The organism is Rathayibacter sp. SW19, assembly GCF_030866825.1.
In the GTDB taxonomy this organism is placed as follows: domain Bacteria; phylum Actinomycetota; class Actinomycetes; order Actinomycetales; family Microbacteriaceae; genus Rathayibacter_A; species Rathayibacter_A soli.
The window spans coordinates 4,700,177-4,740,677 of sequence record NZ_CP133020.1 but is presented as its reverse complement, the minus strand read 5'-3'; the positions used below and the strand labels follow the sequence as shown (position 1 = coordinate 4,740,677).

Genomic DNA, 40,501 nt, shown 5'->3' with positions numbered 1-40,501 from the left:
TGTTCCCCTACTGCTTATTGCGGGCCGCGTGCAGCAGACCCGATTCCACCCCATTGTGAAGACTTTCGTCCCGGTATTCCCCGCCGGGTTAGCTTCTTATTCACAGAGTTATCCACCGACCCTGTGGATATACCGTAGCGATTGGTGCATGGTGGATGCCAGGCCTGGGGATAACTTCGGTTGTCACGCTAACGAATAGACGGCGTTCGGAACAAATTCTCGCGAGATTTCAATTCGAAAACCGGCGGCGCGTCATGGTCAGGCTTAGTACTCAAACTGTGGATAATCAACATTTTCGCCTCCCCGGTTTGACCTTGCTGCCCGGAGGCCATAGTTTTAATCAGTTGACTTCAGCCGTTTTGGCTGCCCAAAAAGCTTTATGGCTTCGTGAGTGCTGACTCGTATCTGTATCGATTTCAAATCCCATATTGATTTGAAACCTCGTATTGATTTGAAACCCAGTGCCAGCCTGTAAAGAGATCAGACACCGAAAGACACGATATGAGCAAGCGAACTTTTCAGCCGAACAATCGCCGACGCGCCAAGGTGCACGGCTTCCGTCTTCGTATGCGCACTCGCGCCGGCCGCGCCATCCTGGCGAACCGTCGTCGCAAGGGCCGCACCGAACTCTCCGCGTAGCATCCGCAACGGTGCTCGCCAAGGGTAACCGCGTCACACGGGGAGCTGACTATCGCGCCGTCGTGCGTCGGGGTGCCAAGTCTTCATCGCAGCATCTCGTCACGTATGCGCAACGAGTTGCCGGATCATCGACCGTGCGGTTCGGTTTCATCGTTGGGAAGACGGTGGGCATCGCCAATCGCCGCAATCTGGTGCGCAGGCGACTGAAAGCTTTGAGCGCTCAGCTATTGCCGACACTTGTGCCGGGCACAGACGTCGTGATCAGAGCACTTCCAGGTGCGGCGGAAGTATCTTGGGCTACCCTGCAAGAAGAAGTTTTCCGGACTGTTGGCAAGGTAGGGACCCGATGAATAGGGCCGTGGCAAGTGTCGTCTTGCTGCCACGCAACGTGGTGGTGCTTGTTCTCCGCGCCTACCGTGCCGTGATCTCACCGTTGTATGGGGACGTCTGCCGGTACTACCCCTCCTGTTCTGCATACGCTCTGGGGGCGATTCAGGAACACGGTGTCGTGATCGGGGTCGTTCTGGGCGTGCGACGAATCATTCGATGCCACCCCTGGGCATCCGGAGGCATCGATGATGTTCCGCTGAAGAAGAAACGTCGCTACCACACAACCCAGTTCGGGTTTGTGGTCGCCAATGGCCAAGGAAAGGGCTAACCAACCGCAATGGACTTCATCGGAACGATACTCTGGCCCATTAAATGGGCTGTCGAGCTCATCCTGGTGGCCTGGCATTGGCTGCTGACGTCAGTCGGCATGGATCCTGCGGGCGGCTTGACCTGGGTACTGGCCATCGTCGGTCTTACCATCGTCGTGCGTGCCGCACTGATCCCGATCTTCGTACGCCAGATCAAAAACCAGCGGCGGATGTTGGAGGTGGCGCCGCAACTCAAAAAGATTCAGGACAAGTACAAGGGCAAGAAAGACCAGCTCTCTCGCGAGGCGATGTCTCGAGAGACCATGGCGCTGTACAAGGAAACCGGGACGAACCCACTGAGTTCCTGCCTCCCGTTGCTGTTGCAGATGCCGATCTTCTTCAGCCTGTTCCAGGTTCTGGACAATGCCCAGAAGGGGCAATCCGGCGTCGGGCCACTCAACGCAACCCTGAGTAATCAGTTGGAACACGCGAATCTCTTCGGTTTCGCTCCACTGAACATGAGCTTCCAAGGGGCGATGAACCATAACCCGCAGTTGACCGGCGTCATGGTGGTTGCCGCGATCATGGTGGCGCTGATGACCGCGTCGCAGTTCTTCACACAACTACAGATTGTCTCCAAGAACATGTCGCCGGAGACGAAGGCCTCTCCGCAGTTCAAGCAGCAGCGAATCTTGCTCTACCTCCTCCCCTTCGTCTTCCTGTTTTCAGGCTTCGCATTCCCGCTCGGAGTGATGTTCTACTGGCTGACCTCGAACATCTGGACCATGGTCCAGCAGTTCATTGTGATCCGAAACATGCCGACACCGGGTAGCGATGCGGCGAAGGCGCGCGAGGCGCGTTTGGCGCGCAAGGGAAAGCTGCTGTCTCCGGAGGGGGACGTCATCCTCAGTATCGAGGAGCAGCCGAAAAAGTCCACGCAGCGCGAACAGCCAATGGGCAAGAGTCGGGCCAAGAAGCAGACCGGGAAGAAGTAGTGAGCATGACCGACGTTCCGTACGGCGATATTCAAGACGGCGATATTCAAGACAGCGACCTTCAACACAGCGACCTTCAAGACAGCGACGTTCAACACAGCGACGCACGGGTGACGCCGGCCACCACGGGAGAAACCCCTGTGCTGCACTCGAGCGCGGGTCACTCCCCCGCACACAGAGACGTTCCGACCACCGCGCAGCTCGAAGAAGAGGGTGACATCGCCGCAGACTACATCGAGGAGTTCCTCGACATCTGCGACCTGGACGGTGACATTGACATTGATGCGCGGAACGGTCGCGCATACCTTGCTGTGACCGCCGGTGAAAACGCCAACCTGAGGGTGTTATCGAAGCCCGACGTTGTCAGTGCGCTCCAGGAACTCACCCGCTTGGCCGTGCAAAACAAGACCGGCGCCTTCTCGCGGATGATCCTTGATATCGGCGGCTCCAGAGATGCCCGTGCTGCGGAACTTGCAGTGCTGGTCGACCACGCCATTGTGAAGCTCGATGAAGGCGCTACGCAGGCTGCATTGCCGGCAATGTCCTCATACGAGCGCAAACTGGTGCATGACATAGTGTCGGAGCGCGGGTACACATCCGTTTCCCACGGCGAGGGAGCCGAGCGCCACACCGTCATCACCGCTGCCTAGTTTCACGTGAAACATGTCGTCATCGATCGAGTGTGAACAGGAGCCTGCCGTCGCGGCGCAGCTCTTCGGGGATCGGATCGACCTGGCCCGCAGCTTCACTTCGGCTCTCTGCGCACAGGGAGAGGAGCGCGGTCTCATCGGTCCGCTCGAGCCTGCGCGGTTATGGACTCGTCATATTCTGAATTCAGTCATCGTCGCACCGTTGCTATCCGCCGGACGAGTGGGTGATGTCGGCAGCGGAGCAGGATTACCCGGACTTGTTCTCGCGATTGCACGCCCCGATGTCGAACTGGTTTTGATCGAACCGATGGAACGCCGTGTGGCATGGCTGCGTGAACAAGCCGCTTCCCTTGGGCTCGCGAATGTGACGGTGATCCGTGATCGCGCGGAGGACGTGCGGTTTGCCACACCGCTTGACCAGGTCACGGCGAGAGCCGTCAGCGCATTTCGCAAGCTCATCCCCCTCACGGCTCCGCTGGTGAAGAGCGGTGGCGAGCTTGTTCTCATGAAGGGCGCTGGGGCATCCGCCGAAATCGATGCTGCCAAAAAAGAGATCAAGAAACACCACCTGAGCAATGTCGAAATCATCGTTCTCGGCGACGGTGTGCTTGACGAGGTCACCCGGGTCATCCGGGCTACAGTGGACTGAGCGCCGGGGAGACAGCGCCTCCTCGTGCCGTCAAGATCGGTCGATCCAACTCGAACGTGAGGTGGAATCAGTCAGAACGCGAAAGCGGAGCGGCGCATTCACAACAGGGGAAGCAAACCGGCCAGCGCGTGCCGACGGAGAGAGTGGCAAGGTTTCACGTGAAACATCCTGACAGAAATGGCTCGACAGCCAATTCGTCATCCGCGTTCGATGCTTCGACCCCTCTCGCGCGGGAACTCGCCGACATGAACCACCGTCGGCAGGTCTTGGATGGATCCCCCCTCCCCCTGCCGTCTCGCACACGGATCTTCACGGTTTCCAATCAAAAGGGTGGCGTAGGCAAGACCACGACCGTCGTGAATCTCTCGGCCGCCCTCGCCCGGTCGGGCGCGCATGTTCTTGTGATCGACCTGGACCCGCAGGGCAACGCCTCGACGGCACTCGCGATCGAGCACCGCGAAGGTACACCGAGCGTGTACGACGTGATCGTCAATGACGTCGACATGCACGACGTCGTGCAGGCAAGTCCGGAATTCGCCGGCTTGTTCTGCGCACCCGCCACCATCGATCTGGCCGGCGCAGAAATCGAGCTCGTCTCAATGGTCGCGCGCGAGCAGCGTCTGAGCCGTGCCCTCGCCGAATATCTCGCCGACGAGGGGCGCGACGTCGACTACGTTCTGATTGACTGTCCGCCCTCGCTCGGCCTACTGACAATCAACGCATTCGTCGCAGCCACCGAGGTGCTGATCCCGATCCAGTGCGAGTACTACGCATTGGAGGGGCTCGGTCAACTCCTCAAGAACATCAAGCTGATCGAGAAGCACCTCAACCCAACCCTGAAGGTCTCGACGATCTTGCTGACCATGTTCGATTCACGCACGAACCTCGCCCATCAGGTGGCGGATGAGGTGCGGGCACACTTCCCCAAGGAGGTGCTCGAAACGATCATTCCGCGTTCTGTGCGCATCTCGGAGGCGCCGAGCTATGGGCAGAGTGTCATCAGCTACGACGTGAGTTCGTCGGGCTCATTGTCTTATCTTGAAGCAGCGGCAGAAATAGCACGAAGAGGAGTACCCCGCTAATGGCTACCAAACGAACCGGTCTCGGGCGCGGCATCGGAGCACTTATTCCCACGGCGGACCCTAGTGCCCGGCCGGTGGATGTGTTCTTCCCTGACGCGCAAGCGCAGGAAGCTGATGCGGCGCGACTCGTGGCCGTGCCGGGCGCCCGCTTGGCGAACCTCTCCCCCTCGGACATCGTGCCGAACGCGCAGCAGCCGCGAACGGATTTCGACCAAGAGGCACTCGAGGAGCTGATGGCGAGCATCCGCGAGGTCGGTGTACTGCAGCCTGTCGTCGTGCGACCGATCGCGGGTTCGGCAACGCACTATGAACTGATCATGGGCGAACGTCGACTGCGCGCGACGAAGGCGCTGGGGCTGGACAGCATCCCGGCAGTCATCAAAGACACCGCAGACGAAGACATGCTGCGCGATGCGCTGCTGGAGAACCTCCACCGTTCTCAGTTGAATCCGCTCGAGGAGGCGTCAGCCTATCAGCAACTGCTCGCGGACTTCGGAATCACGCAGGAGGTTCTCGCCGGCCGGATCGGGCGGTCACGGCCACAGATCAGCAACACGCTGCGCCTGTTGAAATTGCCGGCGGGAGTGCAGCGCCGGGTCGCGGCCGGAGTGTTGAGCGCCGGGCACGCCCGAGCAATCCTCGCGGCCGGTGACGAGCTCGCGATGACACGCCTCGCCGACAAGATCATCAACGAAGACCTCTCGGTGCGCGCGGCAGAGGCGGCTGTCAGCGCGGTGCCGAAGCCGGTGCGATTGCGCCCGGCCGCAGGCCGCCGGCAAGGGCATCTCGACGAAATCGCAGTTCGTCTCGGAGATCGGCTCGACACCCGTGTGAAGATCAATCTGAGCACACGAAAAGGCCAGATCATCATTGATTTTGCGACCGTACAGGATCTCAATCGCATCCTTGACGAACTGGGCGAAAACCGCTACACCGCGTAGAGCGCCGCGGCCGCTCGTCGCGGTGCAGTCGATGCGCTCGTTCGGGTGCGCCCGGTTCAGCGGGCGTCGTCTCGAATCGCGAGAGCGGCAAGTTTCGCATAGACGGCGCCCTGCTCGAGCCCGGCGGCCCCGATCGCGAGGGGCACAAGCGACGTCTCGGTCAGCCCTGGCAGAACATTTGCTTCGAGAAACCAGGGGGTGCCGTCTGCGTCGACGATGAGGTCGACCCGTGATAGGTGTCGCAGACCGAGAGCGCGGTGCGCGGCAACGGCGGTCTCCGCGACGCTGGCCGCGACGGCATCCGATAGTCGTGCCGGAGTGTAGAACTCGGTCTCGCCCGCGTTGTAGCGCGCGTCGAAGCTGTAGAGACCGTCCAGCGGCACGATTTCGACGGCCGGCAGCGCCGTCGGACCATCGCCGAAGTCGAGCACAGTGATGGCGACTTCGGTGCCGACGACCTTGCGCTCGATCAGCGCGACGTCCGCATACGTGTAGGCGTCGACCATGGCGCGGGGTAGGTCGACCGCATCATCGACGATGGTCACACCCTGTGCCGATCCGCCCTGCGCGGGCTTGACGACGAGAGGAACGCCGAGGTGGGCGCGCAGAATGTCGAGCACGCTGGCCGCACCGAGCTCACGGAATGCCTCCGTTGGCAGAGTGACCGATGCCGGGGTTGCGATTCCGGCGCGGGCGACGATCGTCTTGGCCGTCGGCTTGGACCAGGTCGTGCGTGCGGCGTCCGATCGGGCACCGACGTACGGCACGCCGAGCGAGCTGAGCAGCGCGCGCAGTGCGCCGTCTTCGCCGCTGGCCCCATGCAGCGCCGGCCAGATCACATCGGGCGCAGCCTCCGTGAGTGTGCCCAGCAGTGTCGCGTCCGGTTCACGCACGGTGACGTGGTGCCCTTGAGCAACCAGTCCATCGGCTACGCGCCGCCCGGATCGCAGCGAGATATCACGCTCGTGCGAGATCCCACCGGCCAGGACCATAATCTTCAGAACATCGACTTCCGCGTCTGATAAATCAGTCATGATCAGCACTTTCTCTTGCAATTGCGTGCTCTAGCGCAGGTCTGTGGGAGTGTTGTATGCGCGGTCAGGTCGCACCGTCTGAAGGGACCCCGTGCCGGCGAAGGTCTCGAGCAAATCACGCTCGCCATTGATCACCGTTGCAAGCCGCCTGATACCGACCCGGATGCTGTCTGGAGTCGGATAGCAGAACGAGAGACGAATATTCTGCCTCCCATTGCCGTCAGCAAAGAACGCACTGCCGGGGGTGTATGCCACGAGTTCCTTCACGGCGCGAGGAAGCATCGCCTTGGAGTCGAGCCCCGCCGGCAGCGTGACCCAGACGTAGAAGCCGCCGTTCGGGTTGGTCCAACTCAATTCAGGCAAGTGCTCCTGCAGCGCGGAGAGCATCGCCTCCTTGCGTTCCCGGTACACCCCGCGGAATGTGTCGATCTGGCCGCGCCAGTCTGCGCCTGAGAGGTATTCCGAAATGACGAGTTGGGTGAACGAACTCGGGCTGAGCACCGCTGCTTCATTGGCGAGTATCAGCTTCTCACGGATGGCGTGCGGGGCAAGCGCCCAGCCCACCCGGAATCCCGGTGCGAGCGTCTTGGAGAATGTGCCGAGATAGACAACGCCATCCGCATCGATCGAGCGCAGCGCGTTCGGTGATTGCTGACCGAAATAGAGCAGGCCGTACGGATTGTCTTCGAGAACGAGGATGTCATTGGCACGGGCGATCTCGAGGATTTCAGGTCTGCGCTCGGCTGCGAGGGTCACGCCTGCAGGGTTGTGGAACGTCGGCACGGTGTACAGGAACTTGATCCGTTTGCCTGCCGCCTTCAGACGGGCGATGTGCTCGCGGAGAGCCTGCGGAATGAGACCGTGTTCATCCATCGCGACATGCTCGACTTCTGCCTGGTAAGACTTGAAGATCACCAGCGCGGTCACATAGCTCGGTCCCTCGGCCAATACTGTGTCGCCAGGGTCGATGAACAGTTTGGCGAACAATTCGAGCGCGTGTTGCGACCCTGTCGTGACGACAACGTCCTCCGCGCTCCCGGTGATGCCCTCCAACGCCATCACGTCGAGGATCTGCTCGCGCAACGCCGGCACGCCTTGGCCCGACCCGTACTGCAGCGCCACGGGGCCACGTTCCCGCATGACGCGATCCATGGCGCCGACGACCAGATCTTCGGGCAGCGCAGAAACGTACGGCATCCCCCCCGCCAACGAGACCACCTCGGGGCGGGATGCGACAGCGAACAGCGCTCGCACCTCGCTTGCGGCAAGTCCGCTGGTGCGCCTGGCATAGTGGTGATACCACGGGTCGAGATTGTTTGCCTTTTCGGTCACGTTTCTGTCCGTTCCTGACGTGACTTCAATCGTATGGGATGCCACCTGGCATGCTGCATCGCACGCTGCTCGGTCACCAGGTGATGCGTCCGGAGCGTATCAAAGCGAACATGCCCACCCCCGCCGCTGCGATCAGCGCGAAAACCAGGCCGAGACCGGGGTTCCCCGCGGTGAATTGCAGCGCCGAGCACGCGGCGAACAACAGGGCGGATGCCGCGAACAGCACCTGTGGAACCAGCTTCTTGCGCATGTCTACAACGTTAGTGTTTCACGTGGAACATTGCCCGTCGGTCGTCGAGCAGCGAGCGCCAGCGAGCGTATCGAGACCCGTATCGAGGCCTCGCTCGTGTGGGTGGTGGCTCTCGATACGCCTGCTCGCTGCGCTCGCGGGCTACTCGACCACCGGAATGGCCCCGCCCGAGGATACGAGCGGGGCCATTCGTGATGTGTTACGCCAGGAACGCGGCCAGGTCGGCCTCAAGCGCCGGCTTCGGCTTGGCGCCGATGACCGTCTTGACGACCTCACCCTTCTGGTACACCTTCATCGCCGGGATCGACGTGATCTGATACTTCGCAGCGGTCTGCGGGTTCTCGTCGACGTTGAGCTTGACGATGGTGAGCTTATCTGCGTTCTCGACTGCGATCTGGTCGAGGATCGGTCCGACGGCGCGACATGGTCCGCACCACTCGGCCCAGAAGTCGACCAGTACGGTGCCTTCCGAGTTCAGCACGTCCTCTTGGAACGTGGCGTCTGTGACGGACTTTGCGGCTGACATTGATTCTCCTTGTTTGAATTGCAGTGCTTGATGTAAACGCGAGGGACTAGTTCGCAATTGCGAGTTCGAGGTCACCGGCCTCTGGTGTCGCCTGGCCCTGTGGCAGGCCGGCGAGGTAGTGTTCGGCATCCAGTGCCGCTACGGTTCCGGATGCCGCAGCAGTGACGGCCTGACGGTATGTCGGGTCGATCACGTCACCAGCAGCGAAAACCCCAGTCAAGCTAGTTTTCGAGGTACGCCCCGCAACGGCGATGGTGCCATCTTTTGTGAGGTCAAGCTGACCGTGGATCAGGTGTGTGCGCGGATCGTTGCCGATGGCGATGAACAGACCCCCGAGCGAGAGTGCGCGCGTCGAACCATCGACCGTGTCACGTAGTGTCACCCCGGTGACCGCATCCTCACCGGTGATGCCGATCACCTCACTGTTCCAAACAAACTCGATCTTCTCATTCGCGAACGCACGATCCTGCATGATCTTCGACGCCCGCAATGAGTCTTTGCGGTGGATGACATACACCTTGGATGCGAATCGCGTGAGGAAGGTCGCTTCTTCCATCGCGGAGTCTCCCCCGCCGACGACGGCGATCTCCTTCTGTTTGAAGAAGAAACCGTCGCACGTGGCGCACCACGACACACCGTGCCCGGCCAAGCGCTCTTCGTCGTGGATGCCCAACTTGCGATATGCGGAACCGGTCGCCACGATAACGGACAGCGCGTCGTACGTGACGCCAGAGCCCAGCGTCACCGTCTTGATCGGGCCATCCAGGGACACTGAAACGACGTCATCGAGCACGATCTCGGCGCCGAATCGCTCCGCCTGAGCCTGCAGTTGCATCATCAGTTCAGGGCCTTGGATGCCGTCAGGGAAGCCCGGGAAGTTCTCCACGTCTGTCGTGTTCATCAACTCGCCGCCCGCTTCGACCGAACTGGCGATCACGAGCGGATTCAGGTTGGCACGTGCAGCATAAATCGCAGCGGTGTAGCCGGCTGGACCGGAACCGATGATGATGATTTGCCGCACTTTTTCTCCTCACAGATCGTGAGCCCATAGAACTCACATGCGTGTACAACACATCCTAGGCGGATGCTATTCCGAGCCGGGTGTGTGGTTGCGGGTCGAGTGGCGGCCGCGCTCGCGGCCGGGCCTGCGCCCGCGCAGCCGTCCCGCGAACGGAGCGAGCGCATCCGCCAGCTCGGGGGTGCGCACGAGGCGCAGAGTCAGGAGATAGACCAACAGCATCACGAACCCGATCAGCGCCATACTGAACGCGGCGGACACGACGCCGGACAGCGCGAAGCCGCCGTCGCGCGCGCCTCCGAGCGCATACAGCAGGAAGAGGCCCGCGGCCAGTGCCGGAATCAGTCCGAGCGTGTAGCGCGCCAGGCTGATCAGGATGCGACGCAGGTCGAGTCGCCCGAGTCGTCGACGGAGCAGGTACACAGCCACAACGGCCTGGACTGCCGTGGAAATGGTCATCGAGACGGCGATTCCGGCGGCCAGCAACGAGGTCGGCAGGAAGATGCCGCACAGCACAGCAGCTGCTGAGAACAACGCGGCCTGCACGACGGTGAAAAGGAACGGAGTACGTGTGTCGTTCAGTGCATAGAACGTGCGCTGGAACAGGAACACCAGGCTGAACGGCAGCAGTCCGATGACATACGCGATGATGACGTTGCCCATGTCGATCGTCTCGCGATAGTTCGCGCTGAAGAAACTCGCAAACGGATACGCGACGACAATAAGTACGGCAGAAGAGATGGCGATCAGCAGGCTGATCGTGCGCACGGAGGCGGAAAGGTCCGTCTTCAGGCCATCGAAACGTTGCGCGGAGGCATGCTCAGCCATCCGCGTGAAGTAGACGGTCGCGATTGAGACGGTGACGATCGAGTGCGGCAGCATGAAGATCAGCCAGGAGTTCGCAAGCACGGCAAGCGAGGCGTCCTTGTTGGTCGCCAACGACATCACGTTGGTGTCGACCAGGCCGGCCGCCTGGGTGACCAGCAGCATCCCGAACGTCCAGCCGGCGAGTTTGCCTGCTGTGCCCAGGCCGACGCCGCGCCAGTGGAAGTCCGGCCGGTAGCTCAAGCCGATGCGACGCCAGAAGAAGAACAGGATGAATGCCTGGCATGCCACGCCGAGCGTCGCCGTGCCGCCGAGAACGGCGATCATTTGAGGGGTCCAGGCATCGAATCCGCGTGTTCCGGCGCGATCGGCACCGAACATCACGATGAACAGCAGGATGCCGATGATGCTGACGATGTTGTTGACCAAGGGCGCCCAGGTGAAGGGGCCGAACGAGTTGCGCGCGTTCAGGATCTCACCGAGCACGGAATACAACCCGTAGAAGAAGATCTGCGGCAAACACCAGTATGCGAAACCGACGGCAAGTAGATATTGATTGTGACTGAAGTGAGACACGGAGATCGTGACCAGGAAAGGCGCGATCAGGGTCGCCGCGATCGTGGTCACGCCGAGGATGACGATGGCCACGGTCACCAGTTTGTTGATGTAACCCGACCCACCGTCCTTGTGCATCGCCGCGCGCACGATCTGCGGCACCAGAACAGCATTCAGCACACCGCCGGCGATGATGACATAAACGTTGTTCGGCAGTTGGTTGCCGGCCTGGAAGCTGTTGGCGGCCAGCCCGATCTGGCCGATCGCGTAGGTCAGCGCGATCACCTTGACGAAGCCGAGAATGCGCGAGGCGACCGTGCCTGAGGCCAGCAGCATGCTCGATCGGCCGATGCTAGCCATTCGGGTCCTCGTCGCCGGCGGCTTCGACGGCTGGGTTCGCTCGCTCCTTGCGTCGGCGCCGGATCGTGCGGAAGATTCCGAAACCGAACAACAGCACAGCGAGGATGCCGATGACGAGAGCGCCAAGACCCTCCCAATCGGCGTGAACGTCGACGCTCGCCGTTTGAGTGGCACCGACTTGCACGCCGGTAGGACTGAACAGTCCCATCGTGAGCTGGACTTTTCCGTTGCCGACCTGTGCCTTCACGGGAACGAGAAGCTTCGCGCTCCCGCCGGGTGGCACCGTTTTCGACGTGTCGTTGTCGATCTCGAGTCGTGCGTTGGACGGAGTGGTGCGTAGCACGATATTGACAGGCAGTGTGAACGCATTAGATACGGTGATCGGGATCAATGCCTCGTTGCTCAGTTGCGAGATGTTGCCCGGTGGCACGATCTGCACGGAGTCGAGGATCTTGCCGCTGGCCGTCAGACTCGCGGACACCGCGGCCGGCCAATTGTTCTGCGCGCTCAGCCAGTTCACTCCGAGAAGTGAAAGCAGCTGGTTGCGAGATGGTCCCGTGAGCTGGGTGGGATCGTCGAGCACGGTCGCGAAACCGGTGAGGCTGGCACCCTCCCCTGCCGCTCCGGATTCCCTGCTGATCAGGCCTGTGATCGCGGAGACCCGCGTGCTGCTCTCCGGAGTGTCCTTGACCGTGAGGTCAGGCTCGGTTGTCGAGGCGATCGCATCCGTCACGGAACTCGGAGTCACCCAGGGCATTGCGGACAGGGCGCCGAAGGTCTGGGAGAGAGTCTGCGATGAGACGGGTGCGGTGCGGTCGAGCGTTGCGAAGATCATCTGATCGGGCGCCTGCTCCGTGCCGATCATGGCCAGCTGCGCGTTCAGGCCCGCCATAGCGGTGCGCCATGCGGATTCGGTTGCCGCGGTCGCAGCCGCACGCAACGCATCGGACACGGCATCGTCCGCCACCAGTGCGCGACCTCCGGACACCGGCAACGCAGGGTTCGGGGTGTGCGACAGAGAGCCGGCGTTCGTGTTGCCGCCATCGAGGATTGTCGTCGTGAGCCCGTTCTTCGCGAACACAGGCAGGTCACTCGTGCGCACGCTGTTGTCCGGCGGCCAGGCAATGTCACTCAGTGTGTACGGCCAGGCCAGAAGCTCCGACATGCTGGGAAGGGCCGGCCCCGTCGTGGGCGTCGGGGTCGGGGTCGGTGTTGGGCTGAGCGTTGTCGGTGTGCTGTCCGGTGCCGTTGGCTGACCGGTCTCGCCGACGACGAGCGGCACCTTCTGGTTGTTCGGATCCATCGCGTACGTGAACGCGATCGGCTGGAGCAGATCAGTGACTCCGGCCTGTACCTGCCCTGCAACGTCTGCATCGCCGTATTGCAGTGGGAAGATGTCGTTGCGTGCCTGCTCGAGCTCGCGTAACCATGCTTGGGCAGATGCCGGCGCGGCCGTTCCCAAAACGCGGATCGACGCAATGATCATCGGGTCGATCCCGATTGCAGCGGCCGGCTGATCGAGCACACCGTTCAATTCGCGGCTCAGAACGCCGTTGGCCGCCGTATAAGTAGCCAGATCTGCCGCTGGAATCAGGCCGGCGGAGGTTGCGGGCGCTGTGATCGGCATGGCGACTGCCACGCCGCTCTGGTTGAACCCGGTTCCCGTGTTCCAGACGATGCTGCCCGCGCCGGAGGCGATCGCGGCATTGTTGATCGTCAGCGCCGCAGCCAAGCCGTAGACGCCTGTTGTCTGGCGTGCGATGCCGAGTTCAGCAGAGGCGACAGTCAGTGAGACCGTCGTCGAGGTGCCCGCTGCCAAAGCGGTCGTCGGCGTCGTGCCGATGGCTCGAGTTGAGGGCGCATCGTCCGCGTGCTTCAACCAGGCGTTCAGCTCGAAGCGCTCTGCGAACGCGGCTGTAGTCAACTGCAGCGCGATCGTTCCCGGATTCAGCGTCTCGGATCCGGTGTTCGTGACCACCACTGTTGCGGTCAGATTCTCGCCAGGGGTCAGCACTCCCGAATTGCCGCCGTAGACGGACACCGTCGCGCTCTGCTTACTTACAGCGTGCGGGACTGGGGCATACGACACAGCCATGGTCGGCAGCGCGATCATCATGGCCGCGATGAGCGCAAGCACGGCACGCAATGGCGTGTGCGGCGCGAAACGCGAATGCGGCACCCGCAGTTTGGAGATTATGCGCATACCTCGACGCACTGACCCTCCTCCGCCACCATGTCGGCAATTCTAGGGGGAGCCTCTGTGCACAACGGGCGAACCGCGCACGCCGATAAGCTGAATCCACCATGCAGAGCGTCGCAGAATCTCTCCAGCGTCTGCGCGTGATCGCCGAGTCCGCGCCGGTCGCGCGCCTCGCTGCGGCATTCGCAGCAGCTGGTTTCGAGCTTTCACTCGTCGGCGGGCCCGTGCGTGACGCGCTGCTCGGCCGGGCGGTCAACGACCTCGACTTCACGACGAATGCCACCCCGGATCGAATCGTCGAAGTGCTCGACCCCCTGGCGCGAGCGCACTGGGACATCGGTCGCGCATTCGGCACGATCGGTGCGCACGTTGACGACAGCACCGTGGAGATCACCACCTACCGCACGGACAGTTACGACACCGGCAGTCGCAAACCCGACGTGGTGTTCGGCGACACCCTCGAGGGCGACCTGATTCGACGCGACTTCACGATCAATGCGCTGGCGTTGCGCGTTCCCGACGTTGTGCTCGTCGATCCGTCCGGTGGCGTCGACGATCTGCTGACGGGCACGCTGCGCACCCCCAGCACCCCGGAGATCTCCTTCGGAGATGACCCATTGCGGATGCTGCGCGCAGCCCGGTTCACCGCGCAGCTCGGCTTCGCGGTCGATCTGGACACGCTCGAGGCGATGGGCAGGATGCGCGAGCGTATCTCGATCGTCAGCGCGGAACGCATCCGGGACGAGTTGTCGAAGCTGCTGTGCTCCGACGAGCCGCGCCACGGAATCGAATTGCTGGTCGAGACCGGTCTGGCCGAGCTGGTGTTGCCGGAGATCCCGGCACTGCGGCTGGAGATCGATGAACACCACCACCACAAAGACGTCTACCAGCACTCGTTGACCGTGCTCGATCAGGCGATCGGCTACGAGACAGCGCGGCATCCGGGTGAAGCTCCTGACCTCGTTCTGCGGCTGGCCGCGCTTCTGCACGACATCGGCAAGCCTGCGACCCGCCGACTGGAGCCGGGTGGTGCGGTGAGCTTCTACCATCACGACATGGTCGGTGCGAAGCTGGCCCGCAAGCGGCTGAAGTCGCTGCGGTTCGACAACGGCACGATCGATGCGGTCGGACGTCTGATCGAACTGCACCTGCGGTTCTTCGGCTATACAGAGGGCGCCTGGACGGATTCAGCCGTGCGGCGCTACGTGCGCGATGCCGGCGACCAGCTGGAGCGCCTGCACATGCTGACCCGTGCCGACGTGACCACGCGCAATCGGCGCAAAGCCGATCGTCTCGGCTTCGCCTACGACGACCTGGAAGAACGCATCGGCGTGCTCGCAGAAGAGGAGGAACTGGCCGCGGTGCGACCGGACCTCGACGGCGGCGACGTCATGCGCATCCTGGGGGTGAAGCCAGGGCCCGAGGTCGGGCGAGCGATGAAGTTCCTTCTCGAGTTGCGCCTGGACAACGGCCCAATGGATCCCACGGAGGCGGAACGCCGCCTGTTGGAGTGGCGCGACGGGCAGTAGTTGCGCTCGGGTTGCGGCCGGCACCTTCGTATTACACTGCGTATCCATGCGTGACATCCGTGACTCGAGCATGGTGGCACCCGAAATCGACATGGTCGACTACCCCAGTTCGAGGGTCACGTGATTGTGAAACTGCCGGATTGTGGCCCGTAACGCTCGTCCGCGGCCCGAGTGCGTGGAATTGGTCCTTCCATTGGAAGGGGTCGAAGTTCTAGTGTCAGCATCGGACGGCAGCGCAGCCGCTCAGGCTTTCGAGAGGTGGCGCACACCGTGAGTGAAGTTGTGACGCATGGATTGTCTTATCTGAGTGGTTCTGCCGTGCGCGTTGAGTTTTCGCTGTGAAGCCCGCACTCCCGGCGGCATGTGCCGCTGCCGCGATCCTTGCTGTGATGTTCGTTTCCGTCCAGCCTTCTGTGGCGGAAGCTGTTCCGCAAACAGTCGTTTCGGCGGGCGTGTCGGGTGCGCCGGCGGATGCGAAGGCGGCAGACAGTGAGTCTGATGCGCGGGTGATTGCGCAACTGTATGGGCATCCGGTTGGGGTGGACTCGGAGACGTCGCCGACGCTGTTGGTGAGTGCGTTACCAGATGGTTCGATGCAGGCGGAGTCGGATGTGGTTCCGGCGCGGGCATTGCAGAACGGAACATGGGTGGCCGAGGATACGAGTCTTGCGCCTGTTTCGGCGGGTTGGGTCGCTCCGCGGGTGGCGGCCGCGCCGGTGCAGTTTTCCACGGGTGGGTCTGCGGTGATGGCGCAGGTTCAGGCGCCGGGTGGTGCGTGGTTGACGCAGTCCTGGCCGTACGGCAATCTGCCGACACCTTCGGTCAGCGGGTCGAGTGTGGTGTATGCGGATGTGTTTCCCGGGGTTGATTGCGGTTGAGTGCGACGGCGGCGGGCATGTCTGAGGTGCTTGTTGTAAAGTCGGCTTCCGGTGCTGCGGATCCGCGGTTGTCGAATGTCACGTTCACTGTCAGTGGTGGCACGGTCGGTGCGCAGGCGGCGACGAAGGCGATGTCGGCGACGACGCTAACAGGCTCCGTGGTGTCGGCGACCCCGTTGTGGTGGGATTCCTCTGGCACCGGGGCAGGCCCGGATGGTGCCGGCAGTGCTGAGCCGCGTGCACTGGCCTACAGCACGACCGCCACAAGTGTGTCGTTGAACGTTGCGGACGCAACCAGTACCCCGAATGTGACGTATCCGGTGTATGTCGACCCGGATTGGTCCTCGTCGTTGCAGGCGGACTGGTTCGACGACCGTGCGTACCCGAATCAGTCGTATCTGGATCCGCCTTCGGACAGCGTTGGGTACGGCATCGATTCCGGTGTCGGTTACCTGTCGCGGGCGTTCTTCCAGTTCCAGACGAGCTTTCTCACGGGTAAGACGGTGTCGAATGCCCGGTTCAACATTCATCAGACGTATGCGAATAGTTGTGATACCACGTTGGTGCAGTTGTGGGAGTTTAGTCCGGCTACCCCGGGTTTCACCTGGAATCAGGAGCCGAATGGGTGGATTCAGGCGATTGATCAGCAGGGAAACGCGAACGGTGGCCCGTGTGCACCAAATCCGGCGTGGGTGGGTTTCTCGGCGACGGTCGCGGCGCAATATGCGGCTGCGCACTCGTTGGGATCGATCCAGCTCGGGTTGAGGGTCGCGAACGAGGCGGACTCGTTGACGCGGAAGCACTACGACTGGAACGCGCAGCTGATCGTCACCTACGACACTCCGCCGAACACGCCGACCGGGGTGAAGATGGTCTCGCCGGTTCGAGGCTGCGCCCCGGCCGGCGCCCCCGACATGGTCAATGGCACGCTTCCGATCACGATTCAGGCGACCGTGACGGACCCGGATACAGGGCAGAACACCGCGGCGAACTTCTACGTGGGCCAAGCTAGCACTCTGCCGACGTATATGTTGCATCCGAGTTCAACTTTTCAGGCGCAAGGTGCGCCGTTGACGACGACATTCCCGGCGGGCACGTTTTCGAACGGGATCACCTATGCGTGGTGGGCTCGCGGCAGCGATAACATCCTTCAGTCAGTCGGCAGCTCACCGTACTGCTACTTCACAATCAAGGATGACCCTCCAGCTTTGCCGGGAGTGGCTGTCGCGTCGCCTGCCACGACGGTCGGCGCACCGATGACGGTCACGATCACCTCGTCACCGCCTGGCTCGGCCGCGATCTTCGCATATTGGTGGGCGGATGGGGCGGCCGCAACGCCTCCTCCCGCACCGACCGTCATCGGCACCGGAACGGCGTTGCCGGCATGTGGCTCCTCGGCCGGAGGCCTGTCGTTTGCGTGCGCGGACTCCTCGGGGTCGGCCACGGTGTCGGTGAGCCCGATTGACGACGTATCAACGCTGTGGGTTGCCGGATACGACGACGCGGGCAACGTCGCGACGGATTCGTCAGGCTCGGTCCATACCGTTCCGCTACAGGTGTCGGCGGCCGCCGACACGGGCAATGTGACGAACTCGATTGGGCATAGTTGGCTGATGGAGGGCTTGGCAAGCATGCCGGCGACAGTAGCCGACTCCAATCCGACCGGTGGTAGCGGCGTCAGTTCCGGGAGTGCGCTGGCCGTCGGTGCTGGCACGCCGTCGGTCATGGATTCCGTGGTCGGCCAACCGCCGTTGAACGCAGTGCTGTCTGTGCCGGGGTTGGTGCAACTGAATCGGTATTACGGCACCTACCATTCCGCTGTGATCGACGGTAACGCCCCGGCCGGCTCGCACATCGAAAGTGCGTTGGGGCAAATGCATGCGTTGGCCGGGGCCGGGCAGTCTCAACCGCCGAACACGCTTGTCGTGTACTCATGCGCGTTGTCCAGTGGCGACATGACGTCATTGTCGTCCAATTGTGAGGGGATGGGCGCGACGGGCGTGCCGATGGGTTATTCGTGGACGAGCGCGGCGGCCGTGCCCTATGGCACACCGATCCAGTTGTACCGCTGCCACACAGCAGTGGATCACTTCGATTCCACGGTCAGTAACTGCGAAGGGTCGGCTGTGGATGGCTCATTGGGCTTCTTCGCGAATGTGGTGTCGACGCGAACCTCACACGATGTGGTCGATTTGACGGTGAACTCGACAACGCACTCGATCCAGAGCTTCACCACGTCGGCCTGGTTGAAGCCAGCGTCGTCGAACTCGGCGACCGCGAGTTATGTCGCCATGGCGGCATCGGGGCCGGTGAATTCGGGTTTCGTGTTGCGGGAGGCGTCCGGGCATTGGCAATTCTGCATGCAATCGCAGACTATCCCCATCGTGAGTGGATGCGCGACCGGACCTGCGGTGTCTGCGACGGCCGGGTGGACGTTCGTGACGGGCATCTGGGATGCGGCGAATCATCAGGTGAGGTTGCTGATCGGTGCTAGTGGTGTGACCCCTGTGGCCGTCGGCAGTTATGCCGTCCCGTCCGGTGGTGTCGCGGCGACGGGTACCCTTCTGGTCGGGTCCGGCTGGGCGAACTCGGCACCCGGTCAGCAGTGGGGCGGGGAGATCGATGATCCGAGCATTTACCCCGGTGTGGTGGATTCGGGACAACTGCTGAATTTGTACAACCAGGTGGCCCCGGGCTGAGCCTGCGGCGATTCGACCGGGAGAGCGATTATGTCCGCCAGTTTCAAGCTTTCGCACCGTTTCACGGCTCGGCGCATTGCCGGGCTCACGGCGATGATCGGCACCGCCGGTTTGCTCGTGTCGCTGCTGTCACCGATGTCCGCGTCGGCAGACTCGGCGCCTGTTCCTGACCTGGGCAGACCGGTGCCGGGGGCCAGTGCGCCGACCAATCCGGAGCACGTGCAGTCGGCGTCGTCAGTAACAGCAACCGCAACAGCTTCTCATCTGCCCGCGACGGGTTCGTTCTCACTTCAGACTCCGGTGCAGCCGACCAGTACCTCGCCGACGCCGAAATCGGCGGCAACAACACCGCTGACGACGAAGTCGCCGAACGGGAAAGGCGTCGCAACGGTAACCGGTGCGTGGCAACAGCTGGGCGATTCGGGCGTCGCGGTGGCCGCGGCGACCAGCGCCGTTTCCACGGCGTCCGCGTCGAAATCGGCGCCGAATTCCATCAGTTCGCTGACTGCCTCCATCGTCGGTCAGCGCACCGCGAAGCAGTTCGGACTGTCCGGACTGGTCATCAAACTGGGACGCACCGATCACGGTGCAGGTTCCGCGAATCTCGCGGTGCGGTTGCCGATAAAGCTCTTGAACGGCTTGTACGGCGCCGATTACGCCGCCCGCACGCACTGGGTGCAACTGCCCGCGACAAAACCGGCGGCCACACCGTCGAAGAACCTCAAGGCGGCTAAGAGCGTGGCCAGCACTTTGGATGCGTCGGGGCAGAATGTCGTGCTTTCCCCCCAGGTGAACACCGCCGGCGTAATGCTGGCGGCGATGAGCACTCCCGTGTCCACGACCGGGACCGGATCCTTCACCGCGACGTCACTGAAACCCGCTACCACGTGGGATGTTTCGGCTCAGACCGGCGACTTCTCTTGGCAATACCCTTTCCAGCTTCCTCCCGCTGCGGCTGGACCCGCACCCGCGGTCGCGTTGAGTTACGATTCGCAATCGGTCGACGGGGAGACCGGTTCGACGAACAATCAGCCGTCTGTGGTCGGTGAGGGCTGGAGCCTGGGCGGGGGCGGTTTCATCGAACGCACCTACGTGTCGTGCTCGCAGGACGACGGCTCTGGTGGGGCTGTGGCCAGCTCCGGCGACTTGTGTTGGAAAACCGACAACGCCACGATTTCGCTGGCCGGGCATGCCGGTCAACTGATCAAGGATGCCACGACCGGGGGATGGAAGCTGGCGCAGGACGACGGATCCCGGCTCGAGCACCTTGTCGGCACAGCGCAGGGTTGCGCAGCCAACGGCACCTATGACACGGATTGCTGGCGGCTGACCACCAGGGATGGAACACAGTACTATTTCGGTCTGAACGAGCTGCCCGGCTGGAGCAGCGGTAAGCCGGTCACGAATTCCACCTGGACAGTTCCCGTCTTCGGCAACGATGCCAGTGAGCCGTGCCACGCCGCCACCTTCGCGGCCTCGGCATGCACGCAGGCGTGGCGCTGGAATCTCGACTACGTCGTCGATACGCACGGTAACGCTGAAGCTTTGTATTACGACGCAGAGACGAACAGTTACTCAAAGAACGGCACGACGGTAACGAGTTATGTTCGCGGCGGTCAATTGGATCACATCGACTACGGGCTCAGGTCAGCGACGATCTACGGATCGAATGCGGCCTCAGACAAAGTGGTGTTCGGCTACGACCCGTATGGGCGGTGCAGCGACGCGACCCACGCCGGCTGCACAACGGAGTCCGTCACCGGCACGGGGACGGCGGCCGCGCATCCGACGAACTATCCGGATGTCCCGTTCGACCAGTACTGCGCCACCGGTGCGTGCGCCGGTCTTCTCTCGCCGACGTTCTGGACGACCGCCATGCTGGATACGGTCACGACCCAGGTGCTTGCCGGCGGCGCCTATGTGCCGGTGGATGTGTGGAGCCTGGGGCATTCGTTTCCGAGCCCGGGTGACGGCACGAACGCCGCGTTGTGGCTGACGCAGATCTCACATACCGGGTATGACGGGTCGGCGTCGCTGGCTGAGCCGTTGACCACATTCTCCGGGCTGACCATGCAGAACCGGGTGTGGGCGATCGACGGGCTTGCCCCGTTGGATAAATACCGCATCTCCTCGATCACGACAAGCACCGGGGCGGCGATCTCCGTGAACTACTCGCCTCAGCAGTGCACCGTCGCGGGCGCGCCGGCGATCGAGGCGAACCCGCAATCGAACACGTCGCGCTGCTTCCCGCAATGGTGGTCACCGCAAGTCACGCCGCCACAACCGGTACAGGAAGACCTGTTCCACAAGTACGTGGTGACCTCGGTCATCGCCAACCCGGCGACCGGCGGAGGCAACGATGCCGCTCAGGAGACCGACTACGTCTACACCGGCACTCCGGCCTGGCGGTACGACACCTCGCCGCTGACACCGGACAAGCAGCGCACCTGGTCTGTGTTCGCGGGGTACAACACGATCGAAATCCGGGTCGGCGACCACAACACGCCGGCCGCGCAGCAGACCACCGATTACACCTTCTACCAAGGCATGGATGGTGATCGCGCCAGCACTGCCGGTGGGACGAAGTCGGTGTCCGTGACCGGATGGCCCGGGGTGGCCGACTCGCTCTGGTTCGCCGGACGCACCCGTGAGGTGAAGACGCTCAACGGCGTGGCCGGCGCAGTGGTATCCGACACGGTGACCACTCCGTGGGCATCCGCAATCACCGCCAACGACGGCGTCGGCACCGCACGGATGGTCAACGACGCCGACGTGACGACCTCAGTTCCTGTCTCCACCGGCGGCACCCGCAGCACAGAGACGAAGACCACCTACGATTCCGTTTACGGGTTGCCGACCACGGTCGATGCGATCACCTCGGACGCGGGAACCACCTGCACGACGACGAGCTACGCAACGGCCGACACCACGCACTGGATCTTAGGGTTCCCGAAAGAGACCGCGGTCGTCGGCGTTGACTGTGCCAACCTCGCCTCTGCCACCTATCCAGGCCAGGCGATATCCGACACCCGGACCAGCTATGACGGGCTCGCCTGGGGTGCGACGGTCGTGCGAGGCGATCCGACGACCGTGCAGGTGGCCGACTCCTACACCGGAACCACAGCCGCCAGCGCACACTTCGTGACCTCCGCGCAAACCGCCTACGATGCTCTCGGCCGGCCCACGACCGTCACCGACGTGCTCGGCCACACCACGACGACGGCATACACGCCAGCATCAGGCGGGCCCATGACCGGTGAAACAGTCACCAACACCAGCCCGTTCAACTGGACGACAAGCACCGTCTACAACCCTGCGCGTGGTGTTCCCGTCAAAGCGACCGATCAGAACGGCAAGGTCACCACCGCCGCGTATGACCCATTGGGTCGGCGCACCGGGGTGTGGTTGCCCAGTCAACCGCAGGCGACCTACCCGAACTCCCCTTCGATCGGTTACAGCTACACCGAGTCGCGCACGGCCGCGACAGCGGTGTCAACGTCGAAGATCGTCGCCGGCAATACCGTGACCAGTTACACCCTGTATGACGGGCTGGGTCGGCCGGTGCAAACACAAGCCGGTGCCGAGGGCGGCGGCACAGTCGTGACAGACACCGCCTACGATGCGGCAGGCCGCACATCCTCCACTGACAATGCGTACTGGACGACTTCGGTGAACCCGTCGGCGGTGTTGTTCGTGCCAGCGAACCCGCAGCAGCTCCCGTCGGTGACGACGACCGCCTACGATGGTGCCGGGCGCACCACGGCCACGATCCTGTCCTCGTACGCGACCGAACGGTACCGGACCACGTACGCGTATCCGGGCGCGGATCGCACGGATACCACGCCGCCTGCTGGTGGCACCCCGACGACCAGCTACACGAACTCGCTCGGACAGCAGGCGAAGCTGATCCAGTACCTGGCGGCGGCGCCGAATCCGGCGGCGACGCAGGAGGCCACGACTTACAGTTATGACCCGCAGGGCAGCATGACGGGCATGGTCGACCCGGTCGGCAACCGGTGGTCGTGGGGCTTCGATGTGCTCGGCCATCAGGTGTCCGCGACCGATCCGGATACCGGCACCACGACGAGCACGTTCGACGACGCCGGCAATCAGCTGACCAGCACCGACGCTCGCGGGGTCACCCTGGCCTACAGTTATGACGCGTTGAACCGGAAGACTGCCGAATACGCGGGCTCGACCGGCAGCACGGGCAGCGAACTGGCGTCGTGGACCTTCGACAGCCTGGCCAAGGGTCAGTTGACGTCTTCGACCAGTTATCAGGGTTCCACTGCCGGTCATCCCGGGTTGGCGTATACATCGTCGGTCGGCGGGTACGACGACAACTACAATCCGACGGCCACGACGGTGAGTATTCCGGTGGGTGCGCCGGCGTTCGGTGGCACCAGTTATACGACGAACTTGTACTACTACTCGGATGGTGCACCGGCCTCGACGGTGTATCCGGCGGAGGGTGGCCTGCCGTCGGAGCGGTTGCGGTATGGGTATGACGGTTTTGGCCGGTTGGGCACCCTGTTTGGGTTGAGTGGGTATTTGCAGACGACGTATACGGCGATTGGTCAGGTGGGTCAGTTGTCTCGTCCGGGGACGAATGCGTTGTATTCGACGTATGGGTATGACAATGCGACTGGTGCGGTCACCGAGATCAAGGACGGCACTTTGACCGCGGGCGTGTACACGGTGCAGGCGGACCGGCAGTACACGAGGGATAACGCGGGGGATGTGACGAAGGCGGTGACGTCGGGCACGGTTGGTGTGGGTGGGGCCACGGGTTCGGATACGCAGTGTTTCGGGTATGACTATGTGCATGATTTGACGGCGGCGTGGACGCCGGGTGCGGGTGATTGCACGGTCGCGCCGGCCGCATCCGGTTTGGGGGGTCCTGCCCCGTATTGGGAAGCGTTCACGGTGGATCCGGGAACCGGCAACCGCACCAACGAGACCATAACAACCCCGGCCGGTGTGGTTTCGCGGGCGGCGTATACGTATCCGGTGGCGGGTGGGGCGCATCCGCATGCGGTGCAGCAGGTGACTCGCACGGGCGGGTCGTCGGGGACGGATGGTTACGGGTATGACCAGGCGGGGGATACCACCTCACGGCCGGGGCAGAGCCTGTCGTATGGTCCGACTGGGAGGCTTGCGTCGGTGTCGACGGGGGCGGGCACGCAGCAGGATGTGTATGACGCGTCGGGGATGTTGTTGTTGCGGTCGGATCCGTCGGGGTCGACGCTGTTCTTGGGGGACACGCAGTTGTCTGTGGCGGCGGGTTCGTCGGTGGTGTCGGCGGTGCGCACGTATGCGGGGGCGAACGATGTCCCGGTGGCGGAACGGTCCGCGACGGCGGGGGTGTCCGGCAGTGTGTTGACGTGGGTGGGTACGGATGTGGACGGGTCGGCGGATGTGGAGGTGGCTCCGACCGGCTCGGCGGTGGTGCACCGGTTCACGGATCCGTACGGCAACTCGCGTGGTACCGCGGCGGTGTGGTCCAGTGATCACGGGTTTTTGAATCAGGTGACGGATGCGTTCGCGAATGTGACCGTGTTGGGTGCGCGGGCGTATGACAGCACGTTGGGGAAGTTCCTGTCTGTCGATCCGATCCTGGCGCCACAGAATCCGCAGCAGAGCAACGGGTATGCGTATGCCGGGAACAACCCGGTCACGATGGCTGATCCGTCGGGGTTGTGTTATCAGCTCAGTGGTGATGTGTTGAATCACAACACCGGGTGTGTCGGTTCGTCGGGGAACCCGGCCGGGAACGGGGCGGCGACCGCGGGCCTGGGTGGTGCACACGCCAGTGGTGGTGTCACCAGCAGCGATTGGCGGCCACCCGCCGCCGGGAATCGGTCTGCGGTGACGGCGTCAGCGCCGGGGCCGACACCGTCGCCGCGGCCGAATCCGGTTCCTGAACCGTTGTCGCCGCGCGCTGATGCGTTGCAAGGGCAGATAGACGTGCAGGATGCAATTGTCTTGGGGTTGAGCGTGTGGGCGACCGCCGTGGAGTTGTGCGACATGGTTCCGGATCTGGACGGCGTGTGCCTGCCTTCGACCGAATCTGCCACCGACCAGCTCGCGAGTGCGGATTCGGTTATTGCGGAGGACAGCCAGGAAGTGCAGGCGGAGGTCGATGCGCAGGCGGCCGATCGCGAGGCACAGATCGGTTGTGGTGGGGAGTCGTTCGCGCCGGACACCGGCGTGGTGTTGGCCGACGGGTCGACGGTGACCGTGTCCGGCGTGCGGGTTGGGCAGAAAGTGCTCGCGACGGACCCGGTCACCGGCAAGACGCGTGCGGAACCGGTGCAGAAGGTGTGGGTGAATCACGACACCGACCTGATGGACGTGACCGTCAGCGCGGCAGGCGTGAGTTCCGTGATCCATGCCACACAGCATCACTTGTTCTGGGATGCCACCGCCAAAGCCTGGACCGAAGCGGACCATCTCCGCCCCGGCGCCGTGTTGCGCACCGACAGCGGCGTAGTTGCGAGCGTCGCGAAGACAGAAGTTGTGCCCGGTGCGGGGAACATGTGGGACCTGACCGTCGCCACCGACCACGACTTCTACGTCACTGCGGCCGAAACGGCTGTCCTCGTCCACAACTGCCCGGCATCATCAGGCGAAGGATATTCGACGCCGCGCGGTCGGCCATATTCGGCGCACTATCTGAACGATACCGGGCCCGAGCGAAACCTTCCTGGAAGTGTCGTGGATGAGGTGATCGACCACGGCTCGCTCATGGGCGATCTTCCTGATCGTTCGATCTACTTTGACAAGATCAACAACGTGACAGTGGTTCTGAGCAAAACAACGGGGAAGGTTATCAGTGCGCACAAGGGTGGGGGAGCATGGTAGATCCCAGTGGGCGTGATCTAGTTGATTTATCACGATGCGTGATCTCCCTAAGTTCCGGTGTTGCGCTTAAGCGACGACGGTTCTCGGCAGTGGTCGATCTGACGGATTTCAACGATGTTGTGGGAATTGAGATCTTGGACTTTACCCGGCAACTATCCACAGTGCTACTGCCAGACCGGACGCCAGTAGCATTGCGCTGGGCGTATGACGACGAAGTCGACGCGTTTTATGTGCACGTGCACGAGCAGCGCGCTCAGCAACAAGTGAATGCGAACGGAATAGCATATCTCGGCCAATTAGATCGACTGCTGGTGCTGGAGGTTTCATGGTCGTCAGGTCAGTACTGACGGCGTTGGCCTCGGATCGGTCAGGTCACTCGGATGGGGCACCGTCGGCGACGGCGGTGTCGACGTCGGAGATCGTTGCCGGCATCACGGTCACCAGCTACACACTGTACGACGGCCTTGGCCGGCCGGTGCAAACCCAGGCCGGCGCCAGCGGTGGTGGCACGGTCGTCACGGATACCGCCTACGATGCGGCAGGCCGCACATCGTTCACCAACAGCTTCGATGTGCTCGGCCATCAGGTGTCCGCGACCGATCCGGATACCGGCACCACGACGAGCACGTTCGACGACGCCGGCAATCAGCTGACCAGCACCGACGCTCGCGGGGTCACCCTGGCCTACAGTTATGACGCGTTGAACCGGAAGACTGCCGAATACGCGGGCTCGACCGGCAGCACGGGCAGCGAACTGGCGTCGTGGACCTTCGACAGCCTGGCCAAGGGTCAGTTGACGTCTTCGACCAGTTATCAGGGTTCCACTGCCGGTCATCCCGGGTTGGCGTATACATCGTCGGTCGGCGGGTACGACGACAACTACAATCCGACGGCCACGACGGTGAGTATTCCGGTGGGTGCGCCGGCGTTCGGTGGCACCAGTTATACGACGAACTTGTACTACTACTCGGATGGTGCACCGGCCTCGACGGTGTATCCGGCGGAGGGTGGCCTGCCGTCGGAGCGGTTGCGGTATGGGTATGACGGTTTTGGCCGGTTGGGCACCCTGTTTGGGTTGAGTGGGTATTTGCAGACGACGTATACGGCGATTGGTCAGGTGGGTCAGTTGTCTCGTCCGGGGACGAATGCGTTGTATTCGACGTATGGGTATGACAATGCGACTGGTGCGGTCACCGAGATCAAGGACGGCACTTTGACCGCGGGCGTGTACACGGTGCAGGCGGACCGGCAGTACACGAGGGATAACGCGGGGGATGTGACGAAGGCGGTGACGTCGGGCACGGTTGGTGTGGGTGGGGCCACGGGTTCGGATACGCAGTGTTTCGGGTATGACTATGTGCATGATTTGACGGCGGCGTGGACGCCGGGTGCGGGTGATTGCACGGTCGCGCCGGCCGCATCCGGTTTGGGGGGTCCTGCCCCGTATTGGGAAGCGTTCACGGTGGATCCGGGAACCGGCAACCGCACCAACGAGACCATAACAACCCCGGCCGGTGTGGTTTCGCGGGCGGCGTATACGTATCCGGTGGCGGGTGGGGCGCATCCGCATGCGGTGCAGCAGGTGACTCGCACGGGCGGGTCGTCGGGGACGGATGGTTACGGGTATGACCAGGCGGGGGATACCACCTCACGGCCGGGGCAGAGCCTGTCGTATGGTCCGACTGGGAGGCTTGCGTCGGTGTCGACGGGGGCGGGCACGCAGCAGGATGTGTATGACGCGTCGGGGATGTTGTTGTTGCGGTCGGATCCGTCGGGGTCGACGCTGTTCTTGGGGGACACGCAGTTGTCTGTGGCGGCGGGTTCGTCGGTGGTGTCGGCGGTGCGCACGTATGCGGGGGCGAACGATGTCCCGGTGGCGGAACGGTCCGCGACGGCGGGGGTGTCCGGCAGTGTGTTGACGTGGGTGGGTACGGATGTGGACGGGTCGGCGGATGTGGAGGTGGCTCCGACCGGCTCGGCGGTGGTGCACCGGTTCACGGATCCGTACGGCAACTCGCGTGGTACCGCGGCGGTGTGGTCCAGTGATCACGGGTTTTTGAATCAGGTGACGGATGCGTTCGCGAATGTGACCGTGTTGGGTGCGCGGGCGTATGACAGCACGTTGGGGAAGTTCCTGTCTGTCGATCCGATCCTGGCGCCACAGAATCCGCAGCAGAGCAACGGGTATGCGTATGCCGGGAACAACCCGGTCACGATGGCTGATCCGTCGGGGTTGTGTTATCAGGCGAATGTGGATTCGTTGAACTTCCACACCAGTTGTATGGGGGGCAGCACTGGACGCAGCAACGGGAACGGCGCCGATTATGCGGCAGCCGAGGCGGGAACGGCCCCGAGTGCGGCGGGGAACTCGAGTTCCGATTACGGGCGGTATGTGGTTGCTGCCGCCCGGTCTTCGTACAACATGGGGTATGACCATTCTTATGATCTCGGCAGGACCGGGATGAAACCGAAGCAGCTGTTCAGCAACGTGCGCGATAAGTTCGGTGAGGTATTTCCGCCTGCGCAGAATGCCGTCAACTCGCCGCGCTTGAAGCTGGACAATGTCGGCCAGCACATTTGGACTGAACTCGGGTCGGCGAAGGGCAACATTGAGGTGATCGATATTGGTGAGGATGGTTACTCGATCGAGGCCGAGCCTGGGCACCCGGAGTATCCCGGTGTCGTGACGTTCTCGTTCACACAGGGCCGTGGCGGGCATGCGTTCCTGCACGTCAGCGCACGATACCAGGAAGCACTCGGAGGTATCGTTCCGAATTCGGTATATGGTGCTGGCACCTATGGTTTTTGGTGGGTGTACTCCCGTGCTGTCGAGAATGTGATCATTGCCCCGACGTTGCAGCAGCCACCTAGCGATGCATCTGCACGGATGGACTAATAGTGAGCAATATGGGCGGCGGTGCAGGTGGGCGGGTCTCCCATCAGGCAGTGTGGTGGTGCGGGCTGCTTGGTGTGATCGTCTTCGCGTTCCCGTTCGGTGAGTCTGCGGCTGAGTCATGGTTGCGCACGTTGCCAGTTTCATTATTTTGGGCTGGCTGGGTATTTGTCTATATACCTGCGGGGTTTGTCGCTGGCATATTGGTCGGTTTTGCGACGTACGTGTTCAACCGGCTGTTTGGTTCACGGTGGACTCGCAATAACGTTCTGACGCGGATCATCTCAGCAACGTTCGGGACAGGGTGTTTTGTCGCGGTAATGCTGTGGTGGTGGACTTTCGGGTTCGTTTTCGATCCCGCTCGGATGCTTCTGACTGTCGTAGATTTTGGGATAGTCATAGTCGGTTCGGTTGCGCTGTTCTACTTTCTACCACCCGGACGCACGCTCCGGAGCCGCACGGCAGAGTCAGCCCGCGTATCGGACTTGATGGCGCGGGTTGATGGTGCCACTGCGCGTGGCGATTCTGCAGCTGATCAGGATGGTGTGGACTGGCTTGGGGGTTTGGTCGCGCAGAAGGCTGCCCCACTGTCCGCGAATCCGGCTCGGCCTCAGAGCGCGGCCGGGACACTTCAGTCGGGCGTGGTTGGTGGTGTCGGGGTCACTCCGAACGGGAAGCGACCGAGTGCGTATCGTCATCGTTGGTGGCGTGTGGGCGGTGTGTCGGGAACGATCGTTCTGGTATCGGTGTTGTTGGGCGCGGTACAGGGCGCGGTGATCGGTGTCGTGCAGGGGCTGATGCTGGGGTTTCCTTCTGGTTCGAGCGGCAATGGCCCGCTGGTGCTGATTCTGGTACTTTTGGGCGTCGCGGGGGTTGGCATTGGTGCTGTTGGCGGTGGAATCGTTGGGGTGTCGGCGATGCTTTTGCGTATGGGGGGGATGGCCGTGTTTCCTCGGTTGCGGGCAGCAGAATGGGTTGGTGCGGCGGTTGGCGGCAGTGTGGCTGCGGTTATCTGTGTTGGGGTGGTCTCGGATTTGATTGTTGGTAGCCCGTGGCTGATCGGCGGGATCGTCGCCACAATTGATGTCGTGGTCCTCTTGTGGGAGATGCACGTTTGGCGCCACCTGCCGGCGCGGCGTGGCTCGTTGGCTCAGGGGAAGGCTGCGTGAATCGCCGGTTCGTGCAGGACTACCCAAAGGGCTGCATCCACTGGTCAGACCCGGAGTCGGGTGCGTCGACTCGTTACAACGCTCAGGATGAGACTGCGTCGTTCTAAATGGATCCGGCGGCCGGTTGCCTGCCGGCGGAGACGTTGCGGTTCGCGTATGACATCAACGGGAACCTGTCGGCGATCAGGGGGTCGAGCGCGGTCTTGTCGGGGACGAGTTTCACGCCGATCGGTCAGGTGTCCTCGTACTCCCTGTCGGGCGCGTATTCAGAGAATCCCCTTGAGATGGAAAACGTGCGTGGTGAGCTCGGACTGCCAAACGGCAACTCGGGCGAGATGCTGAGCCGCGGCCAGCTGATATGTGGGGGTTTTTGTCAAGTGGGCATTCTGAAGCTGCGCCCGTAGTTGATGGCCGTTGGGTTTGTGCTGGCCAGGGCAAGAGTGCTTTTCTCTTGCCCTGGCCAGCACAAACCCTGAGACTGAATCTCGGGTGCTGCTGGGGCTGTGCGCCACGGCCAGGTGTGTCGAGCATGTCTTATCGACGCATGGTCAGGCTGATATGCGCGGGTTGGCTACCGCAGGGCGAGGTGTTCGGCTGGAGAGGTGCCGCAGGTCTAAAATCGGGCGTCGCATGACCTGTCGGCCGTGTTGCTCATTGCTGGAAAGCGGGTCACTCCACATGTTCGCCGGCACGTGCGGTCGCGGCGCACGGCGGTCTTGAAGGGGTTACCCGTCCATCACGGCCAGCGACCAGCACCAGCCGGCCAGCTGGCGGGCGATCGCGGCGTTGGCGATCGCAGGACGTTTCTTCCGGGCCGTGAACTGAACCCACTGATCGTGCGACACGTAACCCGGCGTGGGGTGGCTATAACGTGGACTTCGCGGGCGCAGCCACCTCGGGGGTAGAGGCGATCGGTATTGGGGCTGTCGTGGTAGTCGTTGTTGGCTGCCTGGTGGCCACGGATGGTGTCTGCTCGATGGTTTTGATGTCAGACGGAACAGCTGAGCTACCTGCTCTGGGCGGCTCCCTGGCAGAATCGTTCGAGGGCAGCGAATATGCCGTCCAGACCTTTGACGCCGGGACAACCTTCTATCGTGCGGAAAGTACTGAACAAGGTGTTGGTTCCTTCTTCGGATTTGAGAAGCCGATGAGCTCGGCAGATGCAGAGGATTTGTTTAATCTTGCCAAATGGGGCAACGACGCGGACGTAGTGTCCACGTACACGCTGACGGCTGATACACCAATGTACGTAGGGAAAGTGGCTGGCGGTGCCGGGCATCAAGCCCTGCTGCCGCGCGGCCTTGATCCTCTGACCGCGTTCAAACTCGCAACTAAGGAGACTTTACCTTGACATCGACTGCCGGGTTAGTCGAGGTCATTCATGACATCGTGACGTTGCTCAGGGAATGTGACCGCGGTACGTATGCGTCTTGGTTGGCCACACGCCAGGCAATTCTGACCGACCCTGGCTCCATCGATGACGAACGTCGGCGGCAAGTAATCGCCGAGTTACATGGCGTTGTGGCCGGTATGGGCGGACTGGCCGACCTGACGTTGCGCCCTCCACAAGATTCGCTTCTAAGTCCGGTGCAAGCGAGGCAGTTGCTTGACGATCTTCAAGAACGGCTTTACGTGTTGACTCGACAAACCTAGAAGGCGGGCAGTTAAGTTGCCCACAGACCGATTTGCAATCGACGTGTGACCAGGCTGGGAGCGATGATTTTCCGACCGGCGCAGAGCCTGTGTGTGGTCCGAGCGGGGAGCTGGCCGTGGTGACCTACCGGCGCGGGCGCCCAGTCGAGCATGTCGATGCTGCGGAGACAGACGACTTATACGGCGATTGGTCAGGTGGGTCAGTTGTCTCGTCCGGGGACGAATGCGTTGTATTCGACGTATGGGTATGACAATGCGACCGGTGCTGTCACCGAGATCAAGGACGGCACTTTGACTGCGGGCGTGTACACGGTGCAGGCGGACCGGCAGTACACGAGGGATAACGCAGGGGATGTGACGAAGGCCGTCACCACGGGCACGGTTGGTGCTGGTGGGCTACGGGTTCGGATACGCAGTGTTTCGGGTATGACGATATGCGTGATTTGACGGCGGCGTGGACGCCGGGTGTGGGGGATTGCACGGTCGCGCCGGCCGCGTCCGGTTTGGGGGTCCTGCCCCGTATTGGGAAGCGTTCACGGTGGATCCGGGAACGGGGAACCGGACCGAGGTACCAGAAACAGGTCCGCCATTGAGGCGGCTGGGCTCGAATGCACGACCTCTACACCACGCGCAGACCGACCGCGGTGGCGATCTTCTCGCGCTGACCACCGGAGTGGATTAGGTGGTCACCATCGACGGTAATCTGGCTGGCGTGGCTGCGCAACGCATTCTGCACGGTCGCGAGGTGCTGATCGAGAGCGAGCCACTCGGCATCCGGTGCCGGCTCGGCGAGCAGTTCCGCGAACGGGATGCCCGTCGCGGTGGCAGCGGCCAGGGCGGCTTCACGGATGCGTCGGTGGTCCGGATGCCCGTAACCGCCATTGTCGTCGTAGCTGATCACCAACTGTGGGCTCACGAGCTCGATCAGGGCGCCGATATCATCCGTGACCTCTGCGAGCGGGGCCGCGGTGAGCGCATCGGAGGAAACGTCCGCAGCGGGGCCGGCGAGCCCCTCGCGAATCCAGCGCATCCCGGAGTCGGCATAACGACGGTCGGGTAGCCCCCGAGCGCGTGCCGGCGCCGTGCCGAGGAGATACCGCTGGGCGACACCGAGGATCGCGGCTGCATCGCCCAACTCACGCTCGCGCAGACGCGCGAAACCGGCGGGATCATCCGCGGGATCGGTTCCGAGCGCAGCGCGGACCTCGACCTGCCGGGCCAGCACGACTTCGCCCTGCTCGCCCAGCGTCGCGGTCAGGAGCACCACACGGATGCCCCGAGCCGCCAATTCAGCAACCAGCGCTCCGGAGGAGATCGTCTCGTCATCGGGGTGGGCGTGCGCCAGCAGCACGGTCCGGACCCCGTCGAGGATGCTCACGGCCGCGGCTCCGGCCGGCCCCTGAGGCCGCCGAGGCGTTCGATCGCGGCGCGATACACGTCGAGCGTTTGCTCCGCATCACGTCGCCACGTGCGCGTGAGAGCGAACGCGCGGGCGGATGCCGACAGACGCGCGGCCCGATCGGCATCCGTAAGCAGCGCGGCCAGCGCGTTCGCCCAGACTTCAGGGCCGCGCGAATTCAGCAGGATGCCGGTCTGGTTTGTGACAGATTCTCTAAGGCCGCCGGCCGGAGTCGCGAGCACTGGGATGCCACTTGCGGCGGCCTCAAGAGCGACGAGACCGAACGTCTCGGAGTGCGACGGGATCAGCAGCGCAGAGGCGTGCCGCATCAGTTCCGCCAGCTCGACGCGCGACAGCGGCCCGACGAACCGTACCCCGTCGGGGATGCCGAGCTCGAACGCCAGGGAGCGCAATTCGGCGAGGTATCCCTCATAACCGACGGTCGGACCGCCGGCAACGACCAGGTCGGGCCTGAGGGCTGCGGGCAGCGCTGCGATCGTGCGCACGGCGAGGTCGAGTCCCTTCAGGGGCTCGATCCGTGCAGCCGTGAGCACATAGCGGTCGGGGCGTTGCGTGGCACCCGGATGGAACAGTTCGGTGTCAACGCCCGGCAGCACAACGGTCACGTTCCCCGGCGGCGAACCGAGTCGGCCAGTGATCGTGGCGGCCTCGGCCTCGCTGACGGCGACGATCGCATCCGAATTCTGCGCGAGCCAACGCTCACCCGCGATGCGGCCCGGGGATTCAGGGCGCTCCCCCTCGGAGAGCGCGCTCGTCACGGGTGCCGCAATGCTGTGGTAACTCTGCACATGCGGGACGCCGCGAGTGCGCGCGAACGGTAGCGCGGCCATTCCCGAGAACCAGTGATGCGAGTGCACGATGTCGACGGCGCCCAGAACAGCCATTCCGGCTGCGAACTCCTCGATGTAGAGCTCGTGATCGCCCTTCGGTCGCGGCTCGGGCGGCCCGGCGTCAACGAAGTGCAGGGTGATCCGTTCCGAGAGTTCGAAGCGGATCGGCAGTTCGGGTGAATAACGGCGAGTCAGCACGTCAACGCGGTGCCCGAGTTCTGCCATCTGTTCGACTGTCGCTCGAACGGCGACATTCATTCCGCCGACGTCACCGGCCCCCGGCGCATCAGTCGGAGAGGTGTGCAGCGCAACGACCGCGATCCGCAAGGGCCGTGCTGGGGGCATGTGCTCAGCTTATGGGGTTAGGGCGAGCGCAGCCGAATGGTGCTGGGGTGCGGCATCCGGTATGCTGTACAGGTTGTCCATGTTCTGCCGCGATCAGCGGCGGGCAGGCGACAGATGCCAATACCCTCCTGCTGCAGAACGTCTGTAGCCGTGTTAGTCCAAAGGAGGTGGGTTAGTCATGCATCAGTACGAGTTGATGGTCATCCTCGATCCGGAGATCGATGAGCGCACCGTAGCTCCCAGCCTTGACAAGTTCCTCAATGTTATTCGTAACGACGGTGGAAACATTGACAAGATCGACATCTGGGGTCGTCGCCGCCTGGCGTACGAGATCAACAAAAAGACAGAGGGCATCTATGCCGTCGTCGACTTCACCGCGAACGCAGATGCGACCGCCGAGCTCGACCGCCAGCTGAAGCTTTCAGAGGCCGTCATGCGCACCAAGGTGCTGCGCGCCGAAGATGCAATCGCCCAGGTTGCCACTGCGGCGAAGCTGGCAGAGGAGAAGGCAGCCCGTAAGGCTGCTGCCCCCGCCAAGGCTCCTGCCACGGTGAAGGCTCCTGCCGCGTCGCCGACCGCTGCCGTGGCCAAGGCCGCCGAGAAGGCAAGCGCGTAGTCCGATGGCCGGCGAGACTATAATCACTGTGGTGGGCAACCTCACCAGCGACCCGGAGCTGCGCTACACGCAGAACGGGCTGGCGGTCGCCAACTTCACCATCGCATCCACTCCGCGCACCTTCGACCGCGCTGCGAACGACTGGAAAGACGGCGAGGCGCTGTTCCTGCGCGCAAGTGTCTGGCGTGACTTCGCCGAACATGTCGCGAGTTCGCTGACCAAGGGGTCCAGAGTCATCGCAACCGGGCGCCTCAAGATGCGCTCCTACGAGACGAAGGAGGGGGAGAAACGCACGAGTACCGAGCTCGAGATCGATGAGATCGGGCCTTCGCTGCGTTACGCCACCGCCGCAGTCACGCGCGCACAGTCATCCGGGGGCGGCCGTGGCGCCGTCGGCGGCGCTGAAGAGCCGTGGGCTGCCAGCCCCGCCCAGGGTAATGCGCCCGCGGGCGACGTCTGGAACACCCCTGGCAGCTTCAGCGACGAGACACCCTTCTAAAACCCCTGCGGTCGAGTAGGTCGCTTGCGACCGTATCGAGACCATCGTGATCTCGATACGCTTCGCTACTGGATCAACGCATCATAAGCAAAGGACAAATTATGGCTGGAAAGTCGAGCGGCGATCGCCGCAAGCCGATCCGCAAAGGCAAGGATGGAAAGAACGCCGCTCCGGCGAAGTCCATCCGTGTCGGCGTGATCGATTACAAGGACGTCGCAACTCTGCGCAAGTTCATTTCCGAGCGCGGAAAGATTCGCGCTCGTCGCATCACCGGTGTCTCCGTGCAGGAGCAGCGCCTCATCGCCAAGGCAGTAAAGAACGCCCGCGAAATGGCACTTCTCCCCTACGCCGGCTCAGGCCGTTAGGAGTAAAGAAGAATGTCGAAACTCATTCTGACCCATGAGGTCACCGGTCTCGGTTCCGCTGGCGACGTCGTCGAGGTGAAGAACGGCTACGGGCGCAACTACCTCATCCCGCAGGGCTTCGCCGTCGCGTGGAGCCGCGGTGGCGAGAAGCAGATCGATCAGATCAAGGCTGCTCGTGCCGCCCGCGAGCTTGCCACCGTCGAGGAAGCTCAGGACCTCAAAGCCAAGCTCGAAGCGACGAAGGTCAAGCTCACCGTGAAGGCAGGCAAGGAGGGTCGCCTGTTCGGTTCTGTGAAGACCGCCGACATCGCGGACGCGGTTGCCGCGGCCGGTATCGGCGCGCTTGACAAGAAGAAGATCGAACTGCCAAACGCGATCAAGGTCGTCGGTGTGCACGAGGCGACGGTTCGGCTGCGTGAGGACCTTTTCGCTACGATCACCCTCCAGGTGGTCGCCGCGAAGTAGTTCGCAGCACGGCTGTGTAGACACAGGAAGGTAGCGGCGGGCAATGCCCGCCGCTACACCCAGTTAACGACCAGCGCAACCCCCAATTGACATGTTTGTGCACAGGTGTGCCCCCAATTCGCCCAAGGTTCAAGTGTGCGTCTAAACTCCTTAAATCCCACATGCTGGGGATAGAGAAAGACCAGATCAGCTTGCGTAAACTCGACTAGATTATTTCGTTGTCCACAAGTTGTTCCACCCGGATTGCACACGACATGCGGCGTTTCGCGCAGATTCTCCACAGCGTTGTCCACAGGCACAGTTGTGTGCGCGCCGCCGACTGCCTAGGGTGGAGCCGCATCGACTTACAGAGACCACCGGCAATCTCGGAAACCGAGACTGTCGGTGGTCTCTGCGAGTGTGGGGACAACGATTGCAGGCTTCGGTGAACAGGCTGCGGCCGATGCTTATTCAATACGCCGATGAAGGGGGAACGGGTGTCTATCGCTCATCTTGGTTTGGCGGACTCGCGGCCCATTGGCGAATCGCGTTCGACCGAGCGTACGCCTCCGCACGACCTCTTGGCCGAGCAGAGTGCGCTGGGCGGAATGATGCTCAGCAAGGATGCCGTCGCCGACGTCGTCGAGGTAGTCAGGGCACTCGACTTCTATGTTCCCAAGCATGAGCTGATCTTCGACGCGATCCTGTCACTGTACGCACAGGGTGAACCGACGGATGTCATCACGGTGACGGATGAGCTGACCAAACAGGGCGAGCTGTCGCGTGCCGGCGGTGCCGAATACCTGCACACATTGACCAGCCTGGTGCCGACCGCGGCGAACGCGGGCTATTACGCATCCATCGTCGCGGAGCGCGCGCTGCTGCGTCGGCTGGTCGAGGCAGGAACGCGGATCACCCAAATGGGGTATGCCGCGGAGGGCGAGGTGCTGGATCTCGTCAACAACGCGCAAGCCGAGATCTATGCGGTGACGGGCTCGAGCGACACAGAGGACTATATTCCGCTGACCGAGGCCGTGACCGTCGCCATTGACGAGATCGAGGCGGCAACGCACACGGACGGATCGATGACCGGCGTACCCACCGGGTTCGCCGACCTCGACGACCTGACGAACGGCTTGCACCCCGGGCAGATGATCATCGTGGCTGCGCGGCCCGCACTCGGAAAGTCGACACTCGCGCTCGACTTCGCGCGGTCCGCGGCGATCAAGCACGCTCTGCCCACCATCTTCTTCTCGCTCGAGATGGGGCGCAGTGAAATCGCGATGCGCTTGCTCTCGGCGGAGGCATCCATTCCGTTGCAGAGCATGCGCAAGGGCACACTCGACAAGCAGAACTGGGCCACGATCGCGTCGACGCGTGGACGCATCAACGACGCGCCTCTATACATCGATGACAGCCCGAACATGACGCTCGTGGAGATCCGCGCCAAATGCCGTCGGCTCAAGCAGAGGGTCGGGCTGAAGATGGTCGTCATCGACTACTTGCAGTTGATGACCAGCGGCAAACGGGTCGAATCTCGTCAGCAGGAAGTGTCTGAGTTCTCGCGGGCGCTGAAGTTGCTCGCGAAGGAGCTGCAGGTACCTGTGATCGCGCTCTCCCAGTTGAACCGCGGCCCGGAGCAGCGGCAGGACAAACTGCCCGCGCTGAGCGACCTGCGAGAATCCGGCTCGATCGAGCAGGACGCCGACATGGTCATCCTGTTGCATCGCGAGAGCGCTTATGAGAAAGACAACCCGCGTGCAGGCGAAGCCGACCTGATCGTCGCCAAGCATCGCAACGGCCCGACTCGCACCGTGACCGTCGCGTTCCAGGGGCACTTTTCGCGGTTCACCGACATGGCGGCGTCGTAGTGTGCCTTTTGTAGGTTCCGCATTGAGATGGCGAATTCTTGCGTAAATGGCGAGCACATGGCGAATTCGCCATTTGGCTTGGATTTTCCCCTGGGCGGCATCCGCATTCTCACCGACCAGGAAGCCATCGGAGGCATGCCGTTCATCTGGCTCGACGATGACGGCCGACTCGACTTCTCCGATGACGGAACCGTGCACGGCGGCATGTTCGCGCAGGCGAAACGCCTCACCCGCAACACACCCAGCCTGTTCATCGCCCCGAACCGCTACCGCGGTATCACGCCCGGCCACATCAAGGGAATGCGCGAGTGGCTCTCGCACCTGACCGTCGGGTCTCAGTAGTGCTCCCGCGCGTACCCCAGCGCTCTTTCATAAACGTCGTTGTCACGGATCTTGTACTGCGCGCACGGCGTCTGGCGCAGTGCCTTGCCTGCTTGGTCTTCGGCTATCGTGGGCTGCCACCCGTCGAAGCGAACCGGCGCGGACGGCTTCGTCGATGCGGTCCACGACGTTGGAGACGATGATCGGCGTCTCGTCGCCCGTGAGACCTTCGAACAGCTCCGTAAGCGCAGCCGTGCCCTTTTCCCCGCGAGGACTGAGGACGCGGTGGCCGTCCGCGCATGACGTGGCGGCGGACCGCGCAGATTCGAGCTCGTAGTTCGCGTTGGCGCTGGATTCTGAAACCGGAGCGGACGATGCGCCCTTCCCGCTGGGGTCCGATTGGCCGTCGCGTTTACCGTACCTGAGTGAGATTCTTTTACGGGCGGGCTATACGGGCATCCCGCGTGCAAGCGTGTCGCGGATCCCAGTGATCGCCCTGGAGTGCCCGTTCAAGGTCCCACTTGCGGGCGGTTTCGCTGGCCGTGGTGAGATAGAGGAATGGATTCCGCCGCGCTTTCAGACCTGTCGATCAGAACGTATGAAAGCAGGGCGGAGTTGCCGTCCGTCAGCACGATTGAGCGGTTGTACGCGGCAGCTTCGCAGGTACCACCACTGAGCGAGCCCCCGAAAGTTGCAGCCTCATATGCCCGGCTGTATGGAGACGCGAAGCAACGCAACGACATGGTCGGAGTTGGCGCTGTCGCAGGAGGCGAACTCATCGGTTTTGCATACGGTTATCGATGGTTGTGGGCATCGGAGACCGACGAATGGTCGAAACAACTTCGCGTTCGTCTCGGCCCGGATTCTGCCGCTCTTATTGACGAGTCGTTCGCTGTATTGCTCCTTGCCATCCATCCGGCAGCAGCGCGTCGCGGTCTTGGGACCAAACTCCTCGAACTGCTGATGGGTCTGTCCAATGCCCAAACGTATTGGCTTCAGACGACGGACAAGGACACGCCGACGCTGCGGCTCTACCGACGTTTGGGATATCACGGCCTCGGTCACGGACCGGACGCGCCGAACGGGAAACCTGGATTGATACTCGTGCGCAGAGCCGACAAGACCCGCTGATCGTTCGGCTTACGACACAAACCGGCTGTATTCGGGCCACGAGCGTTTCAGCGCGAAATCTGCGTCCGGTCCTCGTTCCGCTGTCGGGCACCCTCTTTGGTCGGGAAATGGTCTTGAGCGCATTAAAGTGATGGCGCAACCTCCCGTTCGGTGATCGTCCGGTTTGCGGGCGCCCCTGCGTTCTGATCGCGCATGTTCAGTTCCATGCCGGATTTCGCCGAGCTGGTTGAAGAACACGGCGCTGGCCAAGGTCGCCTGCTCCGCCTCGTTCAGGTCCGGTCGCTGCAGTCATACCGTGACGTCAACGCCGTACTGCTCGGCGAGTTGAGTGACTCCAATGGCTTGCCCGGTTCGTGCAAACTTCCCCGGGTCGGCTGCAAGAGCCGCAACGGCCCGGCCGACACCTTCGGGAGACTGCGAGTCGGCGAGGTCGAGGTGATCAGCGAATTGCATGACGCCCTCGGTACGCACCAGACCCGGGTGCAGGCTGACGGAGGTGACATGGTGCTCACGAAGCTGTTCGGCGGCCGCGAGAGCAAAGCGATCGCAGGCGACGTTGGCCATGCCATAGGCGACACCGAAGGCCGCTTGCTGGGCGGGGCTGATCTGCATAGAGATCGTGACCATGAGCGAGTTGCTAGGTGCCATGAGCAGCGGTGCGCACAAAGCGGCGGCCACGTAGTGAGCGCGAACGCCTCCGGTGAACATGGAGTCGAACAGGTCGACCGGTTGCGCCCAGAACGGGGCGTTCCACTCATCCCATGCTCCCGCATTGAGACGTTCATAGCCGGCCCACACGTTGTTCACCAGGAGGTCTAGCCTGCCGGATTCGGCGGCCAGGCGGGCAACGAGGGACCTGACCTGGTTATCGTCGCGATGATCGCAGACAACCGCAATGCCGTGCCCGCCGGCCCGGATTATTGCGTCGGCGGTCTCTTCGATCGTTCCTGGCAGATGACTGCTGCTGTGCTCCTGGTTGGACCGGCCGGTGACCCACACCGTCCAACCTCGCGACCCCAGAGCGACCGCAATTCCGCGCCCAATGCCGCGGCTTGCCCCTGTCACGAGCGCGATTTGTTCCGCCACGAAATGACACTATACATCCGCGGCGCGCTCAATGACATGCGATTGTGCACCTGGACAGCCATCCGTCGCGTGCAGACGCCGACAAGGCCGCGGTCGGCTACTACCGTGATCGGTTGTGGTGACAACTGGCGAGCAGAAGGTCAGCGGTCACCGGGACTTCGGCGTTGCCGGCGGCGGTCCTCGGCCGATAGTTG

General features: G+C 62.8%; 36 protein-coding genes. 26 read left to right on the top strand and 10 right to left on the bottom strand.

From position 1 onward, the window contains the following. Positions 1 to 501: 501 nt before the first annotated feature. The 8 genes from rpmH (at position 502) to QU604_RS22065 (ending at position 5,594) form a co-directional block, all read left to right on the top strand. Complete coding sequence (gene rpmH, locus QU604_RS22100) at positions 502 to 639, top strand: 50S ribosomal protein L34 (protein ID WP_026940492.1); 138 nt, start codon at positions 502 to 504, stop codon at positions 637 to 639. A gap of 11 nt (positions 640 to 650) precedes the next feature. Then, the gene (gene rnpA, locus QU604_RS22095) at positions 651 to 989 is read left to right on the top strand and encodes a ribonuclease P protein component (RefSeq protein WP_308466753.1); all 339 of its coding nucleotides are present in this window, start codon (positions 651 to 653) and stop codon (positions 987 to 989) included. Continuing rightward, positions 986 to 1,297, top strand: coding sequence for a membrane protein insertion efficiency factor YidD (yidD, locus tag QU604_RS22090; protein ID WP_308466752.1), 312 nt, complete (start codon positions 986 to 988; stop codon positions 1,295 to 1,297). The genes rnpA and yidD overlap by 4 nt, the downstream gene beginning before the upstream one ends. 9 nt (positions 1,298 to 1,306) lie before the next feature. After that, a complete protein-coding gene (yidC, locus tag QU604_RS22085; RefSeq protein ID WP_308466751.1) occupies positions 1,307 to 2,272 on the top strand; it encodes a membrane protein insertase YidC in 966 nt (321 codons plus the stop codon). A gap of 44 nt (positions 2,273 to 2,316) precedes the next feature. Then, positions 2,317 to 2,922, top strand: coding sequence for a Jag family protein (locus tag QU604_RS22080; protein WP_409350046.1), 606 nt, complete (start codon positions 2,317 to 2,319; stop codon positions 2,920 to 2,922). Positions 2,923 to 2,935: 13 nt separating this feature from the next. Then, complete coding sequence (gene rsmG / locus QU604_RS22075; RefSeq protein WP_308466750.1) at positions 2,936 to 3,571, top strand: 16S rRNA (guanine(527)-N(7))-methyltransferase RsmG; 636 nt, start codon at positions 2,936 to 2,938, stop codon at positions 3,569 to 3,571. A 245-nt stretch (positions 3,572 to 3,816) separates the two neighbouring features. Next, complete coding sequence (locus tag QU604_RS22070; RefSeq protein WP_308468999.1) at positions 3,817 to 4,653, top strand: ParA family protein; 837 nt, start codon at positions 3,817 to 3,819, stop codon at positions 4,651 to 4,653. Beyond that, positions 4,653 to 5,594 (top strand): ParB/RepB/Spo0J family partition protein, encoded by a 942-nt coding sequence (locus QU604_RS22065; RefSeq protein ID WP_308466749.1) that lies wholly within the window; start codon positions 4,653 to 4,655, stop codon positions 5,592 to 5,594. The genes QU604_RS22070 and QU604_RS22065 overlap by 1 nt, the downstream gene beginning before the upstream one ends. 56 nt (positions 5,595 to 5,650) lie before the next feature. Here QU604_RS22065 and QU604_RS22060 read toward each other — a convergent pair whose 3' ends face one another. The 7 genes from QU604_RS22060 to QU604_RS22030 all read right to left on the bottom strand — a co-directional run bounded on the left by QU604_RS22060 (position 5,651) and on the right by QU604_RS22030 (position 13,697). Further along, entirely contained in the window at positions 5,651 to 6,628 is a 978-nt protein-coding gene (locus QU604_RS22060) for a D-alanine--D-alanine ligase family protein (RefSeq protein ID WP_308466748.1), read from the bottom strand. 30 nt (positions 6,629 to 6,658) lie between these two features. Further along, a complete protein-coding gene (locus tag QU604_RS22055) occupies positions 6,659 to 7,960 on the bottom strand; it encodes an aminotransferase-like domain-containing protein (RefSeq protein ID WP_308466747.1) in 1,302 nt (433 codons plus the stop codon). 73 nt (positions 7,961 to 8,033) lie between these two features. Beyond that, complete coding sequence (locus tag QU604_RS22050; protein ID WP_308466746.1) at positions 8,034 to 8,210, bottom strand: hypothetical protein; 177 nt, start codon at positions 8,208 to 8,210, stop codon at positions 8,034 to 8,036. Between the two features lie 199 nt (positions 8,211 to 8,409). Further along, a complete protein-coding gene (gene trxA, locus QU604_RS22045; RefSeq protein ID WP_308466745.1) occupies positions 8,410 to 8,736 on the bottom strand; it encodes a thioredoxin in 327 nt (108 codons plus the stop codon). 46 nt (positions 8,737 to 8,782) lie between these two features. After that, entirely contained in the window at positions 8,783 to 9,757 is a 975-nt protein-coding gene (gene trxB, locus QU604_RS22040) for a thioredoxin-disulfide reductase (protein WP_308466744.1), read from the bottom strand. 66 nt (positions 9,758 to 9,823) lie between these two features. Continuing rightward, positions 9,824 to 11,494 (bottom strand): murein biosynthesis integral membrane protein MurJ, encoded by a 1,671-nt coding sequence (gene murJ / locus QU604_RS22035; RefSeq protein WP_308466743.1) that lies wholly within the window; start codon positions 11,492 to 11,494, stop codon positions 9,824 to 9,826. After that, positions 11,487 to 13,697 (bottom strand): DUF6049 family protein, encoded by a 2,211-nt coding sequence (locus tag QU604_RS22030; protein WP_308466742.1) that lies wholly within the window; start codon positions 13,695 to 13,697, stop codon positions 11,487 to 11,489. Before QU604_RS22030 ends, murJ begins: the two co-directional genes overlap by 8 nt. Positions 13,698 to 13,798: 101 nt before the next feature. Between QU604_RS22030 and QU604_RS22025 the strand changes: the two genes are divergently transcribed. The 11 genes from QU604_RS22025 to QU604_RS21975 all read left to right on the top strand — a co-directional run bounded on the left by QU604_RS22025 (position 13,799) and on the right by QU604_RS21975 (position 31,826). Next, positions 13,799 to 15,223 (top strand): CCA tRNA nucleotidyltransferase, encoded by a 1,425-nt coding sequence (locus QU604_RS22025; RefSeq protein ID WP_308466741.1) that lies wholly within the window; start codon positions 13,799 to 13,801, stop codon positions 15,221 to 15,223. Between the two features lie 338 nt (positions 15,224 to 15,561). Beyond that, on the top strand, positions 15,562 to 16,101 hold the full coding sequence (locus QU604_RS22020) for a hypothetical protein (RefSeq protein WP_308466740.1): 540 nt from the start codon (positions 15,562 to 15,564) through the stop codon (positions 16,099 to 16,101). Positions 16,102 to 16,118: 17 nt separating this feature from the next. Further along, positions 16,119 to 18,800 carry a LamG-like jellyroll fold domain-containing protein gene (locus QU604_RS22015; protein WP_308466739.1) on the top strand — a complete coding sequence of 894 codons (2,682 nt, stop codon included), beginning with the start codon at positions 16,119 to 16,121 and terminating at the stop codon, positions 18,798 to 18,800. A gap of 30 nt (positions 18,801 to 18,830) precedes the next feature. After that, on the top strand, positions 18,831 to 25,664 hold the full coding sequence (locus QU604_RS22010) for an RHS repeat-associated core domain-containing protein (RefSeq protein WP_308466738.1): 6,834 nt from the start codon (positions 18,831 to 18,833) through the stop codon (positions 25,662 to 25,664). A gap of 89 nt (positions 25,665 to 25,753) precedes the next feature. Then, positions 25,754 to 26,011, top strand: a complete 258-nt coding sequence (locus QU604_RS22005; protein ID WP_308466737.1) for a hypothetical protein — start codon at positions 25,754 to 25,756, stop codon at positions 26,009 to 26,011. Next, positions 25,990 to 28,560 carry an RHS repeat-associated core domain-containing protein gene (locus tag QU604_RS22000; protein WP_308466736.1) on the top strand — a complete coding sequence of 857 codons (2,571 nt, stop codon included), beginning with the start codon at positions 25,990 to 25,992 and terminating at the stop codon, positions 28,558 to 28,560. Before QU604_RS22005 ends, QU604_RS22000 begins: the two co-directional genes overlap by 22 nt. 74 nt (positions 28,561 to 28,634) lie before the next feature. Then, positions 28,635 to 29,726, top strand: coding sequence for a hypothetical protein (locus tag QU604_RS21995; protein ID WP_308466735.1), 1,092 nt, complete (start codon positions 28,635 to 28,637; stop codon positions 29,724 to 29,726). A 107-nt stretch (positions 29,727 to 29,833) separates the two neighbouring features. Then, entirely contained in the window at positions 29,834 to 30,130 is a 297-nt protein-coding gene (locus QU604_RS21990) for a hypothetical protein (RefSeq protein WP_308466734.1), read from the top strand. Between the two features lie 467 nt (positions 30,131 to 30,597). Then, positions 30,598 to 31,077 (top strand): hypothetical protein, encoded by a 480-nt coding sequence (locus QU604_RS21985; RefSeq protein ID WP_308466733.1) that lies wholly within the window; start codon positions 30,598 to 30,600, stop codon positions 31,075 to 31,077. Then, on the top strand, positions 31,074 to 31,379 hold the full coding sequence (locus QU604_RS21980; protein ID WP_308466732.1) for a hypothetical protein: 306 nt from the start codon (positions 31,074 to 31,076) through the stop codon (positions 31,377 to 31,379). The genes QU604_RS21985 and QU604_RS21980 overlap by 4 nt, the downstream gene beginning before the upstream one ends. Before the next feature lie 204 nt (positions 31,380 to 31,583). Continuing rightward, positions 31,584 to 31,826, top strand: coding sequence for a hypothetical protein (locus tag QU604_RS21975; RefSeq protein ID WP_308466731.1), 243 nt, complete (start codon positions 31,584 to 31,586; stop codon positions 31,824 to 31,826). Between the two features lie 172 nt (positions 31,827 to 31,998). Here the strand turns inward: QU604_RS21975 and QU604_RS21970 are convergent, their stop codons facing one another. Both QU604_RS21970 and QU604_RS21965 read right to left on the bottom strand, forming a co-directional pair. Continuing rightward, positions 31,999 to 32,757 carry a PIG-L family deacetylase gene (locus QU604_RS21970; RefSeq protein ID WP_308466730.1) on the bottom strand — a complete coding sequence of 253 codons (759 nt, stop codon included), beginning with the start codon at positions 32,755 to 32,757 and terminating at the stop codon, positions 31,999 to 32,001. Continuing rightward, positions 32,754 to 33,974, bottom strand: a complete 1,221-nt coding sequence (locus QU604_RS21965) for a glycosyltransferase (RefSeq protein ID WP_308466729.1) — start codon at positions 33,972 to 33,974, stop codon at positions 32,754 to 32,756. Before QU604_RS21965 ends, QU604_RS21970 begins: the two co-directional genes overlap by 4 nt. A 178-nt stretch (positions 33,975 to 34,152) precedes the next feature. Here QU604_RS21965 and rpsF point away from each other — a divergent pair, with 178 nt between their 5' ends. From rpsF to QU604_RS21930, 7 genes are all read left to right on the top strand, one after another. Then, positions 34,153 to 34,590, top strand: coding sequence for a 30S ribosomal protein S6 (gene rpsF, locus QU604_RS21960; RefSeq protein WP_308466728.1), 438 nt, complete (start codon positions 34,153 to 34,155; stop codon positions 34,588 to 34,590). Between the two features lie 4 nt (positions 34,591 to 34,594). Then, entirely contained in the window at positions 34,595 to 35,089 is a 495-nt protein-coding gene (locus QU604_RS21955; protein WP_308466727.1) for a single-stranded DNA-binding protein, read from the top strand. Positions 35,090 to 35,190: 101 nt separating this feature from the next. Beyond that, positions 35,191 to 35,454 (top strand): 30S ribosomal protein S18, encoded by a 264-nt coding sequence (gene rpsR / locus QU604_RS21950; RefSeq protein WP_308466726.1) that lies wholly within the window; start codon positions 35,191 to 35,193, stop codon positions 35,452 to 35,454. Between the two features lie 12 nt (positions 35,455 to 35,466). After that, entirely contained in the window at positions 35,467 to 35,919 is a 453-nt protein-coding gene (gene rplI, locus QU604_RS21945) for a 50S ribosomal protein L9 (RefSeq protein WP_308466725.1), read from the top strand. A gap of 476 nt (positions 35,920 to 36,395) precedes the next feature. Continuing rightward, positions 36,396 to 37,769, top strand: a complete 1,374-nt coding sequence (dnaB, locus tag QU604_RS21940) for a replicative DNA helicase (protein WP_308468998.1) — start codon at positions 36,396 to 36,398, stop codon at positions 37,767 to 37,769. Positions 37,770 to 37,826: 57 nt separating this feature from the next. Continuing rightward, the gene (locus QU604_RS21935) at positions 37,827 to 38,111 is read left to right on the top strand and encodes a hypothetical protein (protein ID WP_308466724.1); all 285 of its coding nucleotides are present in this window, start codon (positions 37,827 to 37,829) and stop codon (positions 38,109 to 38,111) included. A gap of 537 nt (positions 38,112 to 38,648) precedes the next feature. Next, positions 38,649 to 39,221, top strand: a complete 573-nt coding sequence (locus tag QU604_RS21930; RefSeq protein WP_308466723.1) for a GNAT family N-acetyltransferase — start codon at positions 38,649 to 38,651, stop codon at positions 39,219 to 39,221. 288 nt (positions 39,222 to 39,509) lie between these two features. Here QU604_RS21930 and QU604_RS21925 read toward each other — a convergent pair whose 3' ends face one another. Continuing rightward, positions 39,510 to 40,307: an SDR family NAD(P)-dependent oxidoreductase gene (locus QU604_RS21925; RefSeq protein ID WP_308466722.1), complete on the bottom strand. Its 798-nt coding sequence runs from the start codon at positions 40,305 to 40,307 to the stop codon at positions 39,510 to 39,512. Positions 40,308 to 40,501 lie beyond the last annotated feature (194 nt).

Coding starts and splice junctions, on each gene's coding strand:
- rpmH (WP_026940492.1), top strand. CDS start 502: ATGAGCAAGCGAACTTTTCAGCCGAACAATCGCCGACGCGCCAAGGTG.
- yidD (WP_308466752.1), top strand. CDS start 986: ATGAATAGGGCCGTGGCAAGTGTCGTCTTGCTGCCACGCAACGTGGTG.
- yidC (WP_308466751.1), top strand. CDS start 1,307: ATGGACTTCATCGGAACGATACTCTGGCCCATTAAATGGGCTGTCGAG.
- rsmG (WP_308466750.1), top strand. CDS start 2,936: ATGTCGTCATCGATCGAGTGTGAACAGGAGCCTGCCGTCGCGGCGCAG.
- QU604_RS22070 (WP_308468999.1), top strand. CDS start 3,817: ATGAACCACCGTCGGCAGGTCTTGGATGGATCCCCCCTCCCCCTGCCG.
- QU604_RS22065 (WP_308466749.1), top strand. CDS start 4,653: ATGGCTACCAAACGAACCGGTCTCGGGCGCGGCATCGGAGCACTTATT.
- QU604_RS22060 (WP_308466748.1), bottom strand. CDS start 6,628: ATGACTGATTTATCAGACGCGGAAGTCGATGTTCTGAAGATTATGGTC.
- QU604_RS22050 (WP_308466746.1), bottom strand. CDS start 8,210: ATGCGCAAGAAGCTGGTTCCACAGGTGCTGTTCGCGGCATCCGCCCTG.
- trxA (WP_308466745.1), bottom strand. CDS start 8,736: ATGTCAGCCGCAAAGTCCGTCACAGACGCCACGTTCCAAGAGGACGTG.
- murJ (WP_308466743.1), bottom strand. CDS start 11,494: ATGGCTAGCATCGGCCGATCGAGCATGCTGCTGGCCTCAGGCACGGTC.
- QU604_RS22030 (WP_308466742.1), bottom strand. CDS start 13,697: ATGCGCATAATCTCCAAACTGCGGGTGCCGCATTCGCGTTTCGCGCCG.
- QU604_RS22025 (WP_308466741.1), top strand. CDS start 13,799: ATGCAGAGCGTCGCAGAATCTCTCCAGCGTCTGCGCGTGATCGCCGAG.
- QU604_RS22015 (WP_308466739.1), top strand. CDS start 16,119: ATGTCTGAGGTGCTTGTTGTAAAGTCGGCTTCCGGTGCTGCGGATCCG.
- QU604_RS22010 (WP_308466738.1), top strand. CDS start 18,831: ATGTCCGCCAGTTTCAAGCTTTCGCACCGTTTCACGGCTCGGCGCATT.
- QU604_RS22000 (WP_308466736.1), top strand. CDS start 25,990: ATGGTCGTCAGGTCAGTACTGACGGCGTTGGCCTCGGATCGGTCAGGT.
- QU604_RS21990 (WP_308466734.1), top strand. CDS start 29,834: ATGGATCCGGCGGCCGGTTGCCTGCCGGCGGAGACGTTGCGGTTCGCG.
- QU604_RS21965 (WP_308466729.1), bottom strand. CDS start 33,974: ATGCCCCCAGCACGGCCCTTGCGGATCGCGGTCGTTGCGCTGCACACC.
- rpsF (WP_308466728.1), top strand. CDS start 34,153: ATGCATCAGTACGAGTTGATGGTCATCCTCGATCCGGAGATCGATGAG.
- QU604_RS21955 (WP_308466727.1), top strand. CDS start 34,595: ATGGCCGGCGAGACTATAATCACTGTGGTGGGCAACCTCACCAGCGAC.
- rpsR (WP_308466726.1), top strand. CDS start 35,191: ATGGCTGGAAAGTCGAGCGGCGATCGCCGCAAGCCGATCCGCAAAGGC.
- rplI (WP_308466725.1), top strand. CDS start 35,467: ATGTCGAAACTCATTCTGACCCATGAGGTCACCGGTCTCGGTTCCGCT.
- QU604_RS21935 (WP_308466724.1), top strand. CDS start 37,827: ATGGCGAATTCGCCATTTGGCTTGGATTTTCCCCTGGGCGGCATCCGC.
- QU604_RS21930 (WP_308466723.1), top strand. CDS start 38,649: ATGGATTCCGCCGCGCTTTCAGACCTGTCGATCAGAACGTATGAAAGC.